Below are 57,671 nucleotides of genomic sequence, written 5' to 3' on the forward strand. Positions count from 1 at the left end.
ACGTCGTTGAGCGCGCGGTCGGTGTTGGTCTCCAGCGCGAATTGGATCGTGGTCACCGACAGGCCGTCGGTGATCGAGGAGGAGATGTGGCGCACGCCCTCGACGCCGGAGACGCCGTCCTCGATGGTCTTGGTGACCTGCGATTCAAGTTCCGACGGCGCTGCGCCGAATTGCGAGACCGCGACCGAGATCACCGGAATGTCGGCGCTCGGCAGCCGCGTCACCGCGAGCTTGGTGAAGGAAACCCAGCCCAGCACGAGCAGGATGATCGAGAAGACGATCGAGGGAAGCGGGTTCCGGATCGACCATGCCGAGATGTTCAAAGCCATTAGCGTGCCCGAATTACCGTGATCGCGTGCGATCGAGTTCGTCGGCGAACATGGTCTTGATCTGGTCGCCGTCATGCAGCGAGGTGCCAGCGTCGGCCACGACGATTTCGCCGACGTCGAGGCCTTCAAGGATTTCGGTCGAGGTGTCGGAGGTCAGCCCGACGCGCACCCTGCGGGTCTCGACGGTGTTGCCCTTCACGACCTGCAGGGTTAGGCGGTCGATCGCGGTACGCGGCACCGCGACGCCGCAGGAGCGCTTGGCGTCGATATTGGCACGCGCGAACATGCCGACCTTCAGCGTCGGATTGTTGTTGATGGTGATGCGGACATGCCCGAGCTGGGTGGTGCGGTCGATCTGCGGCGAGATCTGGCGGACCTTGCCGACCATGTCGGGCGCATCGTCGCGGCTGATCCGCACATTGGCGCCGGGATTGAGCTTCAGGAGCTGGAAGCCCGGCACCTCGGCGTCGAGCTCGATCTCGTTGTTGATCGAGATCTTGAACATCGGAGGCGCCTGCGGCGAGGCCGGCGCGCCGGGCGCGGTGCGCACTTCGGTGATAAGGCCGGCCGCCGGCGCCCGCAGCACAAGCGGCTTGGCATTGGCCTGTGCGGCCTGCTGCGGCGGCGGGGTCAGCCGCGCCAGTTCCTGGTTCTCGGTGACCGTGTCACCCTCGCGGACCAGCACGTCGGTGACCTTGGAGCCGTCCTGGTCGACATTCACCTGCGCCTCGCGGCGCGGCACGATGAAGCCGGTGACGCGGACCATGTCGGAGAAGCAGGCATTGGTCGACTTCGTCACCACGACCAGCGCCTGGCCCGGCGTCTCCTTCTCCTCCGGATGGGAGCGATGCTCGAACGCGTAATAGGCGATCGCGAGGGCGAGGAAGAACACCGTGCCGAGCGCAGGCTTGAGGTATTGGGAAAAATTCATCGCCTGATCAATCCGGAGCTTGGCGCGTCATGGGTGTTGGTCGAAGTCTCATCACGCTCGCTATCGTATTGCCTGGGCATTCGGAAGGCCGGTGCCATTGTTCCGGATCATGCCCTGACGTCATGTGAGGCGGGTCACCTGTTATGCCACATTGGGGCTCGGCCTAAACAGCATTGGCCCTAAAGCAAATGCGCCCCGCCGGGGTGCGGGGCGCATTGTAACCTCAAAAAGGGGCCACGCCACCGCCCATCACTTGGCGGCGGTGGCCTTGTTTTCCACGTTCACGACCTGCACGCGCCGGTTCACCTCCGCCATCGGGTGGCTCGGGTCCTTCAGCTTGCTCTTGCCATAGCCGACGGTGACGAGATCGGTGCCGTTGATGCCATATTTGTCGACGAGATAGCGCTTGATGGCGTCGGCGCGGCGCTCCGAAAGGCCCTGATTGTAGTCCTCGCCACCGGCGGCGTCAGTGTGGCCGGCGACCACGAAGGTCGAGCCCTTCAGGTCCTGATTGGTCAAGGCGCGGCCGAGCGCCTGCACCGACGGCAGCGACTTGGCGCTGATATCGGCGGAGTTGTAGTCGAAGTTGATCTCGAGATCGATCTTTGGCTTGTCCTGGACGATGGTCGCGATTTCCTCGCGCTCGGCCGAGGACAGCGAGCGGGTGGTGCGGCCGCGGACGCTCTGCACGAATTTGGCCTGGTCGGCGTTCAGCCCGGGCGAAGTAGTCTGCGGTCCGGCCGAAAGGCCGCGGGTCAGCGGCTTCTTGTCGGGCGTCAGCGCTCTGATGATCTGGTCCTCGGTGACATCGTCACCGGCGCGGGCGGCCGCCAGGCAAAACGACAGCGCGGCGCCAATGGTGATTGAAACGATCGCGGCCTTTGCCGACGGCTTGAACATTTCGGTCCCTCCTGCGCAAGCTGGCGCGGTTCCAACGACTATCCAGATTGATTGCCGGCATCGCCGCCCGGCTCGCACCCTCTGATTAGTCGCTCAATTCCGTCAGCGGTTCGCGCCGCGGGCAGACCTTCGTCCATTGTCACTGCACGCCGTAGTCGGCGAATTCCTTGACGATGTTCGGGTCCATCGCCTTGGCGTTGGCGATGTCGAGATCGCCCTCCGCGACCGCGCCGTTGCGCTGCTTGGCGAGCCCGCGCCCGTACAGCGACGAGGTCAGCCGCGGATTGATCTTCAGCGCGGCGTCGAAATCGGCGATCGCGTTCTTGTTCTGCCCGCCCTTCAGGTTCATCAGCCCGCGGCTGTCGAGCGCATCGACGAAGTTCGGGCGCAGCCGCAGCGCCTCGTTGCAGTCCTTCAGCGCCGCCTGCAGGTCGCCGATCACGGTGCGGACCCAGCAGCGGTTGTTATAGGCCTCGACATCCTTTGGGTTCAGCCGCAGCGAATTGGTGAAGTCCTTCACCGCGAGGTCGTAGGCCCCCTTGCTGGCATAGACCTGGCCGCGGCGATACAGCGCCGCTGCGTCATCGGGATTCTTGTCCAGCTTTTCGCTCAAGCTCTTGATCGTCGGATCATCGGCGAGCACAGGCGAATTGCTCGGGGCCGGCGTGGGCTGGATCACCACCGGCGGCGGAGCCGCGGGCGGCGGCAGGGCGATCTCGGGCGCCTTGGGCTGGGGTGGCGGTGCAGTCGGCGCTGCCGCAATCGGAGGCGTCGGCGGCGCCGGTGATGGTGTCGGCGCTGTTGCCGCTGGTGGCGTCGGGGTCGCCGCGGGCGGTGTCGGCGTTGCTGCGGGCGGAGCCGGCGGAGGCGCGACTGGCGGTGCCGCTGCCACTTCCGGTGACGGCGACGCGGCGGTTGCCGGCGCGGCGTTCGACGGCCCGGCCGTGCCGGCCGGAATGAACGAGAAATCCTCGGCCAGTGACGACGAGATCCACGGCACCTGTTCCTGCCGCGAGGCGCGGGTGACGCCGACGCGGGTGCGGTTCAGCGTTTCCTCGGCCATCAGGTCGGGGGTGCGGATCTCCTTCAGGAGTTCCCGCACGAACAGGCTGTGGTCGCTGCCATTGTCGGAGACGACAGACGACAGCGCGGCCGAATACATCACCAATGTACCGTTCGGGGCGATCACCGGGGCGAGCCCTGCCGAAAAGCTGCGGAAGCGCCGCTCGAACGGGTTGCGCCGCGAGGCGTCGATCAAGGCGATCTTCACCCCGGCGCCACGGCTGTTGATTTCCCCGAGCACGGTCTCGAGGCTGAAGCCGTCGCGCCGAACGTCGGCCTCGGCCCAGATCTGCGCATCGATCGGGATCATGTAGCTCTGCCGGTTCGACTGGATACCGTAACCGGAGAAGAAGATCAGGGCGACCGAGCCCGGCTTGATCTTGCCGTAGAGCCGGTCGAAGGCGCGACGCATGCCGTCGCCGGTCAGGTTCTCGCCGACCTCGACGGTGAAGCCGTCGCGCTTGAGCTCGTCGGCGACGTCACGGGCGTCGTTGACCGGCTCCTTCAGCGGTGCGTCGGCGTCGGGATATTTGGCGTTGCCGATGACCAGCGCGAAACGGTCGCCGGCAGCGAAGGACAAAGTGGGCGCCGCGATTGAAAAAATCAGCGTGGCGAGCAAGGCAAGGCGGATTTTCATAATCGCAGCAAATCCAGATCGCGGCATTCCAATGAAACGGCGCCGCTTCCAGCCTGCGCCTCGGGAACCTTACTCTAGCGAAAATCCATTATCAAACCACGGCCAAGTCCCCGTCAACGGCTTGCGGCAGCATCGTTTATCGCGGTGATGCCAGCCAGACCGCAGTGCAGCAGCATGCGGTCATGGCGGCCATCGTCATCCGGCACGGTGCTGGTTCCTGCGGGCCGATAACGTGCCTGCACTCACGAAGGCTGTCGCCACCCTGTCATGCGCTCGTCGCACGCCGCGCGGTTTGACCTTTGCGCGAGGCGATGGCTTTGTGTTCGGGACGGCAGGCTATTCAAAGACAAGCCGTTCAAAACAGGCCTTGCAAACAAGAGCGAAACCGATGGGAAACGCCTACGAGATCTACGCCCTGCGCTATGCGACGATGTCGCCGCGCACGCCCCACCTCAACTTCCTGGTGCCTGATCCGCACGATACCACCGCGCAGGACCTGGATTATTTCGTCTGGCTGATCCGTGGCCATGGCCGCGACATCCTGGTCGACACCGGCTTCAACGCCGAGGAGGCCAAGGCGCGCGCCCGCAAGCTGACGCTCAACCCGGTCGACGCGCTGGCCGGCTTCGGCGTCAGTGCCGATAGCATCAAGGATGTCGTCGTCACTCACCTGCATTACGACCACGCCGGCAATCTCGATCGCTTCCCGAACGCCAAATTCCATCTGCAGGAACGCGAGATGAGCTACGCGACCGGCCGCTGCATGTGCAACGGCATGCTGCGCCATCCGTTCTCCATCGAGCACGTCACGCAGATGGTGCGCCACGTCTATGGCGAGCGCGTCACCTTCCACTCCGGCGACGGCGAGATCGCACCCGGCGTCACCGTGCATCGCGTCGGCGGCCATTCCGACGGCCTGCAAGTGGTGCGCATCGAGACCGCGCGCGGCCCGGTCGTACTGGCGTCGGACGCCGCGCATTATTATGCGAACCTGCACAAGCGCAGCCCGTTCCCGATCGTCTACAATGTCGGCGACATGGCGCAGGGCTGGGAGACCGTCGAGCGGCTCGCCGGTCATCCGGACCGCTTCATTCCCGGTCACGATCCGATCGTCAGCGAGATCTATCCGCGCGCCAGCGACAAGGTCGATGCGTTCGCGCTGCATCTCGCGCCATCGCGATCGTTCGCGAAATAGCCTCGCCGATTGGGCGAGGCTCGTCTGCAACACGTCAAGAAACGTCAAAAGAAGCGATATGACTGACACCAAGACGACTGACACCAAGACTCTCGGGTTCATCGGCCTCGGCGTGATGGGTGAGCCGATTTGCCGCAACCTGGTCAAGAAGAGCGGCAAGCGCGTTGTCGTGTTCGACCTCTCGGCCGAACCGCTGCAGCGGTTGCGCGCCGACGGTGCCGAGGTTGCCGCGTCGGTCGCCGACGTCATCAAGCAGAGCGATGTGCTGTTCCTCTGCTTGCCGAGCGCCAGGCACGTGCGCGCGGTGTTCGAAGGCGACGGCATCTTGAAGAACACGAGAAGCGGCCAGATCGTGGTCGATCTCGGCACGTCTTCAGTCAGCCAGACCCGCGATTTCGCCGCGCAGTTGCAGGCCAAGGGCGCGGCGTGGGTCGACGCACCGATCGCGCGCACGCGGCAGGCGGCGCAGGACGGCACGCTCAGCGTGATGGTCGGCGCGGTGCCCGCGCTTTATGCCGCGATCGAGCCCTTGATCCGCTGCTTCGCCACCGATGTCACCAATTGCGGTGACGTCGGCGCCGGGCAGGTGACCAAGATCCTCAACAACATGGTGCTGTTCGAGACCGTGAACGCGCTGGCCGAGGCTGTCGCGGTGGCGAAGCATAACGGCGTCGATCCGAAGCTGCTGCTGGAAACCTTGTCGAAGGGCTCGGCCGACAGCTTTGCGCTGCGCAACCATGGCATGAAGGCGATCGTGCCCGGCGTGTTTCCCGAGCGCGCATTCTCGACCGAGTATGCGCTGAAGGACCTGTCCTACGCGCTGGAGCTCGCCGCCGATGCGGGCATCAAGATCCGCGGCGCGGAGCTGATCGGCACGGTGCTTCAGGAAGCGATCGACAAGGGATCGAAGGACAATTATTTTCCGGTGATCGCGACACATATCGACAGGGCGTAACGGCACCGTCATTGCGAGGAGCGTAGCGACGAAGCAATCCATCGTCCCGCATGCTCGGATGCATGGATTGCTTCGCTTCGCTCGCAATGACGGTGGAAGGAGCCGCACAAGATTCCATCACCGTCACCCCCGCGCAAAGGCTTCGCCTTTGTCGCTGGAGGAGCGCGCTCTTGCGCGCGTCTCGAAGGGTCGACGGCCACCAGCCGGGCCGTGCATCCTTCGAGACGCGCTGCGCGCTCCTCAGGATGACGGGTTGAGTGAGCCTAATACACGTCCTTGGCGTCGGCCTCTTCGCTGGTCTGCACCAGTTCGAGGCTGTTCTCGACCTTGCCGAGCAAGCGGCCGAGGTCGCGGCGTTCCTGTGCGGAGAGGCAGGACAAGATCTCCTGTTCCTTGCGCAGCAGGCGCGGGATCAGTTCCTCGTAGAGCGCCTGGCCCGTTTTGGTCAGTCGCAGGCGGAATTCGCGGCGGTCGTCGGCGTTCTCGACGCGCTCGACGATCTCGCGCTCCATCAGCGCCGACACCGCGCGGCTGATGGTGGATTTATGGGTGCGCGTGCAGTGCGCGATGTACTGCGCGCTGCAGGGATCGCTGCGGAAGCCGAGCGTTGCGAGCACGCGCCACTCCGGAATGTCGAGGCCGTAGCGCGCCTGATATTCGCTCGACAGCGCCGAGGACACCTCGGCCGCCAGCCGGTTCAGGCGGAACGGCATGAAATGGAAGAGATCGAGGCGCTTCTTGGTCGGCGCGATAGTGTCGCGCAGCTCCGCTTCCACGGCACTGCGCGGCCGGGCTGGAGGCTGGCTTGCAGAGGTCCGTGCCAAAAATCCCTCCAATTTGAGTTGACGGCAGCCCCGACTGGGGGTTTAAGATAGTTGCAAGTGAGACTAATTTAGCAAGGTCGCGGCCGGCTCGCAAGGTCCCGGTCGCTCGCCGGTCACACAGAACCGCAGCCAGAGGCCGCGGCGCAAGGGAAACATCCAGGGTCACGCAATGGCACACGCCAACACGGCACAGGCCAAAACCCAGTTCGGCTATCGCCGTCATCCCGACCAGGAGCGCTCGGGCGCCAATGTCGCGGAGCATCCCGTCGTCGTGGTCGGCGCCGGGCCGGTGGGATTGTCGCTCGCGATCGATCTCGCGCAGCGCGGCCAGCGCGTGGTGCTGCTCGACGATGCCGACCGGATCGGCGAAGGCTCGCGCGCGATCTGCTTCTCGAAGCGCTCGCTTGAGTTCTGGGATCGCCTCGGCGTCGGCGACCGCATGGTCGAGAAAGGCGTGGTGTGGAGCGTCGGCAAGATCTTCCACGGCGCCTCGCAGCTCTACCAGTTCAATTTGCTTCCCGAGGAAGGCCACAAGCGGCCCGCCTTCATCAACCTGCAGCAGTTCTACGCCGAGGCCTATCTGGTCGACCGGGTCGGGCAACTGCCTGAAATCGACCTGCGCTGGCGCAACAAGGTGATCGCGCTGGAGAGCCGCAACGATGGCGTTGCGCTGACCATCGCAACCCCTGACGGCTCCTACCAGGTGCACGCGACCTTCGTGGTCGCCTGCGATGGTGCTCGTTCCTCGCTGCGGCAGATGGTCGGCGCGGAGTTCGCGGGCCAGGTGTTCGAGGACCAGTTCCTGATCGCCGACGTCAAGATGACGGCGGCGTTCCCGACCGAGCGCTGGTTCTGGTTCGATCCGCCGTTCCATGCCGGACGCTCGGCGCTGCTGCACAAGCAGCCGGACGACATCTGGCGGATCGATCTGCAGCTCAACCCGGATGCCGATCCGGTGGCCGAGAAGCAGCCCGAGAATGTCCGGCCGCGGATCGAGCGCATGCTCGGCCATGACAAGTTCGAGTTCGAATGGATCTCGCTCTACAAGTTCCAGTGTCGCCGGATGGCCAAGTTCATCCACGGCCGGGTGATCTTTGCCGGTGATTCCGCCCACCAGGTCTCGCCGTTCGGCGCGCGCGGCGCCAATTCCGGGCTCGAGGACGCCGAGAATTTGGCGTGGAAGCTCGACCGCGTGCTGCGCCGGCTGTCGCCGGAGGGCTTGCTGGAGAGCTATCACATCGAGCGCAGCGCGGCGGCGGACGAGAACATCCGCGAGTCGACCCGCTCGACCGACTTTATGGCGCCGGTGACGAAACAGGAAGCGCGGCTGCGCCAGGCGGTGCTGTCGCTCGCCAACGATACCGAGTTCGGCAAGCGCATGGTCAATGGCGGGCGGCTGTCGGTGCCGTCGGTCTACGATACGCCGCTGTCGAGCGGCGATCGCGATGATTGGCGCGGCGGCCCGCGGCCCGGCGCCTCGATGCCGGATGCTCCGGTGACGGAGCAGGGCGGAGGTTCCACCTATCTGACCGATGTTTTCATCAGACAGGGAACGCGCTTCACGCTGCTGGAGTTTGGCAATGGCGCGGCTGCCGATGTGCCCGATGGCGTCGGCAGCATCCGAGTCGGCGGCGAGGATGGGCTGGTCGACGCGCAGGGCCTTGCCGGCAAGCGCTACGATGCCGAGCCCGGCACCGCCTATCTGCTGCGGCCGGACGGCTATGTCGCGGCACGCTTCCGCAACGCGGCGCGGCCGGCACTTGATGCGGCGCTGGCGCGCGCAGCCGGCCTGAACTGAGGAGCAGTCATGGCGCTGTCGACCAGTTCGAATTTCGCAAAGCCCGACGACGCCTTCCGCGCCATCGTCGAGGCCCATCGCGGCCTCACCGAGGCGCAGAGCGCCGATCTCGATGCTGCGCTGGTTCTGGTGCTCGCCAACCATATCGGCGATCTCGACGTGCTGCGCGAGGCGATCGCGCTGGCGAAGCGGCGGATGCTGGACGCCAGCCAGCAGCAACAACAGCAACAGCAATAGCTACGAGCTGAATCAGGATGGATCTTTATCAAGTCGCGCAGCAGCCTCCGCCTCACCTCGCCCCCGCTTGCGGGGAGAGGTCGGAACGCATCGTCAGATGCGTTCCGGGTGAGGGGGATTCCGCAGACACATCTGTCGCCGTGTATGCGGAGACAGCCCCTCACCCCAACCCTCTCCCCGTAAGAACGGGGAGAGGGGGCGAATGCTCTTGAACGGACAGGATTGAACTGATGGCCAAAGGTTTCGCATCGACCACGGATCTTTCGGAGAAGAAGGTCACCTTCTCCGAGATCGGCACCGATCTCTATGCCTTCACTGCCGAGGGCGATCCCAACACCGCCGTGATCGTCGGCGACGACGGCTGCCTGGTGTTCGACGCGCAGGCGACGCCGGCGATGGCCAACAAGGTGATCGAGCGGGTCAAGACCGTCACCGACAAGCCGATCAAATATGTCGTGCTGTCGCACTATCATGCGGTGCGCGTGCTCGGCGCCTCCGCCTATCACGCGCAAGGCATCGTCGCCTCGCAGGAGACCTATCGCCTGATCGAGGAGCGCGGCCAGCAGGATTGGGATTCCGAATATGGCCGCTTCCCGCGCCTGTTCCAGGATGCGGCAAGCATTCCCGGCCTGACCTGGCCGACGCTGACCTTCGAAGGCGAGATGTCGATCTATCTCGGCAAGCGCGAGGTGCGGCTGATGCAGCTCGGCGCCGGCCATACCTCGGGCGACATCGTCGCCTGGGTGCCGGATGCCGAGGTGATGTTCTCCGGCGATCTGATTGAATATCACTCGGCCTGCTATTGCGGCGATGCGCATTTGCGCGAATGGCCGACGACCCTGAACGAGATCCGCGCCTTCAATCCGAAGGCGATCGCGCCGGGCCGCGGCGACGCGCTGAAGGGGCTTGCCACCGGGCGCGATGCGATCGCGATGACCCGCGATTTCGTCACCACGCTCTACGGCGCGGCCGAATCATCCGTCGCCAAGGGCCGCAGCCTGAAGGAATCGATGGCGGCAACGCGCGACGTGATGGATCCGAAGTTCTCGAGCTTTGCGATCTACGAGCACTGCCTGCCGTTCAACGTTTCGCGCGCCTATGACGAGGCGTCGGGGATCGACGATCCCGTGATCTGGACCGACAAGCGCGACCAGGAAATGTGGGCCGCCCTGCAAGGAGGATAGCGATGAACATCATTACCTCGCCTGATCAGATCGTCCGCAGCTCAGGGCAAGTCACCCCGGGCTACATGTCCGGCTTCGGCAACAGCTTTGAGACCGAGGCCTTGCCCGGCGCGCTGCCGATGGGGCGCAATTCGCCGCAGCGCTGCGCCTATGGGCTTTATGCCGAGCAATTGTCCGGCTCGCCGTTCACGGCGCCACGCGGCACCAACGAGCGCTCGTGGCTCTATCGCATCCGCCCGTCGGTGCGGCACTCCGGCCGCTTCGCCAAGGCAGATAGCGGGCAGTGGCGCACCGCGCCGTGCCACGAATACGACATGCCGATCGCACAGTTGCGCTGGGACCCCGCGCCGATCCCGAAGGAGGACATGACCTTCCTGCAGGGCGTGCAGACCATGACCACGGCGGGTGATGCCAACACCCAGGCCGGCATGGCCGCACACATCTATCTCATCACCAAATCGATGGTCGATCAGCATTTCTACAATGCCGATGGCGAGATGATGTTCGTGCTGCAGCAGGGCAATCTGCGTTTCGTCACCGAGTTCGGCCGGATCGACGCCGAGCCGGGCGAGATCGTGGTGATCCCGCGCGGCGTCAAATTCCGCGTCGAAATTCCCGGCGGCCCGGCGCGCGGCTATCTCTGCGAGAATTACGGCGGCGCGTTCACGCTGCCGGAGCGCGGCCCGATCGGCGCCAACTGCCTCGCCAATTCGCGCGACTTCCTGACGCCGGTCGCGAGCTACGAGGACAAGGACACCCCGACCGAGCTCTACGTCAAATGGGGCGGCTCGCTGTTCAAGACCACGCTGCCGCATTCGCCGATCGACGTGGTCGCCTGGCACGGCAATTACGCGCCCTACAAATACGATCTGCGTACTTTCTCGCCGGTCGGCGCGATCGCCTTCGATCATCCCGATCCCTCGATCTTCACGGTGCTGACCTCGCCGTCGGAGACCGCGGGCACCGCGAATATCGACTTCGTGATCTTCCCGGAGCGCTGGATGGTGGCCGACAACACCTTCCGTCCGCCGTGGTACCACATGAACATCATGTCGGAGTTCATGGGGCTGATCTACGGCGTCTACGACGCCAAGCCGCAGGGCTTTGTGCCGGGCGGCATCAGTTTGCACAATTGCATGTTGCCGCACGGTCCCGACCGCGAAGCCTTCGAGCACGCCAGCAACAGCGAGCTGAAGCCGGTCAAGCTGACCGGCACGATGGCCTTCATGTTCGAGACCCGGTTCCCGCAGCGCGTGACCGAACATGCGGCGAAATCGTCGACGCTGCAGGACGATTACTCGGATTGCTGGAAGGGCTTGGAGAAGAAGTTCGACCCGAACAAGCCGTGAGTTTGTGTCCCTCGTCATCGCCGGGCTTGACCCGGCGATCCATCGCGCTTTCCGAAGATGGATGCCCGGGTCAAGCCCGGGCATGACAGCTTCTTGATTGGAGGAATCAGTGACCCACCCCAACGACCCAAAGCTCCGCTCCTTCATCGACGTCGCCCCGACCTCCGACTTCCCGATCCAGAACCTGCCCTATGGTGTGTTCTCGTCGAAGGATGGCCTTGCGCCGCGCGTCGGTGTTGCGATCGGCGATTATGTGCTCGACCTGTGGGAGCTCGAGCAGGACTCGCGGCTCGATGTCGGGCCGCTCGGCGTGTTCTCGCAGCCGTCGCTCAACGCCTTCATGGCGCTCGGGCCGAAAGTGTGGTCGGCGACGCGGGCGCGGATCAGCGAGCTGCTCCGCTCGGATCATCCGGAGCTGCGCGACAACAGGGAACTGCGGGCGCGGGCGCTGGTGCCGATGGCCGACGTCAGGCTGCACATGCCGTTCGCGGTCTCCGGCTACACCGATTTCTACTCGTCGAAGGAGCACGCCACCAATGTCGGCGTCATGTTCCGCGGCAAGGACAATGCGCTGCAGCCGAACTGGCTGCATATGCCGATCGGCTACAACGGCCGCGCCTCGACGGTGGTCGTGTCGGGCAGCAAAGTGCGCCGCCCCCGCGGCCAGCTGAAGCCGCCGACCGCTGAGGTGCCGAGCTTCGGCGCCTGCAAGCGGCTCGACTTCGAGCTCGAGATGGGCGTGGTCGTCGGCCAGGCCTCGCCGATGGGCGAGATGCTGACGGAGAAGCAGGCCGAGGAGATGATCTTCGGCTTCGTCATCCTCAACGACTGGAGCGCGCGCGACATCCAGCAGTGGGAGTATGTGCCGCTCGGCCCGTTCCAGGCCAAGGCGTTCGCGACCTCGATCAGCCCGTGGGTGGTGACGCGCGAGGCGCTCGAGCCGTTCCGCATGCAGGGCCCGGCGCAGCAGCCGGAGCCGCTGGCGTATCTCAAGCAGACCCAGCCGAACAATTACGACATGCAGCTCGACGTCGCGCTGCGCGCCGGTGCAATGAACGAGGCGAAGACAATCTGCAGCACCAACTTCAAATACATGTACTGGTCGTCGGTGCAGCAGCTCGTGCACCATGCCTCGAGCGGCTGCGCGATGAATGTCGGCGATCTCCTCGGCAGCGGCACGATCTCCGGCCCCGAGAAGCACCAGCGCGGCAGTCTCCTGGAAATCAGCTGGAACGGCACCGAGCCGGTCGAACTTGCCAGCGGCGTGACGCGGTCGTTCCTGGAGGACGGCGATTCGCTCGTGATGCGCGGCTGGTGCCAGGGCGACGGCTATCGCGTCGGCTTCGGCGAGGTCGAAGGCACGATCGTCGCGACGGAGTAGGTCGCGCTGTTTCACCTCCCCTTGAAAAGGGGAGGTCGGTTTGCGCAGCAAACCGGGTGGGGATCTGGTCTCTCCGTAGACGCCAGCGCTCGCGGCTGACCCCCATCCCACCTTCCCCCTTTCAGGGGGAAGGTGCCCGACAGCGGGGCCGTCATTGCGAGGAGCTCGCGACAAAATTGCAAAGCAATTTTGCGCTGAAGCGACGAAGCAATCGATCCGGCCCCGGCATGGAGAGAATGGATTGCTTCGCTGCGCTCGCAATGATGAGTGAGTCTCACCGCTCCTCGGGCCTGACATCCCTCAAGCGCGCCGTATTCGCCGCGACGTCCTCGAGGCTGTATTTCAGGTGCACCCGCTTGTCCGACGGCGGCTGATTGACCGTGCAGACACCTGGCCGCCACGGCTTGGCCGGGCGGATCGGCCGCGGCGCAAAGCCGCCGCCGCAGTTCGGGCAGACATTGCCGAGCCTGGTCTCGGCGCAATCCGCACAGAACGTGCATTCATAGGAGCAAATCCGCGCGTCGATGGCGCTGGGTGGCAGGTCCTTGTCGCAATATTCGCAGTTCGGTCGCAGCTGCAGCGCCATGGTTCGTCTCTCTTGCCGTTGTCGGAATGATCGCAAGCCAAGCCGCAAAAGCGAATGGCGGATTTCCCTCGATTCGAGCCATCACGCCTGTAGCGACTTCAGCGGCAGCCTGGTGCTCTCCTTTAGCCGGTCGAGCACGATCGAGGAGCGCACATGGGCCACGCTCTGGTGCGGCATCAGCACGTTGTTGACGATGTCGGACAGGCTCTTGAGGTCGCGCAACATCACCTTGAGCACGTAGTCGGCATCCCCGGTCAGCGCATAGGCCTCCTGGATATCATCGACCCGGTTGACCAGCTCGCGAAACCGCTTGGCGTTGTCGGGCGAGTGGGTCGCCAGCGTGATGTGGATGAAGGCGATCAGGCCGAAGCCGAGCGCCTCGCCGGCGAGGTCGGCGTGGTAGCCGGCGATGACCTTCTCCTCCTCCAGCCGCATCCGCCGCCGCGAACATTGCGATGCCGACAGCCCGACGAGGTCGGCCAGCTGTTGGTTGGTCAGCCGGCCGTCGTCCTGCAGCGCGGCGAGCATTTTCAGGTCGAAGGCGTCGACTTCAGGCATGCGTAGAATGTCCATTTCGTGCACGGATCGTGCGCAAGGCTAGCAAAATGGGACCGATTTTGCACGCACGTTGTGCAGCAAATGACGGAAACTGATCCCCAGACAAGTCAGGGAGTTGCCGCCATGGGTCCGTTTCCGCACGATGCGCCGCCGGCCGAAATCAGCACTGAGAACCCGATGGGCACCGACGGCTTCGAGTTCGTCGAATATGCCCATCCGAATCCGGCGGAGCTGCACGCGCTTTTCAAGCTGATGGGCTTCGTCGCGGTCGCCCGCCACCGGACCAAGCAGATCACGGTCTATCGCCAGGGCGACATCAACTATCTCGTCAATGAGGAGCCGGGCAGCCACGGCTTCAACTTCGTCGCCGCGCACGGTCCCTGCGCCCCGTCGATGGCATTCCGTGTGGTCGACGCGAAGCATGCCTATGAGCGCGCGCTCGCGCTCGGCGCGGAGCCGGCGGATGTCTCGCCCGCAGCGAAGACGCTCGATGTGCCCGCGATCAAGGGCATCGGCGGCAGCCTGCTTTATTTCGTCGACCGCTACGGCGCCAAGGGCTCGGCCTATGATGCCGAGTTCGAATGGCTCGGCGCGGCCAACCCGCGCCCCGCAGGCTCGGGCCTGTATTACGTCGATCACCTCACCCATAACGTCCATCGCGGCCGGATGGATGTCTGGACCAGCTTCTATGCAAAACTGTTCAACTTCCGTCAGATCCGTTTCTTCGACATCGAGGGCCGCGCATCCGGCCTGTTCTCCCGTGCGCTGACCAGTCCGGACGGCAAGATCCGGATTCCGATCAACGAGGACGCCGGCGATTCCGGTCAGATCGAGGAATATCTCAACGTCTACCGCGGCGAGGGCATCCAGCACATCGCCTGCGGCGCGCGCGACATCCACGCGACCGTCGAGAGGTTGCGCGCCGACGGCCTGCCGTTCATGCCGTCGCCGCCCGATACCTATTTCGAGCGGATCGACGCCCGCCTGCCCAAGCATGGCGAGGACGTCGCCCGGCTCAGGACCAACGGCATCCTGATCGACGGCGAAGGCGTGGTCGACGGCGGCCAGACCAAGGTGTTGCTGCAGATCTTCTCGGCCAACGCGATCGGGCCGATCTTCTTCGAGTTCATCCAGCGCAAGGGCGACGATGGCTTCGGCGAAGGCAACTTCAAGGCGCTGTTCGAATCGATCGAGGAAGACCAGATCCGCCGCGGCGTGCTGAAGGTCGATCACGCGGCATGAGCACGCCGTAATGCCACGCTAGCGCTCAGGCGCCGTCCCTGCGAAAGCAGTGACCCATGCCGTGGAATCTATCGCGTGTGCCGGGTAGTAGTCCCGCGGAAAAAGCCGCGCGCCACAACCGCGTGTCGTGGTTACGGGTCCCGGCCTTCGCCGGGACGACGACGGTTAGTCTATTTCCCCGCCTTCCACGCGCTGGTCACGTCGCCAATATTCGCCAGTTCCGGCTCGCGGATCGCCGACGGCGTGCGCGAAAAGCGCGGCGCGGGGGCGGGCTGGGTGACGCCGTGGCGGTCGACGAACACCTGGCGTGCGGCCATGTGCGGATGCTTCGGCGCTTCCTCCATGGTCAGGATCGGCGCGAAGCAGATGTCGGTGCCTTCCATGATCTGACACCAGTCCGCGCGCGATTTGCTTTTGAACACCCGGGTCAGCTTCTCCTTCAGCGCCGGCCAGGCCTTGCGGTCCATCTGCGCGTCGAAGTCGGCGTCGGTCAGGTCGGCATGCTTGCGCAGCAGCGCGTAGAACTGCGGCTCGATCGAGCCGATCGAGATGAAGTTGCCGCAGGAGCATTCATAGACGCCGTAGAAATGCGCGCCGCCATCCAGGAAATTCTGGTCTCGACCGCCGCTCCAGCGGCCCTGCGCGGCCATGTCGTAGAACATCGACATCAGCGAGGCCGCGCCGTCGCACATCGCGGTATCGACCACCTGGCCCTTGCCGGACTTCTGCGCTTCCAGCAGCGCAGCGAGCACGCCGACCACGAGGTAGAGCGCGCCGCCGCCGAAATCGCCGACCAGGTTGAGCGGCGGCACCGGCTTCTCCTTGGTGCCGATCGCGGCCAGCGCGCCCGTGATCGAGATGTAGTTGATGTCATGGCCGGCGGCATTCGCCAGCGGGCCTTCCTGGCCCCAGCCGGTCATGCGGCCATAGACCAGTCTTGGATTGCGCGCGAGCACGACATCGGGGCCGAGGCCGAGGCGCTCCATCACGCCCGGACGAAAGCCCTCGATCAGCGCGTCGGCGTGGCCGAGCAGGTCGAGCACTTCAGCAATCGCCGCCTTGTTCTTGAGGTCGAGCTCGATGACCTTGCGGCCGCGGGTTGCGACCGCCTTCAGATTCTTGCCGGCGCCGACCCGATCGAGCGTGATGACCTCGGCGCCCATGTCGGCGAGCAGCATGCAGGCGAACGGGCCGGGACCGATGCCGGCGAATTCGACGATGCGGAAGCCGGCGAGCGGGCCCGAGGTGCGGGCGGCGGTCTGGGAGGCAGGTTTATCGAGCACGTTGTTCTTCCGTTGGTTGCGGGGCGCTAGGCGGCTGAGATGTCGCGGCTGGCTTGGTGCCGAACTTCATGCGTTCTCCCAGCCGTCCGTGGGACGGTATTTTTAATTAGCTGATTAGCTAAATTGTCTCGCCTAAAGCCGGATGTGGCAAGCACCTTTTGTCCTGTGCCGCCGGTAAAAACGCGAACGGCGCGCATCGCTGCGCGCCGTTCTGGACTTGTGTTTAGGCGCTATCAGCCCGCGGCCGCGACCGCCCGCTGTCCCATCACCTTGATCAAGTTGGCGCGGTAGTCGGCCGAGCCGTGGATGTCGGCGAGCAGGCCGCTCGCCGGGATTTTGACGCTGTCGAGCGCCGAGGCCGCCCAGTTCGCCTTCAGCGCCTGCTCGATCGGCGCGACCCGCATGACGCCGCTCTGCGACGCGCCGGTGGCGGCGGCGCGGACGTCGCCCGACTTGGTCTTGGCGACGAACACGCCGGTCAGTGCGAAGCGCGAGGCCGGGTTCGGAAACTTCGCGTAGCCCGCCTTGGCCGGGATCGGGAACGACACGGCGGTGATGATCTCGCCATCCTCGAGCGCCGTCGTGAACAGGCCCTTGAAGAAATCATCCGCCGCGATCGACCGCTTGTTGGTCTTGACCGTCGCGCCGAGCGCCAGCACCGCCGCCGGATAATCCGCCGCCGGGTCGTTGTTGGCGAGCGAGCCGCCGATCGTGCCGCGATAGCGCACGGCGGGATCGCCGATCAGCGACGCCAGATTGGCGAGCGCCGGGATCGCCTTCTGCACTGCATCACTTTGCGCCACATCGTAATGCGGAGTCGCGGCCTTGATGGTGACCGTGTCGCCCGACACCTCGATGCCGATCATCTCCTGCACCTTGGACAGGTCGATCACGTCGGAAGGCGCGGCAAGACGCTGCTTCATCACCGGAAGCAGGGTCTGTCCGCCGGCGAGGAATTTTGATTCCGCGCCTTTGGCGAAGGTTGCGGCGGCGTCAGCGACCGAGGAAGCGCGGTGATAATTTGTCTCGTACATGGCTCTTCCTCCCTCAACCGTGAATGGCGTGCCAGACGCGATCGGGCGTCGCCGGCATTTCCAGCTTGTTGTTGCCGATCGCGTCCGTGATCGCGTTGATCACGGCAGCCGAGGCGCCGATCGCGCCGGCTTCGCCGCAGCCCTTGACGCCGAGCGGGTTGCCCGGACACAGCGTCGTGGTGTGGGAGAGCTGGAACGAGGGCAGGTCGTCGGCCCGCGGCATGGTGTAGTCCATGAAGGACGCGGTCATGAGCTGACCGGTGCCGTCATAGACCACACCTTCGAGCAGTGCCTGGCCGATGCCCTGCGCAAGGCCGCCATGGACCTGGCCCTCGACGATCATCGGGTTGATCAGCCGGCCGAAATCGTCGGCTGCGACGAAGTTGACGAAGGACGTCTTGCCGGTACCGGGATCGACCTCGAGTTCGCAGATATAGGCACCGGCCGGGAAGGTGAAGTTGGTCGGGTCGTAGAACGCCGTCTCCTTCAGGCCGGGCTCCATGCCATCGGGCAAATTATGCGCGGTGTAGGCGGCGAGCGCGACCATCGGCAGCGCGATCGACTTGTCGGTGCCGGTGACCTTGAACTCGCCGTTCTCGATCACGATGTCGCTCTCGGACGCCTCGAGCGCATGCGCGGCGATCTTCTTGGCCTTGGCCTCGACCTTCTCCATCGCCTTCACGATCGCCGTACCGCCGACCGCGAGCGAGCGCGAGCCGTAGGTGCCCATGCCGAACTGCACCTTGTCGGTGTCGCCATGGACGATCGAGACCTGGCTGATCGGCACGCCGAGCCGCTCCGCGATGATCTGGCAGAACGTCGTTTCGTGGCCCTGGCCGTGGCTGTGCGAACCGGTGAGCACCTCGATGGTGCCGACCGGGTTGACGCGGATCTCCGCCGACTCCCACAGGCCGACGCCGGCGCCGAGACTGCCGACCGCCTTCGACGGCGCGATGCCGCAGGCCTCGATGTAGCAGGAGATGCCGATGCCGCGCAGCTTGCCGTCGGCTTTCGCCTTGGCCTTGCGGGCCGGGAAGCCGGCATAGTCGATCGCCTTCATCGCAGCATCGATCGAGGCGTGGAAGTCGCCGATATCATACGCCATGATTACAGGCGTCTGATACGGGAACTGGGTGATGAAGTTCTTCTTGCGCAGCTCGGTCGGATCGACCTTCAACTGCCGCGCCGCCGTCTCCATCATGCGCTCGATCAGAAAACTGGCCTCGGGGCGGCCGGCGCCGCGGTAGGCGTCGACCGGCGTGGTGTTGGTGTAGACGCCGATCACCTCGGCATAGATCGCCGGAATCACGTACTGGCCCGACAGCAGCGTCGCGTAGAGATAGGTCGGCACCGCCGAGGAGAACAGCGACATATAGGCGCCGAAATTGGCGTGGGTCTTCACCCGCAGGCCAAGGATCTTGTTGTCCTTGTCGAACGCCAACTCCGCCTTCGAGACATGGTCGCGGCCATGCGCGTCGGTGAGGAAGGCTTCCGAACGGTCGCCGGTCCACTTCACCGGGCGGCGAGGCCCACCTTCTTCGAGGCCCACAGAGCCACCATCTCTTCGGGATAGATGTAGATCTTGGAGCCGAAGCCGCCGCCGACGTCGGGCGCGATCACGCGCAGCTTGTGCTCGGGCGCGATGTTGTAGAACGCCGACAGCACGAGGCGGGCGACGTGCGGGTTCTGCGACGTCGTGTAGAGCGTGTAGTGCTCTTCGGCCTGGTCGTAATGCGCGATCGCGGCGCGCGGCTCCATCGCGTTCGGCACCAGGCGGTTATTGGTGAGGTCGAGCGTCACCACATTGGCCGCCTTGCTGAAGGCATCCTTGACCGCGGCTTCGTCGCCGAGATGCCAGTCATATACGATGTTGCCGGGAGCTTCGGGATGAAGCTGCGCGGCGCCCGGCTTGATCGCGGCCTTGATGTCAGGCACCGCGGGAAGTTCTTCGTAATCGACGACGACCGCTTCGGCGGCGTCCCTGGCCTGGTTCTTGGTCTCGGCGATCACGACCGCGACGGCCTGCCCGACAAAGCGCACGGTCTCCGGCGCCATCGCCGGCCACGCGCCCATTTTCATCGGTGAGCCGTCCTTCGAGGTGATGGCCCAGCCGCAGATCAAATTGCCGACCTTGTCGTCGACGATCTGCTGTCCGGTCAGCACCGCGATCACGCCGGGCATCTTCATGGCCTCGGCGGAATCGATGCCCTTGACCTTGGCATGGGCATGCGGGCTGCGGATGAAGTGAGCGTAGCTCATGCCAACCATTTTGACGTCGTCGACGTAACGTCCTTGTCCGGTGATGAACCGGCGATCTTCCTTGCGCACGACACGTGCGCCAATTCCTTCAACACCCATTGTCTAGTCCTCCCGACCGGAGATTCGATTTGCCGCCGTTTCCATCGAGACCGGCGGTGGTGAGCTTGATCGTGTGCGGTGCGTGGCGCGCTACTCGGCGGCCTGCGCAACCTTCATGCGGCCGGCTGCGTCGAGCACCGCCTTGACGATGTTGTGGTAGCCGGTGCAGCGGCAGATGTTGCCTTCGAGCTCGTGGCGAACCGTTTCCTCATCGAGCTTGCCACCATGGCGGTGCACGATGTCGACAGCGGACATGATCATGCCGGGGGTGCAATAGCCGCACTGCAGGCCGTGATTGTCGCGGAACGCCGCCTGCATCGGGTGCAGCTCGTCGCCCTTGGCGAGGCCTTCGATCGTGGTGACGTTGCAGCCCGCGGCCTGGCCGGCCAGCATGGTGCAGGATTTGACCGCCCGTCCATCGACATGGACGACGCAGGCGCCGCATTGGCTGGTATCGCAGCCGACATGGGTGCCGGTGAGGTTCAGGTTTTCGCGCAAGAGGTGCACGAGGAGGGTTCGGTCCTCAACGTCGACCGAGACCGCCTTGCCGTTTACCGTCAGTTTGACTGTAGACACGCGTTTCTCCCAATAGCTTCGTTATGGGCCCAGTAGACCACGCTTCATGTGGGTCGTAACCGCGATCAAAGTCGTAGTCGCGGCCCTGTCATGAAGGCGCCGGGCAGTGCCTGCGATCCTAGCAGGCAGCCGTTCAATGGGCAATTTGCAAGCAGCCGGCGGCGCACTCCGGCGCGACGAAATTGCCCGGCAGCGCAAGCGGTTTTCGGCAAACTGATGGTGCTCGCCGCACGCCAAAATCGTCGCCGCGATCGCTACTACCTTCCGCCTATAACGACGCAAGGGCGTTGCTGTCATTTTCATCGCCGACGCAGTGACGGAAGATCGCTGGTTCACGAAATTGGGTCGAGAGACGCGCGCGCGATGCACCCATCGCGGCAACGAAACCATATTGGAGGAAGCCAATGAAGCTGAGGAGCGGGATTTTCTTTGCCGGCGTGTCGCTGGTCGCCATGGTGCTGGCAGGCATTGGTGCGTCGAAAGCCAATGATTCCGTCGTGAAGGCGGCATCCGATCCCAACGGATGGGCAATTGCCGGCCACGATTACGGCAATACGCGTTTCAGCCCGTTGAAGCAGATCAACTCCGAGAATGCCGGCAAGCTGCAGCTGGTCTACTCGCTGTCGCTGGCTTCGCTCCGCTCCAACGAGTCGTCGCCGGTTGTGATCGGCAAGAACCTGTATGTGTCGACCTCGTGGGGTCCGAAATACGTCTATGCGATCGATGCCGCGACCGGCGCGCGCAAATGGACCTGGCAGCCCGATATTCCGGATGACGTGCTTCAATACGCCTGCTGCGACGTCAACAATCGCGGCGTGTCCTATGCCAACGGCAAGATCTTCGTCGGCCGGCTCGACGGCAAGCTGACCGCGCTCGACGCCGAGACCGGCAAGGAGCTCTGGACCTCGACGGTCGTCGACTACAAGCAGGGCTCGGTCATCACCTCGCCGCCGCTCGTCGTCCGCGACAAGGTCATCACCGGCTTCGGCGGCGGCGAATATGGCGTCCGCGGCGCCTTGCAGGCGTTCTCGCTCAAGGACGGCAAGCTGCTCTGGCAGACCTACACGGTGCCGGCGCCGGGCGAACCCGGCAGCGACACCTGGAAGGGCGACACCGGGCTGCACGGCGGCGGCGCCGCCTGGCTGGTCGGCTCCTACGATGCCAAGTCCGACACGGTCTACTGGGGTACCAGCAATCCGGGGCCGTGGAATACCGCGGTGCGCTCCACCGGCGACGGCAATTTCGGCAAGCTGACCAACCTTTACACGGCCTCGACGCTGGCGATCGATCCCAACACCGGCAAGATCAAGTGGCACATCCAGGGCACGCCGGCTGACGCCTGGGACTATGACGGCGTCAACGAGCTGCTGCTCGCCGACCTCAAGATCAAGGGTACCGAGACGCCCGTGCTGATGAAGGCGGACCGCAACGGCTTCTTCTTCGTGGCCAACCGCGAGACCGGCAAGATGATCTCCGCGGAGAAATACGTCTTCGCCAACTGGGCCAAGAAGTGGGACATCAACACGATGCGGGCGGAAGAGGATCCGGACAAGCGTCCGGGCCCGGGCCATCCCGCCAAGGACATCTGCCCGAACCTGATCGGCGGCAAGAACTGGCAGCCGATGTCGTTCAACCCGCAGACCGGCCTCGTCTACATCCCGAGCAACAATGTGTGCATGGACTGGTCGGTCTCTGACGTGAACTACAAGCGCGGCGTGTTCTATCTTGGCGCCGAATTCCCGACCAAGCCGGGCCCCGGCGGCTTCCTCGGCGAGCTCGTAGCCTGGGATCCGATCGCCAACAAGAAGGTGTGGAGCATCAAGGAAGACCTGCCCTTCAACGGCGGCACGCTGACGACCGGCGGCAATTTGGTGTTCTCCGGCAACCTGCATGGCGACTTCCGCGCCATCGATGCCAAGAACGGCAAGGTGCTGTGGAGCAAGAACCTCGGCAGCGGCATCGGTGCAGGTCCAGTGACCTATTCGGTCGACGGCAAGCAGTATGTCGCGATCGTGGTCGGACGCACCGCGGCGCTGCCGGCCTTCCTCGGTGACATCGGCAAGAAGATGGTCGCCGCGGCGCCCGAAGGCGGCTCGCTGTTCGTGTTCGCCCTGCAGTAAACGATCGTCTAGGAGGCAGCATTGTCCGTGTCCTGCATCGCCCGAAACGAACTGCGCACCCCCTCGCGCAACACGCGGTTGGAACATGCAATCCGGACCGTGCTGCTCTCCGCCCTGCTCATGGTGCCGGCCCTGGCGGCCGGCGCCGACGAGACAAAGCCGCCGCTGCGGCTCTGCGCCGATCCGACCAACCTGCCTTTCTCGAGCGACGACCCGGGCAAGCCCGGCCTCTATCTCGAGATCGGCCAGGCGGTGGCGCAGAAGCTCGGCCGCACGGTGAGCACCAACTGGTACAAGTCCTATTTCGGCAAGCGCACGGTGCGGGAGACGCTGCTCAGCAAGCAGTGCGACGCCATGGTCGGCCTGCCGCTGATCGACGATTTCATGGGCCCGGCGGTGATCTTCTCGAAGCCGATCGCCCATGAAGGCTACGCGCTGGTCGGCAGCAAGGACCGCAAGCTTGCCGGCATCGACGACCTCAGGGGATTGCGGGTTGCGGTGCAGTATCAATCGACGCCACAGAACCTGCTCGCGCTGCGCGACGATATCCGGAAGGTGACCGTGCTCAGCCCGGAGGAGGGCATGGCGGCGCTCGAACAGGGTAAGGTCGACATCGCCTTCATCTGGGCGCCGGTGGCGGGTTGGCTCAACAAGACCAGCTACGGCGACAAATATCAGATCGTGTCGACCGAGGGCGACGGCCTGCTCTGGGCGACCGCGATCGGTTTCGCCAAGGTGTCCGGCGCGCTGCGCGATGAAGTCGACGGCGTGCTGCCGGCGCTGCAGCCGGAGATTGCCGCCCTGTTTGCCAAATATGGCGTGCCGAACGGCGCACCGGTGAAGTTCGGCGAGGCCGACCGCGCGACGACGTCGTCCGTCGGCGCCAGCGAGCCCGTCACGGTCGGGCAGGCCGCGGCCGAGAAACCGGTTCAGACCGCCGCGACCGCCGGCGACGCCAAGGGGGATGCCACCGCCGGGCGAGAGGTCTTTAACGGAACCTGCGCGCATTGCCACGGCCCGGACGCGGTGCAGGCCGAGCGAAAGATCGATCTCAGGCTGCTCAAGAAGCGCTATGCTGACGACATGGAATCGACATTCTGGAAGACGGTCCATGACGGGCGGCCGGCCAAGGGCATGCCGGCCTGGAAGGACGTCTTCAACGACGACGAGCTCAGAAACGTATATGTCTATCTGCAGAGCGTGCAGGATACCGGCGGATCGAACTAGAAGCTGCGGTTCGCAAGAGGAGCGTTTTCGAGCGAAGTGGATACCGGTTCGCGTGAAGAAAACGCGTCAGAACATGAATCGAGAGCTCCGTTCCGATCCAATCGGAACGGAGGCTTGAGCAGTGCGAGGGTCCTCATGATGGGGTTCCTGATCATCGACGATCACCCCCTGTTCGGGGAGGCGCTTGGCAACGCCATTCGCATCTCGCATCCCGATGCCCGGATCTATGAGGCCACCTCGATCAAGGGGGCCCTTGGCATCCTCGCCAGCGAGCCGAATATCGACCTGGCGCTGCTCGATCTGCTGCTGCCCGACGTGGTCGGCTTCTCCGGCTTCCAGAAGATCAGGGATCGCTATCCGCGGCTGCCGATCGCCATCGTCTCGAGCGAGGAGGACAAGCACACCATCCGCGAGGCGCTCGAGATGGGCGCGGTCGGCTATCTGCCGAAGTCGACCTCGCTCGGCGAGCTCTCGCAGGCGATCGCGCGCGTGCTGAGCGGCTCGGTCTCGGCGCCGCGGGATTTCGTCGCGGTCGGTGCGCTGGAACAGTCCGAGACGGCGCGGACGCTGCGCGAACGCATTCAGAAGCTGACGCCGCAGCAGATCCGGGTGCTCCATCTGATCATCCGCGGCCTGCAGAACCGCGAGATCGCCGCCGAGCTCAAGCTCGCGGAATCCACCGTGAAGGCGCATGTCACCGAGATCCTGCGCAAGCTGAAGCTGTTCAGCCGCAACAAGGCGATCATCGAGCTCGGCAAGATTCCGCTTCCGGTCCCGGAGGCCTGTTCGGGCGCAAAGGCGGAGAAGGCGCCCTAGTGTGCTGAATGCGAAGTTCGTGCGATTTCGCGGCAGCCACTTTCACGAACTTCGCATTGATAAAGCACACTAGAATCATAAGTTTGCTAGTGTCCTTATCGAATCCGAAGTTCGCTCCGAAGGTGCGGCAAATGATGCGAACTTCGGATTCGGGACACTAGCCGTGCTGCACTGCGAGGCGGGCGCATTGGATATCCTGCCTATAGGCTGCCATCCGGCTTTGAGATAACGTCGTGCGCACAATGGCTGTTATGAGCATCCGAGGGAGGACGGCGCAGCATTGACCACGACCGCGCCCCTGGCGGACGAGCCGCCGCTCGGCAAGGCGGGTACGCCTCGACTGCTGATCGTCGAGGATCACCCGCTGTTCCGTGCCGCCCTGATCGGCGTGATCGGGGCCGAGTTTCCCGATGCCGAGGTGCTGCAGGCGACGTCGATCGACGGTGCGCTGGATGTGATCGCGGCGCGCGACGGCCTCGATCTGATCCTGCTCGATCTGTCGATGCCCGGGACGACGGGCCTGCTCGGCGCCTACCGGGTGCGTGCCGCCGCGCCGCGCAGCGCGCTCGTGATCGTGTCGGCGCATGACGATCCCCGGATCGTCGGCGGCGCGATCTCGCTCGGGATTTCCGGCTACATCCCGAAGTCGACGCCGAAGCTCGAGCTGGCGCGGCTGTTGCGCGGCATTCTCGAAGGCGCGGTGTGCCTGCCGCCGCGCTTTCGCGATACCGCCGCCGCGCGGAAGGCCCAGGCCGAGGCGCGCGAGCTGGTGCAGCAGCTCGGCCAGTTCACCGCGCAGCAGCTTCGCGTGCTCGACATGATCTGCCGCGGCCTGCAGAACAAGCACATCGCCTATGAGCTCGATATCTCGGTCACCACCGTGAAGGTGCATGTCTCGGAGATCCTGCGCAAGCTCGGCGTGCGCAGCCGCACCGAGGCCATCATCGCGCTGTCGAAGCTGGACTTCGGCAAGCACGACCACGCGCCGGTGACGGCCTCGCCGTCGTCGCATGGCGCCTAGGACCGATCGACATTCATTGCATCCAGATCATTGCGGCAGCGAGATGGATGAAGCCGGTAAAGTAGTCAGATCGCCTGTCATAACGGGTTGCCAAGCGTCGGAAGTGTTTGAGCTGGCAAAAGCAGCGCTCGATGCGGTTGCGCTGTTTGTATGCGTCGGCGTCGTGCGGAATGATGATCCTGCGGGTGCGGTTTGACGGGATCACCGCCGTTGCGCCGATTTCCGCGATGATCGCACGCAGGGCGTTGCTGTCATAGGCCTTGTCGGCGAGCACGGCATCGCCGCTCTGGCCGTGGAGCAGTGCCGGCGCCTGGGTGATGTCATTAACTTGCCCAGCCGTGACGATGAAGCGGAGCGGACGGCCGAGCGCATCAGCCAGCATGTGGATCTTGGTGGTCAGTCCACCTCGGGAACGCCCCAGCGCCTGATCTTTGGCCCCCCTTTTCCGCTCGTCGCCTGCTGGTGGGCGCGAACGATGGTGCTGTCGATCATCAGATACTGGTTGTCGCGATCGGCGGTCAGAGCAGCGAACACGCGCTCCCAGACGCCGGCATGGCACCAGCGGCTGAAGCGCTGATGCACCGTTTTCCACTTGCCGTACCGTTCCGGCAGGTCGCTCCAGTGTGCGCCCGATCGCAAAACCCACAAACATCCGTTGACGAACAGTCGATTGTCCGCAGCCGTACGTCCCGGGTCGCCAGCTTTCCCCGGCAGCAGTGGCGCAATCCTCGCCCATTGCGCCTCCGTCAGCTCATATCGTTTCGCCGCCACCATCTGCTCCGTGTCTCGAATCACGGAACTCTATGAATCAGCGATCAAACCGCTTGGGAATCCTGAATGTCGATCGGTCCTAGAGCCTTTCCCGTTTCGATGGAATCGCAACGGGAAAGGCTCCAGGTTCTTGTCTGACGCGTTTTCTTCACGCGAACCGGTATCCACTTCGCTCGAAAACGCTCTGCTCATAACCGCGCGCCCGACTGCTCCGCCGCCAGCAGGAACGACAGCAGCGAGCGCATCTCGGCGGGCTTGATCGGCTTCTTCAACAGCTCATGGCCGAAGGCCGATACGTCGGAGGCGGCCTTCGCCGAGTAGTCGGCGGTCACGATGATCGCCGGCACCTTGGCGTTGATCGCGCCGCGGATGACATCGACGGCCTGAATGCCGGTCTCGCCATTGTCGAGATGCAGATCGGCGATGATGGCGTCGGGAATGCCGTCGAGCGCGTGGATGCGCTCGAGCGCCTCGGTCTTGGAGATCGTCACCGCGACGTCGCAGCCCCATTTCTCCAGCAAATGGGCGAGCCCCTCGGCGCTCGAGAGGTCGTTCTCGATCAGCAGGATCTTGGCGCCCTCCATGCCGCCATAGCGATAGTCGACGCTGGCCTGTTCGCGCACCGGGATCGCAACCGGATCCAGCGTGCGAGGCACGGTGACCGAGAACACCGAGCCTTTGCCGGCGCGCGAGCTCAGCCTGATGTCATGGCCGAGCAGGTCGGCAAACCGGCGCACGATCGAAAGACCAAGCCCGATGCCGGCCTTGTCGCCGGCGCTGGTCTCGCCGCGCTGAAACTCGACGAAGATGGCTTCGCGCTGCGCTTCCGGAATGCCCGGCCCGGTGTCGTGCACCTCGATGCAGATGTCATCGCCCCTGGCCCGGCATCCCATCAGCACGCTGCCGCGCTGGGTGTAGCGCAGCGCATTGGCGACGAGGTTTTGCAGGATCCGCCGCAGCATCAGCGGATCGGAGCGAACCACCGCGGACGACGGCATGATCCGGAAACCGAGATTGCGCTTGGCGGCGGTCGCGACAAATTCCTGCTCCAGCGGCTCGAACAGCGAGGCGATCGCGACCGGCCCGAATTCGGGCCTGAGCACGCCCGCATCGAGCTTGGAGATGTCGAGCAGCGTCCGCAGCATGTCCTCGAGCGTCGCCAGCGAACGGTCGATCTGATCGGTCAGCGCGACGCTCTTGGATTCGGTTGCCATCTCGGTCAGCGCGGACAGCGTCAGCCGCGCCGCATTCAGCGGTTGCAACAGATCGTGCGTGACCGAGACCAGCACGGATGATTTCAGCGAGCTCGCCGCCTCGGCCTGCTGCTTGGCCTGCAGCAGGCGACCATTGGTTTTTTCCAGCGATTGCAGCGCCTGCTTGAGCTGCTGGGTGCGGTCGCGCACCTGCTGGTCCAGCGCGATCGCGGTCTCGAACAGCGAGAAGGCGTTGAGCTGCTGATCGGTCGAGCGTTCGACGCGCGACATCAGCGCCGCGTTGATCTTGCGCAGCTTCTCGGCCTCGCGTTCGAGCGCCGCAATTCGCGTGGTCTTGGTATCCGTCATTGCGGCGCGAGTGCCCGCTTGCCGATGGCGATGCCGGTCAGCGTCTGGTTGACATGCATGGAGCGATACTGCTCGCCATAGGTCTGAAAGCCAATCACTTTGTTGCGGCGATAGAGCTCCGACATCTCCCGCGACAGCTGGCGCTGCTCGACGTCGAGCCGGCGCAGCACGCATTCGAAGCCGATGAACATCGAGACCTCGCCGAGATCCTCGGTCAGCTCCTTGAGCAGGCGGCTCGTCACGTCGATCGGGTCGCGCTCGCGCGCCACCGTCAGCACCATGCCCTCGTCGATGGCGCAGAAGAATTGCAGCGATCCGTCCGGGTTGGTGCGCTGGATCGACCGCGCGTAATAGGCGCCGCCGACGCGAACCAGCACGGGATGCGCGGCGAACGAGAACAATTCGAGCTTGCTGTCGCTGAGGCCGACGGCGCGGGAATATTCCAGCGCGGCCGGCTCGGCATTCAATTCCTTGACGATGCGGTGCTCGATGTCGGCCTCGGTCACCACCATCTTGGTCGAGGTCGGTTCGAAGTGGTCGCACTTGAACAGGCGGAACGGCAGCCGGGTCCGGATCAGGATCAGGACCGCGGCATCGGTAAAGGCCTCGCCGCCATGGAAGACCCACGATTTCTCGAAGCGCAGGCCGTCGCCGGCGGAGCCGCCGACCACCGGGATGTCGCCGAGCGACGCATAGATCGCCGACATGATGGTCTCCTCACGCTGGCACATGCCGTCGATGAAGAGCAGCCCGAAGGAATCATGGGTGTGATCGCAATGCTCGGTGCGTTGCGCGAATTCGTTCTGCAATTCGGTGCAGATCGAGCGGCCGTGATCAACCCGAAATGTCGAAAGGTCGAACAGCGGCCGGGCCGCGATGACGAAATCGGCCGCGTTGAAGCCCATCGCGACGACGCTGTCCTCGTCCCAACCGCCGGGCGACAATTCACCGGCCGTGGTGCAGCCGAAGATCGGTACGTCGGGCATCCGGCTGGACAGTTCGGCAATGAATGTCTGCGGCTCGTAGACCGGTGACACGAACACCACGAGCATCGCGAGATCAGCCGCCGCCAATTGGCGCGCGATCTCGTCGGCTGCTTCCCGCGGCCCGTCGGTCTTTGCCTGCACCACGACAATACTGTCGGCGGCGCTACCGTTCTGCTTCGCCAAAGGCGTTCTCCCTAACCAGAATTTTTTTGCTTTTCTTGGCGCGGCCGATTGAACCCGCGCGGGTCGTGAGGGCATCCGGACCATGCCGCGATGGCTGGCGTTCCGGCTTGCCCGCGGCTTTCAGGTCGTGAGGGGAAATGCCATTGGCCGGGCTATTGCGCCGGCAGCTACGCTCGCCGCAAGCGCCAATGGCGCCGGTCGACGCGATGACATGGGACACCTCCCGATGTGTGTTCTCCTGGCCCGGGCAGGGACAGGATTTGATCGGTTCTAAACTATCGGGCCGGACCTGCGCGTCAATCACCTTACCCACCCGCCTAGCCCGACCAAGGTAGTATCGCGCCGGGCCCGGCGGCCGCTGCCCATTTACCGGGCCTTATCGATTCTGCCTTAGTTTTGCGCTCCGGGGTCTGGGGCGGGTTGCTGCCGGACCTCGCGTGGTTTTCAGAATGAAGACGGGGGTTGGAATGCCGGGGCTGAAGCGATCGTTGTCGATCAGGATCCCAACCCTCAGATTTCGCGCCAAGATCATGCTCGGCTTTGCCGTCACGCTGGCGCTGTCGGCAGCCACCATGGGCTTTGCCTATATGGGCTTCGAGCGGGTCTCCGCCGGCGTCGGCTCCTATCGCCAGAGCGTCGCGGAAGCCGATCTGGCCCGCAACATCGATCGCGAATTGATCTCCTACCGTTCGCTGGCGCGCTACTTCGTCGCGACCGGCAAGGAGGACGACGCCAAGGCCGCGCTCGCCGCCGAGGGCAGTCTGAAGGACGCCATCATGGCGTCGATGAAGGGCACCACCAATCCGGCCCGGCTCGAGCAGATCACCAAGCTGGAGCGCGAATTCCGCGCCTTCACCAAGATCTTCGCCGAGATCGTCCGCATCAAGGACGACAGCGCACAGACCGCGCAGAACAAGCTGACCCGCAGCGCGACCTCGATGCGCTACAAGCTCGACGATCTTCCGAGCAATGCCGATGATTCCGAGCTGCAGTCGATCCAGTTCGGTGCCAAGAAGGTGGCCGACCAACTCCAGTCGATCACCGGGGCCGTCAATACCTTCGTCGTCAACGGCGACAAGACGGTCGCTTCGAGCGCGCTCGCCCGGCTGAAATTCGCCGACAATCTCGTGAAGGCGATCACCTCGAATAACGAGCGGATCACCCAGAGCGTGAAGGACATCACCGCGCTGCTCGAAGAGTACCGCGAGGCGCTCGCCAAGCTGATCGCGAACGCGAAGTCGATCGACGAACTGACCGTCGAGATGACGGAGTCCGCGGCCGCCATCAGCCAGGGCGCGGCGGCGATGAAGTCCGATTTGCTCGCCGACCAGAAGCGGCTTGAAAACGAATCGCACACCATGATCGGCGAGACCGAGCAGCTGATCCTGATGCTCGCCGCCGGCAGCTTCGTGCTCGGGCTGGTCTGGGCGTTCCTGCTGGGCAAGGGCATTTCGCGACCGATCGCGGCGATGTGTGCGGCGATGCGCGAGCTCGCGGCGGGCAATTTCGACGTTGTGCTGCCGGGCCTCGGCCGCCGCGACGAACTCGGCGAGATGGCCGGCGCCGTAGAGGAGTTCAAGGTCCAGGCGATCGCCAAGGCCGAACGCGATGCCGCGACCCAGGAAGCGCAGAACAAGGCAAGTGCGACCGCGCGACGCAATGAGCTGATTCGTTTTGCCGACGAATTCGAATCCGCGGTCGGCTCGATCGTCTCCAACGTGTCGGCCTCAGCCGTGCAGCTCGAATCCGCGGCCGGTACACTGACCCGGACGGCGGAGACCACGCAGAACCTGTCGAGCCAGGTCGCCGGCGCCTCGGAGGAAGCCTCCAGCAACATGCAATCGGTCGCCTCCGCAACCGAGGAGCTGTCGGCGTCCGTCGACGAGATCGGCCGTCGCGCCAAGGAGTCGAGCCAGATCGCGGATTCCGCCGTGCGTCAGGCCGAGCAGACCGACGCGCGGATCGGCAAGCTCTCGCGCGCTGCGCAGGAGATCGGCGACGTCGTCAAGCTGATCACGGCGATCGCCGAGCAGACCAATCTGCTGGCGCTGAACGCCACCATCGAGGCCGCGCGCGCCGGCGATGCCGGCCGCGGCTTCGCGGTGGTTGCGGCCGAGGTGAAGTCGCTGGCGAGCCAGACCGCCAGGGCCACCGACGAGATCTCCACCCATATCTCGGGCATGCAGGCGGCGACGCAGGAATCGGTCGCCGCTATCAAGGAGATCGGCGGCACTATCGGGCAGATCTCCGGCTCGCGACCAACATCGCAAGCTCGGTCGAGCAGCAGAGCGCGGCAACGCAGGAGATCGCGCGCAGCGTGCAGAACGTCGCGCAGGGCACACAGGAAGCGGCGTCCAGCGTCACCCAGGTGAATCGCGGCGCCACCGAGACCGGAGCTGCTTCCGAAGAGGTGCTGAATTCGGCCCGCTCGCTGTCGGTCGAGAGCTCGCGGCTGCGCGAGGAGCTCGACCGCTTTATGGCCAATATCCGCGCGGCATAAGGCGCGCGCGGATCTATCCATCGTCGTCCTGGCGAAAGCCAGGACCCATAATCACCACTCACTATTGTTTTAAGTGCAACTCGCCGCGTGCCCTTTTGTTGGGCCGCGGCGTATGGGTCCTGGCTTTCGCCGGGACGACGCTGTTTGGTTGGCGAGATGATGCGATTAATCTCGTCCGAACTGGTGCTTCAACTCGACCTTGGCGCGCTCCAGCCGCGACCGCTCGGTCTTCGGCAGCGTCTTGCCGGCGCGGTTGATATAGAAGGTCAGCATCGAGAGCGCGGAACGATAGGCGCCGCTCTTGCGGCGCGCGCTGTGCTCGGCGGACCGCTTCAGCGATGATGCGATCTTCTTCGCGCTGGTCTGCTTGAACACGCCGCGCTCGAGGTCGAGCGCATCGCTCTCCTTGGTCACCCGCTGCGACCAGCGCTTCGCCGTCCTCTTGCTTGCGCCACGCCTGCGACGCGTCGCGCTCGTGGACCGTGCCGGTGATGTCCTTGCCGTCTTGCGCGTTGCTTTCTTGTGTGCGGCCATCGATGCCTCCGTGTCTTTTGAGCCGAGAACAGATCGCCGCGACCGCGGTTCCTATGCCGCATTGCGGGAACCCTTGCCGGCCTGCCGCGTTGACACCGCGTGGCGGGCACTCCGTTTGCCGCAATTCCGGGTGAGTGAACCTTGGAGCAGATCGTTCCGGGGTTTTTCTCATTGGTCGATTCTGATGACAGTGCAGCCGACACAATTGAGTTCCGCGACGACGCAACAGGCCGTGGCTCCGGTCACGCCGGACGATGACCGCATCATCGAGACCTCGATTCCGGTCCGGCTCGACAATCTCAGCTGGAGCCGCTTTCACACCCGCGTCGTGCTCGCGCTCGGCATCACCTGGATCCTCGACGGGCTGGAAGTGACGCTCGCGGGTGCATTGTCGGGCGCGCTGAAGGACAGCCCGACGATGAGCTTCTCCAACGCCGATGTCGGTCTTGCCAGCAGCGCGTATCTCGCCGGCGCCGTGCTCGGTGCGCTGGGCTTCGGCTGGCTCACCGACCGGATCGGGCGCAAGAAGCTGTTCTTCATCACGCTCGCGCTTTATCTGTCGGCGACCGCCGCGACCGCGCTGTCGTGGAATGTCGCGAGCTACGCGCTGTTTCGCTTTCTCACCGGTGCCGGCATCGGCGGCGAATACACCGCGATCAACTCGACCATCCAGGAACTGGTGCCGGCGCGCTATCGCGGCTGGACCGATCTCGTCATCAACGGCAGCTTCTGGATCGGGGCGGCGATCGGTGCGCTGAGCGCCATCATCCTGCTCGATCCCGCGTTCCTTGCGCCGGACCAGGGCTGGCGGATCGCCTATTTCACCGGCGCGGTGCTCGGCCTCGTCGTGCTACTGATGCGGATGTGGATTCCGCGGAGAGCCCGCGCTGGCTGATGATCCACGGCTATCCCGACCGGGCCCACAAGATCGTCGCCGATATCGAGACCTCCGTGCTCGGCCACGAACAATCGAGCGCGGACTTTGAGAAGATCAGGCTGCGGATGCGCGATCACACGCCGCTGCGCGAGGTCGCGGTGACGCTGTTCTCCACCTACCGGCAGCGCTCGCTGGTCGGGCTCACGCTGATGGCCGCGCAGGCGTTCTTCTACAATGCGATCTTCTTCACCTTCGCATTGATCCTGACCGACTTCTTCGGTGTCGCCGCCAGCAATGTCGGCTGGTACATCCTGCCCTTCGCCGCCGGAAACTTCCTCGGGCCGCTGCTGCTCGGCCGCCTGTTCGATACGCTCGGCCGCCGCACCATGATCGCGCTGACCTATGGCATCTCGGGCGTGCTGCTGGCGCTGTCCGGCTATCTGTTCTCGATCGGCGTGCTCACCGCGCAGACCCAGACCATCGCCTGGATGGTGATCTTCTTCTTCGCCTCGCCGGCCGCGAGCGCCGCCTATCTCACCGTCAGCGAGACGTTTCCGCTGGAGGTCCGCGCGCTCGCGATCGCCGCCTTCTATGCGATCGGCACCGGCATTGGCGGCGTAATTGGACCGGCGCTGTTCGGCGTGCTGATCGACACCGGATCGCGCAACAGTGTCTTCGCCGGCTACCTGCTGGGGTCGGCGCTCATGATGGTCGCCGCAGCGGTCGCATGGCGCTATGCCGTCGCGGCCGAGCGGAAATCGCTCGAATCTGTCGCGCGACCACTGGCATGTGTGGAGTAGACTATGACGAAGCATGACGTGGCCGAAATGCCCATGGATGATGACATCGCCCCTGACGCCAAGACGGACAGCGTGCCGACGCCGGCGTCGCTGATCCCGCCGCTCCGCCAGGCCGCGGTGCTGCTTGACATCGACGGCACCCTGCTCGATTTCGCGCCGACGCCGCGCGAGGTCTGGGTGCCGCCGGAACTGTCGACCACGCTGAAGCAGCTGCATGAGCGCACCCACGGCGCGCTGGCGCTGGTCAGCGGCCGCTCCCTCAACGACATCGACCTGATCTTCGCGCCGGAAGTGTTTCCCGCGATCGGCGGCCACGGCGCCGAGATGCGGCTGCAGCCGGACAGCGAGGCGGTCGCCGCACACGCGCCGCCGCTCGACAAGGAGTTGAAGCGCCGTCTTGCCGCGATCGCAAAGCTCAGCCCCGGCATTCTGCTCGAGGACAAGGGCTATTCGCTGGCGCTGCACTACCGGCTGGCGCCGCAGGCGGAGAAGGCGATCTATGAAGCGGTGTCGCTGATCCGCGCCGAGTTGCCGAATGCGCCGATCGAGGTGCTGCCGGGCAAGAGCGTCTGCGAGATCAAGCATTCCGGCTTCACCAAGGCGACCGGCGTGCTCGAGCTGATGACGCATGAGCCGTTCAAGGGACGGCGCCCGTTCTTCATCGGTGACGACGTCACCGACGAGACCGTGTTCGCGATCATGCCCGATTTCGACGGTCTAGCGTTCTCCGTCGGCCGTCGCGCAACCGGCGTCGCCGGACATTTCGACGGACCGAGCGATGTGCGCGAATTCCTCGCGCATCTGCTCGACGTTGATAGGGACGTCAGCCTGTCCTAACCGAAACGCATTCATCGCAGGCGAATCGAATACGGTGCTTTTGCGTCGTGGCGTCAACCTCGCGCGTAATTTTCTTTTCGCGAGTTCCCGCGAGTTCCGTGCGTGTTCGCCAGAATTTGGTTTCAATTGGGAGATTCCTTGGTCAGGAACCATCTTGATGAATGGTTGTTAATACGCGAGTTGACCAACAGGAGGGGACCTGGTGAACCTCGTCGTCGTATCGAACCGCGTCTCGCGCGGAAAACCCAATGAACCCATGACGGGGGGGCTGGCTGCGGCATTGTTGCCGGTGGTGGAAAAGACAGGGGCAATATGGGTGGGTTCCAGCGGACGCGTCCGCGACGGGAACCTGAAGGAACCTTTTCGCAGAGGTCGAAGCGCTCGGGGCGGGCGCGCTGGCGATGCTCGATCTGCCGGCCGCGCACTATGGCGGCTATTACGAAGGCTTTGCCAATTCGGCGCTGTGGCCCGCGATGCATTCGCGCGCCGATCTGATTCGTGCGTCTCGCGAGGACTACGCGAGCTATCGCGAAGTGAACGCGTTCATGGCGCGCGCGTTGCTGCGCTTCCGCAAGCCGGATTCCGTGTTCTGGGTCCAGGACTATCATTTCCTCGCGCTCGGCGCCGAGCTGCGCGATCTCGGCGTCACGCAGCCGATCGGCTTCTTCCTGCACACGCCATGGCCGGCGCGCGCGGTAATCGCGGGCGTGCCCAATCATCGCGAGCTGATCGAGGCGATGCTGTCCTATGACCTGATCGGCTTCCAGACCGATGAGGACTGCGAGAACTTCCTGAGCTATGTGCAGCACGATCTCGACTTCGAGGTGCGCGACGGCGTGATCAATTCGTCGTTCGGCCGCACCCGCGCCGCGGTGTTTCCGATCGGCATCGATCCGGGCAAGTTCGCGCAGCAGGCGACCAAGGCGATGACGCATCCCGACGTGACGCGGCTGCGGCGCAGCCTCAATGGCGAGAAGCTCGCGATCGGCGTCGACCGGCTCGACTACTCCAAGGGCCTCGTCAACCGCATCAAGGCGTTCGACAAGATGTGGACGCTGCATCCGAACCTGAAACGCTCGGTGTCGCTGCTGCAGATCGCAACGCCCTCGCGAGGCGCGATCGAAGCCTACGGCAATCTGCAGAGCGAGGTGGCGAAGCTCGTTACCGACGTCAACGGCGTGCATGGCGAGGTCGACTGGACGCCGATCCGCTACCTCAACAAGGGCTTTGGCCAGGGCGTGCTCGCAGGCCTTTACCGCACCGCGCAGGTCGGCGTCGTGACGCCGCTGCAGGACGGCATGAACCTGGTCGCCAAGGAATATGTCGCCGCGCAAAACCCGGCGGACCCCGGCGTGCTGGTGTTGTCGAAATTCGCCGGTGCGGCGAACGAGCTCGACGCCGCGCTGCTGGTCAATCCGCACGATATCGACGGCATGGCGCGCACCTTGGCGACGGCCCTCGCGATGCCGCTGACCGAGCGGCGGATGCGCTGGGAAGCCATGATGGAGAAGCTCAACAGCGGCACCATCCAGCAATGGTTCGCCGACTTCATCGAGGCGCTGCAGGATACGCACAATGCGGGAAACGCGGCGCTGCCAGAGCCACCAACCCTGTGGCCGCGCCGCACGGCGGATTTTGCCGCGCGCTATCACTGAGCGAGCATGACGATGCAGGGTGGGTGCGTTAGTTCGCCCATCCGCGGTTCTGTCGTCCCTGCTAATGCGTAATTGCGCACTAGGCAGGGAACGACACTGAATGTGTTGCGCGGCCAGTGGTCATAACTTCGCGTTCTCGCGACGGGGCTCGCGAAAGCGGGAATCCGGCATCCGTTCTTCCAGGAGCGATGCGGTCCAATAGATTCCGGGCTCGCGCCTGCGGCGAGCCTCCGGACGAAGAGGCGGGTTGATCGCATGCACTCATTGATTTGCGCCGGTCCCTGACCGACCGCCGGCCAAAATCGCGCGCGGCCGCGCGCAAGGCCGCGGCGCGCGACCGCCATCGTTATCAATTTACCCAATGTTTTCAATCTGTTGTGGAAATTTCGCGCTCCCGGCCTGCGCTCCCTTGCAAAATCCGCCTCAGCCCTTCAAGAGAGGGCCTCCCGGAGAGATGGCCGAGTGGCTTAAGGCGCACGCTTGGAAAGCGTGTGTGCGGGAAACCGTACCGTGGGTTCGAATCCCACTCTCTCCGCCATTGGCCTCGCTAAGCGCCTGAAACTCCGCATTTACCTACAAAATAAGGCTTTCCGTAAAGTCCCGGTGGTACACAGGAGTGGACACCGTGAGCTTTCGCATGATCCAGCCGTGGGTGAATCCGCGCTCCGAATTTTACTGGTTCAGACGCCGCGTTCCGAAGGCGTACCGCACGTTCGGGATGCCGTCCGAGATCAAGTTCAGCCTGGGCACCAAGGACTGGGACGAAGCCGTTCTACGTTGCCAGGAAGAGAACCTGAAGCTCGAGCGGCAGTGGCGCGGCAACATCGTCGGCACGCCTCCGACTGAGCTCTCACACCTTCAGATCACCGCCCTCGCCGGCGAGTTCTACGCCGAGACCGTGGCGGCCCATCTGGACGACCCAGGCAGGGCAGTCGCGTGGGAGCAGTCGTTGAGGAAACTCGACGAACGCAGACGCGCCCCGATCGGCCCGCTCGGACCGCACTTGCACATGATGTTCGGCTCCGAAGCGCGCGCGTTCCTGCAGCGGAAGAGCGTCCTTCTTGTCGGCGAGAGGCTCGAATCCTTTCTGCGCGCGTATGTCGAAGCGAAGGAGCATGCATCGAAAACGCTGCTGAGTGCTGCGAAATTCGATTACAAGCCGGCCGCAAACCCTCCATACTACCCGAAATTCGAGCCACCGAATCCGGCGATGAGGTTCGAAGCGCTGTGGGAGGAATTCGTCAAGGCGCGCATGATCGCCGCGTCGACCAAGAAGAAGTGGAAACCGTATTTCGCCCAGTTGATCAAGCGGGTCGGCGGCGACGACATGAGCCGCGTCACCGAACAGCATCTGCTGGACTGGCGCGACGCGCTGCTGGCGACGAAGCTCTCACCAGTCACCGTCCGCTACGGCTACATCGCGTCCGCGCAAGCGTTCTTCGGATGGGCGAAGAGGGCGAAGAAGCTTCCGTACAATCCTGCGGCCGAGGTCGTCGTCGAGGTCACCGAGAAGCACGAGATGGACATGCGCGGTTTCGACGACGCGGAAGCGGCGACAATCCTCGCGGCGGCGCTGGCGCCGATGAACGAGACGATGACCGAGGAGAACGCGGCCGCCCGAAAGTGGGTGCCGTGGCTCTGTGCATACACGGGCGCCCGCGTCAACGAAATCACGCAGTTGAGGGCGTGCGATATCGTCGAAGCGCAGGGTATCCCGTGCATCCGGATCACGCCCGAGGCCGGCACCGTGAAAACGTCCAGAAAGCGGACCGTGCCGCTGCACCCGCATCTGCTCGACATGAAATTTGTCGAGTGGGCGCAGGAGAAGTCCGGGTCGTCGCCGCTGTTCTATTCGGAGGCTCGCCAGCGCAAGCCCGATCGCTTGAATCCTGCGTACACGTCGGTCGGCAACAAACTGGCCGACTGGGTACGCAAGCTCGGCATCAAGGATCCGACGGTCGCCCCGAATCACGGTTGGAGGCACCGGTTCAAAACCGTCGCGCGGAGGGCCAAGATGGATGCGGAAGTGCGGGATGCGATCCAGGGGCATGCACCGCGTACCGAAGGTGAGGACTACGGCGAAGTCCCAGCCGATGTGATGCTGCCGGAGATACTGAAGCATCCCTGGTACACGGTCGAGGTGCCTACCGAGCGTCGCGATCGCCGCCGCCGCGGCCGGCGGCGGATCGATCAAGCCGCCTCAGTATAGGGTTCGACAGGCGCCGCCTTGCAGACGATGTTCGTATCCCCGGAGACGGGGCGGTTACGACACTGGGCTTGCAGAGGTCGAGCGGCGCATCCAAAAGCTCCAATGTGCCGCCCACCGAGATGAAAACCGTAGAGCGGTCGATATCCGACCTGCCGTGCCGTTTCCGGACTATCCTGCTTTCGGGACGGATGGACCTTGCACGAATCCGTTCAACTCTCGCAAAACGTGGTTAGTCCGAGGTGGCAGAGAACGTTTGCCAACGGACCCGCGACGGCTGAGGTTGAAGATGTTGAGAAAACACTCTAGGATTGTCAGAATTAAAATGGGGTTTGCGCCATGGACGATCAGGACGGAGTCAATCGGCGTGATTTCATCGTCGCTATCGCAGGCGCAGCGGGCGCTTCGACCGTGCTGGCGGGTGCGACGCTCGGGCCGGCCTTTGCGCAATCGGCGCCGAAGGATGAGCCGCCGCCCGGATACAACGAGCAGGATCCGCTCAACAAATACTGGACCAAGCCGCTGAAGGAGATCGTGAAGGTTGATCCCAAATCGGCCGCGCCCGAACTTGCCGATGACGGGATGAAAGAGCGGCACCTGATCTTCTGCTATCTCCTGATGAAATTGATCCATCGCTTCTGGAACGGCAACAAGCACGGCCCGCTCGGGTCCTATCCGCTGCGCACCAAGCAGATGGAGCCGCCTTCGCCGACGGCATCCACCCAGCGCTACCGCGGCGACATGATCGACGATCCCGACAGGTTCCGCATCAACTGGGATCGCTATGTCGGCCACAACATCGCCTGCGTCGCGGTCGACGGCAACGGCGAGATCATCGATTTCGATTTCAATCACAACGAGTTCTTTCACAGCACCGCGGAACACGCGGAATCGCGCATGGTGCGCCGTCTGTTCAGCCTGACCGACGTGTTCGACAGCTGGCGCACGGGACAGCGCGGCACCGGCCCGGGCAAGCCGCATCTGGCCTCGCTCAATGAGGTGACGCTCTACACCTCGCTGGAATCCTGCGCACAATGTTCCGGCGTGATGTCGCTCGCCGGCGTGAAGCAGATCATCTACTTGCAGAACGATTTCACTGCCTACAAGATTGGCAACATCATGTTCAATCTCGCCAACCCCGTCGGCACCGTGCCCGGCGCGCCGATTCCGATTTCGGGCGACGATGTCGGGCTCAAATATTTCAAGCAGTTGAACGACGCCAATCTCGAGTTCGGCCACAACATGGTCGAGGCAAAAGCCAAGAACGACACCAACCGCGCGTTCTTTGTCTCGCCGGACAAGACGTTTGTCGATTTCGACAAGGGCGTCACGTCCTTCCTGTGCACCGACGCCGCGCATGATCTGTTCGAGGACGGCGCTAAGCAGCTCGACGGCATGCAGCTCAAATTCCCCAACTATCGCTTTCCCGACGCGCCGGGATCGGGGCAGGGCAAGGTGCTGACCAATTCCGAGTGCCTTGCCCAGGCGCGGGGCTTCTTCCAGTATGCCGACAGCGAGGGCTATCGCGGCTCGCCGCACAAGCTGTGACGCAGTGCGCTCGGCGGCGCGCGGTCAGGGAATGAAATAGAAGGGATTGGGCACCTTGAAGGCTCGCTCGGCGTGGCCGCCGGCGAGGTCGCTATATTGGTCGCCCACATTGGCGATGATCTTCTTGCCGCTGGCCTCGATCTTCTCGCGCGCAGCGCTCTTGAATTTTGACACGTCCTTCGGATCGGCAGGCTGCTTGAGGATGAGGTCGTTCCAGTCCTTGTAGCCGTTGGCGGTCAGGTGGCGGACCGTGGCGTCGCGCTGGTCCTCGCGTCGTGCGCTGATGAAATACATCTTGACGCCCTTGGATTTCGCCAGATTGAAGAGATCGAGCGTCGGCTTGATCGGATCGGGGGTCTGATTGGTGATCCAGTTGTCGAAGCCGCAGGGCTCCTGCGGCTGCAAGGTACATTCGCCCTTGGCAAAGAAGCCGAAATCGTCGGCGGCGAGATTGGCCCAGTTCGAGACCGAGGTCTCGTCGATGTCGAGCACGATGGCGAGCGTCTCGCCGGGCGCCACAGCCGCGCTCCGTTGCGTGACATAGACCTGAGCCTCGCTGAGCACAGCTGCGACGTCGCGGTCATAGGCGCCGAAGCATTTGTAGTCGAGCAACTGAAGCTTGAGGATGCCGATATTTTGCGGCAGCGAGCCGTCGGAGGAGGGCAAGCTTGGCGCGCTCGGACAGCTGGTTGCAGATATGGCGCGTGGCGACAGAGCGAACGCCAGGCACATCGCAGCCAAGGAGAGAAGAACGCCCTGCAGTTTCATGACCTGTCTCCGAGGGAGCCGAAGCCGGCGCGGCCGGTCACAGCACCCGCTTGATGAGGTGATCGGCCGTACGCAGGCTGAGTGCCGCGATCGTCAAGGTCGGATTGCTGGTCGCTCCAGTCGGGAACGTGCCGCTTCCGACCAGGAAGAGATTCGCATGGTCCCATGACTGCTGCATATCGTTCACGACCGAATTGCCGCGCGCGGTGCCCATCCTGAAGGTGCCCATGATGTGCCCAGCGCCGGTATAGTTGAGCGGGACGTCATCGCCGTTGATCTTCTCTGTGAACCGGGTGGGGTCATTGGACGCAATCTTGGTGAGGTCATTCGTTCCGGTGATCCGCATCTTGCTGAAGAGCAGGTTCTTCATCTGGTGGGCGGCAGCAATCCCCTTTCTTGTGTAGTCGGAGAGTGAATAGGAAATCTCCGGCCGGGGCAGACGCAACCCGTCCACATGCGTCTTGGACAGGGTGACCCTGTTGCAGGGATCGGGCGACTGCTCGACCAGGAAGCCGCAGCGGAACTGCCGGGTGAAGCTCTCGTTCAGCTTGGCGGAGAGGTCCTTGCCAAACAGGGTCTGGCCACCTGTGTTCACGCCGCTGTTGTTCAACCCGTTAACGAAATCGACGGTGGTGATGTTGGGGTCGCCGCCGATCACGAAATTGAAGCCCTCATTGCCGATGTCGACGCGAAACGCGCCGCGCTCGCGCCGGAACGGTCCGTCGCAGAGATCGCCGATCCCCGAGGTGATCAGCGGGCCGCGATAGGGAAAGATCTGCTTGGGCACCATGCCCCAGGCGACATAGTAGGGATGGTCCATCAGGTGCTGGCCGACCATGCCGCTGCTGTTCGCGATGCCCTTCCTTTCGCGAGACATCAGCAGAAGTCGCGCGGTTTCGATCGCGTTGCCTGCGATCACGAAGGCCTTCGCCTTCACCGATCCCATCTTCGCTTCGCTGAATGGTCCCTGATCGCGCTGATACTGGATATAGTTGATCTGGCTGATGCGTCCGTTCTCGCCGACGACGATGTCGCTGGCGACCGTGCGGTCCATCATCTTCACAGAGCCGGTGCTCATTGCGTCGTTCAGCGATACCGTCGGATCGTATTTGGCCTGGATCGGGCAAATCGGGATGCAATTGGTGTTGCCGGCGCAGGCGCGCCGGCTTCGATAGGGCTCGGAATTGCGTGCGGCCGGCAGGCTACGCACGGGGATTTGGGTGACGGGCTTGCCCATGCCGAGGAAAGACGTCTCGGCATCCGTCAAGGGCGCGCCGTTCAGCGATTGGTCGACATACTGGTCGACCATCGACGGCGGAATCCGCTGCATCGGATAGCTCTTGGCAATCTTGATGCCGAGATATTCCTGGTCGGCGACGTCGCCGGAGACGCCGATCTCCGCCTCCGCGGCGTCGTACCAGCAGGACAGATCCTGATAGCTGATCGGCCAATCGACAAACTTGTCGTAGGCCGACTTCATCTTGAAGTCGTTGGGCACGAACCTGAGGCTGGTACCGAGCCAGTGTCCGGTGCCGCCGGCGACGCGATCATAAGTTGAGGCAAACGGGCTCTCACCGATCTGGATCAGGTAGCTTTGCTTCGGGTCGGTCCAGTCGCCGAATTTTTTCTTGGGACCCAGGCTCAGCACGTTCGGTCGGCCGGCATTGACGGTCGAGGGATCGATCAACCCATTTTTGTCGAAGATGTCAGGCGTGTAGGGGCTTTCAGGCACCTTCGCGCCGGCCATGTAGAAGCGTTCCATGTAGGTGTTGATATTTGTCGGAATGCCGGCGCCGGCTTCCAAGATCAGAACCTGCTTCCTGGCCTTGCCGAGCTCGTTGGCGATCAATGCGCCGGCAAAGCCGGAGCCGACGATGACGACATCCCAGACCTTGCCCCCGTCCTTGCGAATTGCGTCGACCATGCGCACGTCTCCCAGAAATTCCAGCCGTTATCCGATGAAATCCTTGATCTCCCGCGGCGGGTGCGACCAGTAGCCGAACTGGAAGCGGCTGAAGCCCATCGGATGCGCCTGGGCGACCGACAGAGCCCAGCTCTGCGTATATGCGTCTGGCGAGATGACGGCGAAGTCGGGTCGGGTGCCTGGATTGTCGGCGGCCTTCTTGAGATCGGCCGGTGCATACCAGGCGCCGAGGTACCATATCAGCACGATGCTGCGCCCGAGATACTTGGTGTCCTCGCCGGCGACAACCTGCTGGATGATGGCCGCGTCGCGGTCCGCAGCGCCCACCTTGTCCTTTGCGATCTTGAGCAGCGCCGGGAAGGTCTTGGGCGCGTTCTTGGTGAGCCAGTCGAAATAAGCGTGCTTGATGTCGACGGGATCTGAGCCCTGATTGACTTTCATCGGATCGGTCGGTGGCGGCACGCCGAAGCCGGGCGCAAGCTTGCCCGGAGCAATTCCTGTCAGCGCCGACGACAGGTAGATGAAGGCGCGCATATCGTCCGGTTGGGCCTCCGTTGGCGGCTGCACCTTCGCCTGGGCGTGGATCTCCACGCCCACGACACCGGTGGTAACGGTGGTCGCCGCCACGCCGGCCAGGATCGTACGCCGTGTCAGCTCGTGTCCTTGCTCGCCCTGACTTCTATCTCGCGACAGATGTGGATCACTCATCACGATTGTTCCTATTGTTCGAGGCAGGCTGGATGATCGCGCGGCATTGTCGCCATACACATCACTGCGCCTTTTCCAAGGTGAAGGTGAAGTCCGATTGGTTGAAGCCCTTGATCGTGCCGGGAGCGACCTCGCGGCTCAATTGGAAATCGACCGCATTGCCGTGACAAGCCATGCAGCTCGACGAGGCCAGCGGCACCTTGCCTTGGCTGAAGGTCTCCAGCGTCGAATTGGCAAGATAGGTCGGCGCCGGCGCGCCGAGCGGATCGGTCGGGTTGTCGAACTCGCTTGGCCATTGCGTGGCGAGCAGCATGTAGTGCTCCCAGACCGTGCCCTTGAGAAGGGCCTGGAACTGCTTGTTGAGATCGGTAATCTCTTTAAGAACAAGTGGCGGCAGCATGGTCTTTCGGACCACTTGGCTCCTGAACGTGGTCGGAAATTGCAGGGACAGCGGCGGGGCCCACGGCTTGAGCGGCGTCTCGTTGGGGGCGCAGCCGTCGCATTTGGCTTTGTAGAAATTGTAGCGCTTCAGAAGGTTTCCGCTGCCGATGTCGTTCTCATCCGGCGCGTTGCTGACATGTTCGAACGAGGTCCAGACCCATTGCGGCGCGAAATTCGTCTTGTGTCCAACATGGAAGCCGACCAGGCCGAGCTTCTTTTCGACACAGGCCGGCCCTTCCTTGGTTATGGGCGGACCGGGGAAATAGATCAGGGCATCGCGGGTGTGAAACTCGCTGATGATGTCCTTGTTCTTGACGGGATCGAGGATGCGGTAGGAGACCTTGAGCATGATCGCGCCCATCCGGCCGGGAGTGTCCTTGCCGTCCTTGTCCTTGCTGGGATTGACGCCGATCGGGAAATCCACCGCCTCCTTGAACGCCTGCTGGCCCTTCTTGCTGTAGAGGCCCCTGTCGTGGATGTAAGAGAACATCGGCTTGTTCAAAAGGATGTCGAACAGCGCGTAATTGCCGTCCTGATCGATCAGGGGACCGGTCTTGAAAGGCTGGTTGAACGCGTCCTCGGCGAGCTGGACGATGATCTTCTCGCCCTTGGGCGTATCCAGCGGCGCACACTTGTGGGGCACGATGCGTGTGCCCCATTCCGGTTCGGCGCCGTCCTTGAGCATGATGTCGGCAAGCGGGCGAAAGTTCTCCAAATTCTCCCACTTGGTCTTGTCATCACCGCCGGGCCTGCTGCCCTTGCCGATCTGGCCTCCGCCGGAGGGGGAGTTCATGGCGATGAAGGTGAGCCACGAGTAGAAATCGAAGCCGCGCTGGCGATTGGCAAGTGAGTCGTCGCCGAATGGACCGGTGATATTGACCAACTGTTGGCAGGGCTGGCCCAAGGTTAGGAGGTCCGGCGTGACCGGGGTTCGCGTCGCCGAACCGCGCGGCGTGGTATCAGGCGTCGGATTGCAATTGGCGACCGGCGGATTGATGTCGGGCGCGGCGTCGGCGGCGTTTTGCGCGAAGGCCGGCCGCGAGAGCGCTGCGATAAGCACCAAGGCGCCTGCGAGTCCGAGAGATAGGGCAGAGCTCTTTCGCATGGCTCGCTTCCTCCAGCAATGGCTCTAGCGCGTTTTGGTGACGGGTAGGATTAGGCTATTTCAAGATCCGCCTAGCGACGCGCAACGAAAAAGAACGATGCTCAATCGACAACAATGAAGGCTTACAACTATTAATTGTCAAGAAGAAAAATTCAGCCAAGCGGCGACCTTAGTCCGCCTCGTCGCAGGGGCCGATGCGTTAGGAGCCCACCGCTAAATCCGATTGGCTGTTCAGCCGCGAAGTATCGAATTCAGCTTGCCTGGCCTCACGACGCGGCTTCCCTCGCACGGGAGTTTGCCGCATCGCCATCCGAAATACAGTCGTGCAACTTGAGGTGGTATGCACGGTGATGCCATGTTTAAAACCGCCATCAGCCACGTGCCACGAAAGCTCTGCGTCGTCGCGAAGTAGGCCAAGTCGTTTCATCTCTCGGCCAGAGGCGCGGGCCTTTCTCCAATGGAAGGGAATCCACCTCGTCGGCGCAAAGTTCGAATCCTTCCTTCAGGCCTACGTGGAGGCTAAAGAACTCGCGGCGAAAACCCTCTTGAAGACGCGAGGCGGGACTACACGCCCAACCTGCAGGTCGCCGACCTTTCCAAAATTCGAACTACCGAATCCCGCGAAGATGTTCGCCGCGCTTTGGGCCGAGTTCGACGCCGCCAAGGCGCTCTCGGCGTCGACCAAGAAGAAGTGGGAGCCGTACTTCGCCCAACTGATCAAGAGGGTCGGCACCGACGACAGGAGCCGCGTCACCGAGCAGCATCTGCTCGATTGGCGCGACGCGCTGCTGGCGACGAAGCTATCGCCGATCACGGTGCGCGACGGCTACATCGCCTCCGCAGGGACTTTCGTCGGGTGGACGAAGAAGATGAAGAAGCTGCCGTACGGTCCTTCGGCCGAGGTCTTCGTCGAGATCTCCGAAAAGCACGAGACCGAGATGCGCGGTTTCGATCACCAGGAAGCCGCGACGATCCTCGCAGCCGCGCTTGCGCCTCCGAACGGGTTCATGACGGAAGAGAACGCGGGGGCGCGCCGCTGGGTACCGTGGCCCTGTGTATGCACCGGAGCACGCGTGAACGAGATCACGCAGCTACGGGCCTGCGACGTGGTGACCTTCGAGAGCATCGAGCGCATCCGGATCACGCCCCGAGGCGGGGACCGTGAAGACCAGCCGGAAGCGCACCGTCCCGCTGCATCCACACCTGAAGGAATGGGCTTCGTCGAGCGGGCGCGATGGAAGAAAGGGGGGCCGCGCCGTTGTTCTACTCGGTAGCGCGGCAGCGGAAGAAGGACCGCAAGAACCGGACGTGCACGTCCGTCGGCAACAAGCTCGCCGATTGGGTGCGCAACACCCTGGAGATCAAGGATCCGACTGTTGCCCCGAACCACGGTTGGCGGCATCGATTCAAGACTGAGGGGCCCCGCGCGAAGATGATCTGGTTGATCCTCGACGCAATCCAGGGCCACGTCCCGCGGACGGAGGGCCAGGACTACGGCGAGGTGCCGCCCGACGTGATGCGGTCGGAGATACTGAAGTATCCGAGGTACGAGGTCGCCGCGCCGGTCGAACCTCGGGACCGGCGGCGTCGCGGTCAGCGCAGGGCGGGAGCGACCGTAGCGGCGTGAGGGCGAACTTGAGCCGACCCGGTGCGAGACCCTACTCCGGCACCCGACTTCGGAAACGGCGCCTTCCGTCACGATCGGGAGTCCGAGGTGATGGAGGTGCTGAAGTCCTGAAGGACGGTCGCGGCTGTCTGCGAAACCGGCGGCAGCGTGGAGTGGCAAAGTCAAGTTTTGCAACTTGACAGACGCGCAGAAAACTGTCGTTGCTTCCAAGAAGATTTCATTCGCCGTCGATTTCCTGCAGACGGTCAAGAGGCCTCGAAATGGTCGGTCCCGCCCCGGAAGGGAAGGACGGGAAGCTCCCCGATCCGAGTCTCGTTCCTTTTCGAGCAGAAGAAACATCAGGATGAGCTCGAAGCGGAGGCACGGAAGATCGATCTGCAGGAGCGGGAGCTTTCACAGAAGCGCAGCGATCCGCTCATGGTGGCCGTCGTGGGCGGTCTCATCGCTGCGTTCGCCAGCATCGGAGTTTCCTACTACACCGGACGCAAGCAGATAGTGACGGAGAAGACGCGGCACGACACCGAGATGGAGGCGGAGAAATACAAAGCCGAATCGTCGTTGATCTCGGAGGCCGTGAAGTCGACCGATCAGGTGCAGAACACGTGTCGTCTCTACTTCCTGCTGAGCTTCAACCTCGTAACCAACGACGCCTTGAGGGCGCGGGTGAACGACTTCCTTCGCGAAAAGAAGGGAGCCGAAATTCCCGGCACGGAAGCCGTCGGCGGGACCAACGCGTCGAGATCCGAATACACGTCCGTCTGCACCATAACGACCAATCCGCTCGCCCCGACGCAAGCGCGGGCTCAAAACGGGCAGGCGCCTCCGTCGAGCGGGGGACAGAACACGACGACAGGAGCGCCGCCTTCGAAGGGCAGACTCATCCAGTCGCTCAGCTACTCGACGGGCTGGATCGGCGGCGGCCACAGCCAGGGCGAAGCCTGCGCGCAGGCGGTCGCCACCTACGGCCCGCAATTTCCCGGCAAGATTCTCGAGAGTTCAAGCGCCAGCGAGGACGTGAGGAAGGACCTCGTCGGTCGCGTCACCTACAACTACCACTGCGTCGTGAACGTGTTCGATACTGCATCGGCGGGGCAATCGCCGAACTAAGCCGCGATCGTGCGGAAACGCGCGAATTGCGGTCGGCTTGCCTCGCCAGCATTCGAAATCCGATTCCGGACCGGCGCGTCGGAGGCGCCGTGCCGGCCGGCCGGAATCTTCGGTCCGGCCCCGGCGCGAAGCCATCCTCGGAACCCGCATTCCAAGGATTGGGAATCGGAGCGGATCCGGAACCGGACCGCGGGTTCCCCCGTCGCATCGGCATCGGTTCGCCTGTTGCGCGAAAACCCAGTTCGTTCAGTTGGTTGCTCGCGGTCGCGCCTTTCGCTTCGTCGGGACCGCTTCCGACCGCTGAGACCCCGCAGGCGGCGCGGTTTTCGATCACGCGTTGGTCACGCAGTTGTGATGCCAGCCGACGTGCCGGCGCTCCTTCGAGCGTTCCGGCGGCTCCGCAGCCCGGTGCCGGACCGCGCGACCATCCGCCGGGCCGGAGCGCCGCCGGCCCGGTCTCGGCGTCCGCGGCGACTATCGCCGACCGCGCCGGTCCGCCGATCCTCGTCGTTGCGGCGACGGCGCGGCGATGAGTAGGGATGGATCCGCCACATCCGGGACCCCCGAAGCGCCCCCAATCCGCCCCGGACGTTCCGAAAAGCCTCGGCATTTCAATGCGCGCGGGTACCGGCCCTACATGGTTCGAAAGGCCGGTACCCTCCTCAATCCCCGGGGATTTCCGTCCTTTCGGGAGAACGGAAGAAGACCGCGGCGACGGCGCGGCGACGGGCGCGGGCGCATCGCGCCCCCCGAAACGCCCTGAGGCGACCTCCGGTCGCGATCGTCGCCCAGGTCGCCGTCTGCGGCCGGCCGCCGCGGCGGCGGGTGAAACGGGGACGAAGAAAGGCCCGCCACGCGGGGGGCGTGGCGGGCCTTGGCAGTCGTCGGGGCGGATGGAAGCGGGCCCGCCTAGCCCTCGGCCGGGCGCCGTCTGCGGCCGGCCGTCGGCGCCGCCGCGCGCCGGTCGGCCGCCTCGCCGAACAGCCGGGCCACATTGGCCTTGCGCTCGCCGCGCTCGCGCCACGGACCCTGCGTCATCTGCCTGGCCGCCGTTTCGATGAGGGCTTTCCGCCGCGGATCGCCGTACTTCTTGCCGAGCGTGCGCGCGGTGGTGTCGGCATGCGCCGCCAGGGTGTCGCGGTCCATCTCGCTTTCGTCGCTCCAGTCGACGGCGAGATCCTTCAGGTGATGCGGCACGCGGTCCGGATCGATGCCGGCGTCCTTGACGATGCCGTCGAAGGTCTTGCGGCACAGCTTGCTGCCGGCGTAGGGCGAGCCGTCGCGCTTGTGGAAGACCCACTCGATGCCCTCCGCGAGATCCGCTTCGTACCAGGCGCGCACCTCCGCCTCGAACTCGGCGGGGACCTTGTTCCCGCCGCGGCGCTTGCCGCCGTCGTGGTGGACCTCGCCGTCTCGGTGGTAGTAGATGCCGTGGTCGGTCGCTTCGATCCAGGGGCGGTCGTGTTTCCGCAGCTTCCGGCCCTTGGGCTCCACCTCGGGTGGGACCCAGCGGGTGATCGGCAGGCGGCCGTGGCGGCTCACGGTGTAGGCGAGGAAGGGAATCGCGCGGCGCCAGGCCTTCCGCCCCTCCCAGCTCCAGGCATCGAAGCGGCGCAGCTGCACCAGACCCTCGGGACCCGGGATCATGACCGGCGTGCCGTCGGTGTTGAAGACCCAGCCGTCGGCGGCCGCGCGCAGCCGATCGAATTCGGGCGGCGTCCAGGCGGTCTTCGGCAGCATGCCCGGGTCGGGAATTTGGAAATGGCTGTTGTAGGTCGGCGGCACTCCCAGCAGCCCCAGCCCGATCTTCAGCGAGCGCCTGACGGTGTAGAGGTCGGTGAGCCTGGAGCGCCTGCTGCGGTCGCCGGGGCACGCCAGATAGCGGGCGACGACGGCGTCGGTGACGTCGGCGACCTCGAGCTCGGGCAGCGCCTTGCAGAAGGCGTCGATCGAGTAGATGTAGGTCTGGCGGGTGCTCGTCTCCTCCTCTCCGCCGCCCGGCGGCAGAGCGAGGCAGTCGGCCTTGTACCTGCCGAGCACGTCGGCGACGCGCAGCGCCAGGATGGGCCCGATCGGCCAGTCGGTCGCGCGGCGGGTGCGCCCCTGCTTGCGGGCGAGGAACACCAGCGCCTCGAGTCTCGCCGCATTCGGCTCCTTGGCCTTCAGTCGGATGATCCTCGGAGCGACGGCGATGCCGCCGCCCGCCTCGGGCAGCGCGCGCCGCGGGCTCTTCACGACCAGGTCGAACGCCGGCTCTTTGCGGACCCGCGGTCCGGGGTTCTTCGGCGGGGCGCAGTGCCGGACGTACCACTCGCAGCCCTTCGGCGCGCGATCGAGGAAGATGCCGGGCCGGACCAATGGCACGTCGTCGAGGCCCGTGAGACCGAGCCCGAAGGTGCGCTCGAACTCTCGGGGCACCAGGGCGAGCGCCTGCTCGACCGTCATGTCGTAGCCGTCGATGTTCGTCGACGGCGCGGTCCGCAGATGAAAGTCGTCTTCGGTAGGCATGGGTGGTTCTCCTTCTCGTTGCGGGACATGCCCCCCGCCCTGGGCGACGGACACCGGCGCATTCGCGCGCCGCCAGTTTCGGCTCGTTGCAGCTTTTCCCGGTCGCCTATCCGCCGCGGCGGTGCTTCTTCAGCAGCGTCGCGAGATGGGCGTTCCAGGCCTCTTCCGACATCCGGCCGGCGGAAAACCGTCGGCACTCCGTCATCGCCGCGATCGCGGCGAGCGTCGTGTAGATCCGACCGGCGATCCGCACGTAGGCGAGCTCGCCGTGCGCGGTCGCCGTCCGCAGCGAAGAGAGCGTCACCGGGCCTCGCGGCCATAGCAGCGCACACGCTTCGTGCAGTCCGAGAAGCTCGTGCTCGGACCACAGGCGCGGATCGGGTCGCAGCGTCACACGTTTCGGCGTTCCGCGACGACGTTTCCCTCCAACACGATGCCGCCGCTTCCGTAAAGCGCGCGAAGAATCCGCCGCGCCCGATCCGTTACCGGACGCCGGCACGCGCATCGCGGAGGCGCCGCGCACTGTCATGGCCGCTGCCGCGCCGGCCGCCGCGCGGCTTCCGTCATCTCGTTCACGGCGCGTTTGGTCGTCATCAACTTCCGCGCGAGTAACACGGTCGACAGCAGGCCGGCGCGGTAGGCGGTGCGCAACGTACTCGCGGTGATCGGGCCGTCCGGCCACATCAACGCGGCCGCTTCCGTGAGGCTGAGCAGTTCGTCCTCGCCCCAATCCTCGGGACGAGGACGTGCGGCGATGCGGCGAGGCTTCGGTGCCATGAAGGATTCCTCCATTTGCGTTCTCAAGGATCCGATTTCGGAGCGGCCGTCGGGCCTGCGCCACGCGGGCCGGCCGCGGCGGCAAATCGATCTTTCAAGGTTTCGATTCCAAGGATTCCTCCGTCAGTCTGCTCCGTCTTCGCGGGTCCCTCGCAGGTCCGCATCGCCGACCGCGCGCCAGTGCCGTCGCGAGCCCGCCGGCGCGACCAGGCGCTCGCGCACGATCTCCTCGATCGCCCGGCCGTCGAGATGCCGCTTCTCCGCGAGTTTCGTCGCCACGGCGAACACGGCGAACACGGCGTCGCGGTTCGCCTGCATGAGCGTCGCCGCGCGTTTCTCCAGCCGACGCAGATCGCGGGAGACGCGCCCTCGCAGATCGGGGCTGAGCGCGAGTTCGCCCAGCAGGCTGGTGCCGGCGCCGAGGTGGAGGGGATCGCCGCCGAGGCCGAACGTCGCGTAAAGTTCGGCGATCTGTCGCGTGGCGACATCGAGATCGCCGGGGCCGCCGCTCGACATCTCGCCGGTGAAGATGCGCTCGGTGGCGCGCGTGACCACGACGCGGTCCTCGATCGTGCGCCGCGTCTGGAGATCGTCGTCCGCGTGATCGATGACGGTCCGGCCGCCCGAACGGCCTTCGGTCCGCCGCGACACGTATCCCACCGTGCCGCGCGAGGGATGGTCGCGGCGACCGCGTGCGCCGCTTCGTGGATCGCGAAGCGGAAGAGCCCCTTGTGGTACGCGCGCCTCAGTGAGGCCCTGCGCGGGGGCCCGCGCGGCCAGAACAATGCCGCGGCCTCGTCCTGCGTCATTAACTCGTCGGCCTTCCAGTCCTGCGGGTCGGGACGTTCCTCCACCCCGGGGAGGCCTGGGACGCGATGAGGTAGCCATGCCGGGTGCGGAGCCTCCGTCGGTTCACAAGCGGGAAAGGGCCCGACCGCGGAGCGCAATCGGGTCGACGACAGCGACCCAACCCGGATCAACAACGATCGGAGTGCCGGTCGAACGCATCGAGGCGCCGCGCATCGATCTCGAAGTCGTCCCGTCGGGAGATATCCTGGAGAAGGAACTGGCGTTCCGCATCGTGAGCGCCGCCACTGACGTCGATGAACCAAGCTCGCGTCCCGCCATTCTCGCCGGGGTGCCAGCGGTAGCCGCGCCGCTTGAGGATGTCGCGAAGTTCGAACGGGGCGCCGCCCGCGCGGATTCGAGCAGCAGGTCGAGACCGCGGCGACCGCTTCGCGGCAAGACTCGAGACAGGACCTCAAGCCCGGCGCGGCAGTCGTCGATGGCGCGATGACCGTCGTGGAAGAAGCCGCTGGCCGACGCGAGGTTGCCGAGCTTCGCGCCGTCGACGAAACCCTCCTCCGCCCATGGAATCTCCGACCAGGAGCACGCCCGTGCCAGGCGCGCGAAGGTGCCACACAACCGCTCGGCGAAGCGTCTGTCGAAGGCGGCGTTGTGCGCGGTCACGACGACGGCCTCGCCCAAAAAAGGCTCGAGTTCGGCGGGATCGGTCGAATTGCCCGTGACCATGTCGTCGGTGATGCCCGTGATGGCGGAGACCTCGGCGGGTATGGGGCGTCCAGGATCGCGGAAGCGGCTGAGGGTTTCGTGGACGGAGAAAATGCGGCCGTCGGGTGCGAAGTCGAACGGCACCATGCCGATCTCGATGGTCTCGTCGCACGCGGAATCCAGGCCCGTGGTCTCAAGTTCGAGAAATATGCCGCGGTGTGGCCGCATCGTCCAGTCAGGCAAATGATAGACGGAGCGCGGCTCCAGACGCCGGAAGATCCGGTATTGCCCACTCGATTCCAGGATCGCCGCCATGCGCTCCAGTTCCCCCGCTTCCATGGATGCCATTTTTCTGATCACTTTCGTCTCCACCCCTGCCGAAGAGTGCCGCGGCGACGTGCACGCCATCCTCGCCGCCGCAGCAGCACTTCTACGCCAGCAACACCGCCAGCGAGGGATCGCGGGGCACCCATTTGCCCGCGCTGTGCGCGCCGGCGAGGACCTTCGCGGCAATCGAGGTGCTCGGAAACGAGATCGCGACGGTGAGCCTGCGCCGGTCGCCGACGCCCGCAATCGGCGCCAGCACGCCAGCCGCAAACAGTTCGGCGCGGCGGGAGCGCGTGAGGGGCGGGGCGCTGTCGTTAATCGCCTGCCTGACCTCGGATCCGGCGCTGACGACGAACCGCCCGCCCGCCCAATAGCCGCGGGCCCACAGCCCTCCGTAGCGTAGCTCGAACTCCTGACTGCCGAGCGGGACCGTGGAAACGCCAATCGACATCGGTTCGGAATCGGCGGGGTCCACCGGGTCATCCGGTGGTGCCTCTTCGAGCTGCGCCGATATGCCGGGGCCGACGAGGGGATGAAAGATCCGGCAGCCGGCATCGTGCAGCAGGCGCAGTGCGTCGGCGGCGATGCGGTCGTGCGTGGCGCGCTCGGCATCGGTGAGATCAGGCTCCTGCGCATTCGTGCCCTTCCAGACCGCAACTACTCCCGCTTCGACGGCGCGACGCGTCAATCTGAATTGGAGGTCCACGGCAAGCAATTTGTCGAACGCTGCGCCCTGGCAGCCGCCGACGACGAAGACCTCGCGCGCGAACTCCTTGGCGGAGTCGGCCGCGTGCTCCGAAAGGCGACGGCTCGGCCTCCTGCTCTCGCCGATGTACGCCACTTTGCCGTCCGTCATCGCGTAGGTGCCGGGCGTGCTCAGCAAACCGGCCGCGGCGACCCGCGGAAGGTCGGACATGGGAAACGCATGCACCACGGCGCGGGAGGCGCGGTCGCTGATGCGGCGATAGCCGTGGACGCCGCCGAACGGACGGTGGATGACGGCGGAGGAGGGGCAGTCGCTCGAAGGATTCAAGTCGCTCGTCGGCATGTGCGCTCCATCGTCGGGTGAAGTAGAAGGTCGTTCGCGGATGTTTCCGTTGCGCGGCGCCGCCGCCCCTTTCGGCGACCGGGCCGCCGCAGATCGGTCGGGAGCGGGCGAGAGGCGTGCTCCGAGGCGCCGGCAGCCTCGAAGATCAAGCGGACCCGGTCGCCGCGCGCTCGACGCCAGATCTTCGGCAAGCGATTGCCAACGCGATCAGCGCTTCGCGCCAGCCGAGTGTCGAAACTATCTCGTCGCCAAAGGGGGCGCCCAACGTGAGCGGAAGACCCTCTCGGAAGAACGCGCGACGCTTCAAGGACCCGTCCTTTCGTTGTTTCGGACCGTCATGAACGCTCCGCTCTGCTCGCCAGATCGCAGACGGTCGTCGGCACCGTCGTCGTCAAAGCCTCGGCAAGAGTACCTTCGCCTCCGAAGCACCGCCCGGACGGTTCCGCTCCGCACACACTGTGCCACCCAGCTCACTCCGACCTTTGACCGACCTCCGCGCGCTTCAGTGCGGCGAGAGCAGCCGCAATCAAAGACCAGGCACTCTGTTTCCGATCATGATTACGCACGTAAACCGTGGAGGCTCGCGCCTTCGTTCCGGCGAACGGATTGTCTCCTTCCATGAAGTCGACCCTGTAGTCACTCCGCGGCGCAAGGTTGGAGATGTTGGCGATGTGCATCAGGCCGATGGTATGTCGGCCTTCTGCGTAGCCGCCAGGAAGGATTTCGACCGTCACTTTGATCATTCGATCGCTCCACAGTTTCTGCTGGCAGGTTCGGCGCTTCGCACAGGATACGCCTTCAACAATTGGGCGATGGCCACTCGATCCAAGTAGCCGGTCTGTTCCAGCCGCTTGGCCACGGCTTCGACCGCATGTCGGTTGGTCGCAATTAGTTCGCGCGCACGCGTCAAGCAGCGATCCAGGCGCTTCGTGATCAACGCCACGATCGATGGATCCTGGAGAAGCATGTCGGTGGCCCGATCGGAGAAGTGTGCGACGCCGATCACTCCGAAGCCGAATCTCAATTCCAGATCGGTCGCCGCCTGGGTCGCGCGCGCGAAATCACTGTCGTCCCCTATTCCGGCTCCGGCTGTCGCGTGCGAGCCACCCAGCAGCAGTTCTTCGGCGGCGCGCCCACTCAGCAGCGTCGCAACGTAGTTTTCGATGCCGCTTTGGGTCTGTGAATTGGCCCGCGAAAGCTCGACACACGTCGCACCGCCATGGTCCAGGATCGTGAGAGCCCGCGGTTCGAAGACGGCGAGAGCGACGCCGACGACCAAGTGCCCGGCTTCGTGTACGGCACAGGACCGCCTCAGGTTTTGCGGCATCCCTTCACGGCCCGAGCGGATTTCGAGAAGGAGATCATCGAGCGCAAGTTCACGCTTGGCGCGCCGAGCGCGTGACTTTGCGCGCCGGACCCAGGCCTCGACATCTGCGCCGGTACGGCCGGCGGCCGCGAGAGCGGCAGGCATCAAGTTGGCGGCGGGCAGGGCGTCCTGCAGGTGAAAGCGGAAGATCGCGGCCAGGCTCTCGGCGTCAGGCAGCTCGATTTCGATCGTGCGATCGAGACGTCCCGCCCTTTTGACCGCGGCATCGATGTGATCGGGATGATTGGTCGCGCCGATCACGACGACGCCGGGCCGCTCCTCGATACCCGCCAACAGTTCCAATAGGAGGTTTACAATCTGTGTCCAGTATTCTCTAAATTCACTCGTTAAGGTAGCGCGATCCGAAATTCCGTCTAACTCGTCGATGAACAGGATACAGGGCGCAAGCTGACGCGCTTGCGAGAAAGATGCTTTGATCGCAGCCAATGTGCCCGAAAGGTAAGTTGCCGCGTTCCAATCCGCGACCGAGGTGGCCACGAGGGGCACGTTGGCGCTCTTCGCGAGCGCGCGAGCGAACTGGGTTTTGCCGACACCGGGCGGCCCCGACAGAAGCAGGCCCTTTTCGATGCATTCCCAATCCAGCCGCCCCGCACGGTATTCGTACAAGTCCACGGCCAGATTGAGCCCCCACTCGCGGGCTGCGCCGTAGCCCGCGAGTTCCTCGAGACCCGGACCACGATGGTCAAAAAAACTCTTCGTGGAAACGATCTTTTCCAGACGTTTAACGCAATCGTCCGCTGTACGACCGGAACGAACCGACAGCGCAAGATCCGAGATGTCAACCGCCCGTACGAGCTGCTCGTCCAGGGCAATCGCTGGAGATCTTCCGGTAACCGCTTCGATCACAAGTGCGATTGCGGAGGCGTCAAGGTGACCGAGTGAAAGGTGATGTTCGGCTGCACGCAGGAGATCGCGCGGCAGGTGGCGCCGTGGATCCGGCGCAACGCCAAAAACGGGAGCACGGGCGTGCAGAGCCTTCGCGATCATGTCGTTTCCGCGTTCAGCCTTGTGTTCGTTCGATGCCCCGTCTCTGGCCACCAGCAGCACGGCGCGCGTATACTGTCGGTCGAACGTTCGCTCCTCGAGCACCTTCGAGTCTGGGCCGAAAGCACACGTCGTCAGGACCTGCCTAACGAGAGAAATGACCTCGGCGGCGTGCGCGGCGAGCGACACAACGGGGCAGCCGCGACGCAGTTCGCGAGTGAGCCCGCTCACTGATTCGATTGCACGCGCGACGAGCACGGCCGCGGCGGCGAGGTCTGCCCGGATCGATGTCCGCCCGACCGACTCGGGGGCCGTCGACAGATCTTCGATAAGTCGCTCGATCGGATCGTCAGGGTTGCCGCTGCGCAGAAGCGGCCCGCTGTTCGTCCCCGCCTCGGCCGCCAACATGTCGAGGTAGGCTCGTGCGAGGAGGTCGCGCGGAGCCGCCGCTTGCAGGTCCATTCGTCACTCCATCGAGAGCAGCCTTTCAAGGCCGAATTGGGAGCGGGCAGCATCGTGCTACGTGCCATGTTCACAGCACGCCCCAGCGCGACGGTCGCATTCCTTCCGTTCGGGTCGTGGCGTTAAGCGTTGGCTATCGCGCTGAGACGACAGTGGCCCGCCCCAGCGCAAGGTGATGGATATTGAGGCTGACCAGATCTGCACATGCCAGAGCACAGACGGAGGCGACAATGTCGCGGGAAGGACGAGCCCGCTCTTCCAACTCCGCGAGCGACTGCGGGCCGCCTTCTTCGAGGGCGAGACCGATTCTCTGCCGGTCCAAAAGCGACACCTGGTGCCGGGCATACGACCACACGGCGCGCGAATTCGTAAAGAGCGGCTCGCGCCTGATGTCTGATGCATCGCGCTCGAGCAAACGCAGGCCGTAGCGCTCGAGCGCGTAGATGGTGTGCGCCATCTGGTCCTCGCTACGCTCAGGTCGGGTTTCATATACCCTGAGCAGGAAGCGCCCATCGACGCGATCAAGAACGACCCCGTGCAGCGAAAGCGGTGGACACTCTATGACGGGACCTGTCCGATAGCGGATTGCACGGACTGAAGGATCGAGGGCCGCTTGCTCGAGCGCGTGGCGCAGAAGCGGCTGGCGGACGGGAACCTCGATTTCGCATTTGCAACTAACGAAAAACGCTGGAACGGCAGCCCTGGGGCGAAGCTGGGTGGGACGCATGATTCTCTCCTGAACAGTTGCCTATGACGGAGGGAATTGCCGATCTGAAAGTAGCGGATCGAGATTGCGGCCGCGCATGCTCGGCGACGGCGCCGTGCGCGATCAATCTGTCGGCGAGGACGATTGATGTGTTTGCCTGCCTGGTTTGTTGCTATTGCCGAGACCTTTCCGGATTTCGATCGGAAAGGAGATCTAAG

The 57,671-nt window shown here is 64.3% G+C and carries 46 protein-coding genes, 1 tRNA gene and 4 pseudogenes (1 of these 51 only partly in view); 22 read left to right on the forward strand and 29 right to left on the reverse strand.

Features of this window, described 5'->3' with window-relative positions; translation table 11 throughout:
- From ACVWZM_RS19815 to ACVWZM_RS19830, 4 genes are all read right to left on the reverse strand, one after another.
- Window positions 1–329, reverse strand: the beginning of a protein-coding gene (locus tag ACVWZM_RS19815) for an efflux RND transporter permease subunit (RefSeq protein WP_057021104.1). The gene continues 2,824 nt to the left of window position 1, outside the view; 329 of the gene's 3,153 nt are visible here — the first part of the coding sequence; its start codon is at window positions 327–329; its stop codon lies beyond the left edge, outside the window.
- A gap of 13 nt (window positions 330–342) precedes the next feature.
- Window positions 343–1,260: an efflux RND transporter periplasmic adaptor subunit gene (locus tag ACVWZM_RS19820; protein ID WP_057021105.1), complete on the reverse strand. Its 918-nt coding sequence runs from the start codon at window positions 1,258–1,260 to the stop codon at window positions 343–345.
- A gap of 249 nt (window positions 1,261–1,509) precedes the next feature.
- Window positions 1,510–2,160, reverse strand: coding sequence for an OmpA family protein (locus ACVWZM_RS19825; protein WP_057021106.1), 651 nt, complete (start codon window positions 2,158–2,160; stop codon window positions 1,510–1,512).
- Window positions 2,161–2,299: 139 nt separating this feature from the next.
- Window positions 2,300–3,859 (reverse strand): caspase family protein, encoded by a 1,560-nt coding sequence (locus ACVWZM_RS19830; protein WP_076834766.1) that lies wholly within the window; start codon window positions 3,857–3,859, stop codon window positions 2,300–2,302.
- A gap of 388 nt (window positions 3,860–4,247) precedes the next feature.
- On the opposite strand from ACVWZM_RS19830, the gene ACVWZM_RS19835 reads away from it, so the two are divergent.
- Together ACVWZM_RS19835 and ACVWZM_RS19840 are read left to right on the forward strand one after the other, a co-directional pair.
- The gene (locus ACVWZM_RS19835) at window positions 4,248–5,054 is read left to right on the forward strand and encodes an N-acyl homoserine lactonase family protein (RefSeq protein ID WP_016843242.1); all 807 of its coding nucleotides are present in this window, start codon (window positions 4,248–4,250) and stop codon (window positions 5,052–5,054) included.
- On the forward strand, window positions 5,008–6,009 hold the full coding sequence (locus ACVWZM_RS19840; RefSeq protein ID WP_456854335.1) for an NAD(P)-dependent oxidoreductase: 1,002 nt from the start codon (window positions 5,008–5,010) through the stop codon (window positions 6,007–6,009). Before ACVWZM_RS19835 ends, ACVWZM_RS19840 begins: the two co-directional genes overlap by 47 nt.
- Window positions 6,010–6,272: 263 nt before the next feature.
- On the opposite strand, the gene ACVWZM_RS19845 is transcribed toward ACVWZM_RS19840, so the two are convergent.
- Window positions 6,273–6,833 carry a MarR family winged helix-turn-helix transcriptional regulator gene (locus tag ACVWZM_RS19845; protein ID WP_375167041.1) on the reverse strand — a complete coding sequence of 187 codons (561 nt, stop codon included), beginning with the start codon at window positions 6,831–6,833 and terminating at the stop codon, window positions 6,273–6,275.
- A 169-nt stretch (window positions 6,834–7,002) separates the two neighbouring features.
- Here ACVWZM_RS19845 and ACVWZM_RS19850 point away from each other — a divergent pair, with 169 nt between their 5' ends.
- The 5 genes from ACVWZM_RS19850 to fahA all read left to right on the forward strand — a co-directional run bounded on the left by ACVWZM_RS19850 (window position 7,003) and on the right by fahA (window position 12,782).
- The gene (locus tag ACVWZM_RS19850) at window positions 7,003–8,631 is read left to right on the forward strand and encodes an FAD-dependent oxidoreductase (RefSeq protein ID WP_141342735.1); all 1,629 of its coding nucleotides are present in this window, start codon (window positions 7,003–7,005) and stop codon (window positions 8,629–8,631) included.
- Between the two features lie 9 nt (window positions 8,632–8,640).
- Window positions 8,641–8,868 (forward strand): DUF2783 domain-containing protein, encoded by a 228-nt coding sequence (locus tag ACVWZM_RS19855; protein WP_050401747.1) that lies wholly within the window; start codon window positions 8,641–8,643, stop codon window positions 8,866–8,868.
- A 230-nt stretch (window positions 8,869–9,098) separates the two neighbouring features.
- Entirely contained in the window at window positions 9,099–10,052 is a 954-nt protein-coding gene (locus tag ACVWZM_RS19860; protein WP_456854337.1) for an MBL fold metallo-hydrolase, read from the forward strand.
- A 2-nt stretch (window positions 10,053–10,054) separates the two neighbouring features.
- A complete protein-coding gene (hmgA, locus tag ACVWZM_RS19865) occupies window positions 10,055–11,401 on the forward strand; it encodes a homogentisate 1,2-dioxygenase (protein ID WP_456854339.1) in 1,347 nt (448 codons plus the stop codon).
- Between the two features lie 109 nt (window positions 11,402–11,510).
- On the forward strand, window positions 11,511–12,782 hold the full coding sequence (fahA, locus tag ACVWZM_RS19870; RefSeq protein ID WP_076834776.1) for a fumarylacetoacetase: 1,272 nt from the start codon (window positions 11,511–11,513) through the stop codon (window positions 12,780–12,782).
- Between the two features lie 274 nt (window positions 12,783–13,056).
- On the opposite strand, the gene ACVWZM_RS19875 is transcribed toward fahA, so the two are convergent.
- The gene (locus tag ACVWZM_RS19875) at window positions 13,057–13,368 is read right to left on the reverse strand and encodes a DUF1272 domain-containing protein (RefSeq protein ID WP_253605318.1); all 312 of its coding nucleotides are present in this window, start codon (window positions 13,366–13,368) and stop codon (window positions 13,057–13,059) included.
- Between the two features lie 81 nt (window positions 13,369–13,449).
- Window positions 13,450–13,926 carry an Lrp/AsnC family transcriptional regulator gene (locus ACVWZM_RS19880; protein WP_050384067.1) on the reverse strand — a complete coding sequence of 159 codons (477 nt, stop codon included), beginning with the start codon at window positions 13,924–13,926 and terminating at the stop codon, window positions 13,450–13,452.
- 123 nt (window positions 13,927–14,049) lie between these two features.
- Between ACVWZM_RS19880 and hppD the strand changes: the two genes are divergently transcribed.
- Window positions 14,050–15,168 carry a 4-hydroxyphenylpyruvate dioxygenase gene (hppD, locus tag ACVWZM_RS19885; RefSeq protein ID WP_253588565.1) on the forward strand — a complete coding sequence of 373 codons (1,119 nt, stop codon included), beginning with the start codon at window positions 14,050–14,052 and terminating at the stop codon, window positions 15,166–15,168.
- A 170-nt stretch (window positions 15,169–15,338) separates the two neighbouring features.
- Here the strand turns inward: hppD and ACVWZM_RS19890 are convergent, their stop codons facing one another.
- The 4 genes and pseudogenes from ACVWZM_RS19890 to ACVWZM_RS19905 form a co-directional block, all read right to left on the reverse strand.
- Window positions 15,339–16,451 (reverse strand): CaiB/BaiF CoA transferase family protein, encoded by a 1,113-nt coding sequence (locus ACVWZM_RS19890; protein ID WP_456854341.1) that lies wholly within the window; start codon window positions 16,449–16,451, stop codon window positions 15,339–15,341.
- A gap of 233 nt (window positions 16,452–16,684) precedes the next feature.
- Window positions 16,685–17,485: an FAD binding domain-containing protein gene (locus tag ACVWZM_RS19895; protein WP_456854343.1), complete on the reverse strand. Its 801-nt coding sequence runs from the start codon at window positions 17,483–17,485 to the stop codon at window positions 16,685–16,687.
- Window positions 17,486–17,498: 13 nt separating this feature from the next.
- Window positions 17,499–19,843: pseudogene (locus ACVWZM_RS19900) on the reverse strand (xanthine dehydrogenase family protein molybdopterin-binding subunit).
- A gap of 90 nt (window positions 19,844–19,933) precedes the next feature.
- On the reverse strand, window positions 19,934–20,419 hold the full coding sequence (locus ACVWZM_RS19905) for a (2Fe-2S)-binding protein (RefSeq protein WP_028335209.1): 486 nt from the start codon (window positions 20,417–20,419) through the stop codon (window positions 19,934–19,936).
- A 404-nt stretch (window positions 20,420–20,823) separates the two neighbouring features.
- Here ACVWZM_RS19905 and ACVWZM_RS19910 point away from each other — a divergent pair, with 404 nt between their 5' ends.
- The 4 genes from ACVWZM_RS19910 to ACVWZM_RS19925 all read left to right on the forward strand — a co-directional run bounded on the left by ACVWZM_RS19910 (window position 20,824) and on the right by ACVWZM_RS19925 (window position 25,603).
- Entirely contained in the window at window positions 20,824–22,539 is a 1,716-nt protein-coding gene (locus tag ACVWZM_RS19910) for a PQQ-dependent dehydrogenase, methanol/ethanol family (RefSeq protein WP_456854345.1), read from the forward strand.
- A gap of 27 nt (window positions 22,540–22,566) precedes the next feature.
- The gene (locus ACVWZM_RS19915; protein ID WP_456856718.1) at window positions 22,567–23,766 is read left to right on the forward strand and encodes a c-type cytochrome; all 1,200 of its coding nucleotides are present in this window, start codon (window positions 22,567–22,569) and stop codon (window positions 23,764–23,766) included.
- A 135-nt stretch (window positions 23,767–23,901) separates the two neighbouring features.
- Complete coding sequence (locus tag ACVWZM_RS19920; RefSeq protein WP_016843264.1) at window positions 23,902–24,582, forward strand: response regulator; 681 nt, start codon at window positions 23,902–23,904, stop codon at window positions 24,580–24,582.
- Window positions 24,583–24,862: 280 nt separating this feature from the next.
- Complete coding sequence (locus ACVWZM_RS19925; RefSeq protein WP_057021123.1) at window positions 24,863–25,603, forward strand: LuxR C-terminal-related transcriptional regulator; 741 nt, start codon at window positions 24,863–24,865, stop codon at window positions 25,601–25,603.
- A 13-nt stretch (window positions 25,604–25,616) separates the two neighbouring features.
- Here ACVWZM_RS19925 and ACVWZM_RS19930 read toward each other — a convergent pair.
- From ACVWZM_RS19930 to ACVWZM_RS19945, 4 genes are all read right to left on the reverse strand, one after another.
- Window positions 25,617–26,377 (reverse strand): IS5 family transposase gene (locus ACVWZM_RS19930; protein ID WP_310885574.1). Its coding sequence is split into 2 segments (ribosomal slippage): window positions 25,617–26,032 and window positions 26,032–26,377, totalling 762 coding nucleotides; the frame shifts between segments, so codons are not numbered across the junction.
- Between the two features lie 185 nt (window positions 26,378–26,562).
- Complete coding sequence (locus ACVWZM_RS19935; protein ID WP_229192426.1) at window positions 26,563–27,936, reverse strand: ATP-binding response regulator; 1,374 nt, start codon at window positions 27,934–27,936, stop codon at window positions 26,563–26,565.
- Window positions 27,933–29,105, reverse strand: coding sequence for an FIST N-terminal domain-containing protein (locus ACVWZM_RS19940; RefSeq protein ID WP_092079249.1), 1,173 nt, complete (start codon window positions 29,103–29,105; stop codon window positions 27,933–27,935). The genes ACVWZM_RS19935 and ACVWZM_RS19940 overlap by 4 nt, the downstream gene beginning before the upstream one ends.
- Window positions 29,086–29,418: a hypothetical protein gene (locus ACVWZM_RS19945; RefSeq protein WP_456854348.1), complete on the reverse strand. Its 333-nt coding sequence runs from the start codon at window positions 29,416–29,418 to the stop codon at window positions 29,086–29,088. Before ACVWZM_RS19945 ends, ACVWZM_RS19940 begins: the two co-directional genes overlap by 20 nt.
- A gap of 154 nt (window positions 29,419–29,572) precedes the next feature.
- On the opposite strand from ACVWZM_RS19945, the pseudogene ACVWZM_RS19950 reads away from it, so the two are divergent.
- Window positions 29,573–31,605, forward strand: a pseudogene (locus ACVWZM_RS19950) (methyl-accepting chemotaxis protein).
- Window positions 31,606–31,770: 165 nt separating this feature from the next.
- Here ACVWZM_RS19950 and ACVWZM_RS19955 read toward each other — a convergent pair.
- Window positions 31,771–32,139, reverse strand: a complete 369-nt coding sequence (locus tag ACVWZM_RS19955; RefSeq protein ID WP_168859275.1) for a DUF3175 domain-containing protein — start codon at window positions 32,137–32,139, stop codon at window positions 31,771–31,773.
- 184 nt (window positions 32,140–32,323) lie between these two features.
- Between ACVWZM_RS19955 and ACVWZM_RS19960 the strand changes: the two are divergent.
- The 6 genes and pseudogenes from ACVWZM_RS19960 (at window position 32,324) to ACVWZM_RS19985 (ending at window position 40,062) form a co-directional block, all read left to right on the forward strand.
- A pseudogene (locus ACVWZM_RS19960) lies at window positions 32,324–33,816 on the forward strand (MFS transporter).
- A 3-nt stretch (window positions 33,817–33,819) separates the two neighbouring features.
- On the forward strand, window positions 33,820–34,653 hold the full coding sequence (otsB, locus tag ACVWZM_RS19965; RefSeq protein ID WP_410469707.1) for a trehalose-phosphatase: 834 nt from the start codon (window positions 33,820–33,822) through the stop codon (window positions 34,651–34,653).
- Between the two features lie 202 nt (window positions 34,654–34,855).
- Window positions 34,856–36,308: pseudogene (locus ACVWZM_RS19970) on the forward strand (trehalose-6-phosphate synthase).
- A 448-nt stretch (window positions 36,309–36,756) separates the two neighbouring features.
- A tRNA-Ser gene (locus ACVWZM_RS19975) sits at window positions 36,757–36,846 on the forward strand.
- Between the two features lie 87 nt (window positions 36,847–36,933).
- The gene (locus tag ACVWZM_RS19980) at window positions 36,934–38,517 is read left to right on the forward strand and encodes a DUF6538 domain-containing protein (protein WP_456854351.1); all 1,584 of its coding nucleotides are present in this window, start codon (window positions 36,934–36,936) and stop codon (window positions 38,515–38,517) included.
- Between the two features lie 336 nt (window positions 38,518–38,853).
- The gene (locus ACVWZM_RS19985) at window positions 38,854–40,062 is read left to right on the forward strand and encodes a hypothetical protein (protein ID WP_456854353.1); all 1,209 of its coding nucleotides are present in this window, start codon (window positions 38,854–38,856) and stop codon (window positions 40,060–40,062) included.
- A 24-nt stretch (window positions 40,063–40,086) separates the two neighbouring features.
- Here the strand turns inward: ACVWZM_RS19985 and ACVWZM_RS19990 are convergent, their stop codons facing one another.
- The 4 genes from ACVWZM_RS19990 to ACVWZM_RS20005 form a co-directional block, all read right to left on the reverse strand.
- Entirely contained in the window at window positions 40,087–40,830 is a 744-nt protein-coding gene (locus ACVWZM_RS19990) for an HAD family acid phosphatase (RefSeq protein WP_456854355.1), read from the reverse strand.
- 37 nt (window positions 40,831–40,867) lie between these two features.
- A complete protein-coding gene (locus tag ACVWZM_RS19995) occupies window positions 40,868–42,754 on the reverse strand; it encodes a GMC oxidoreductase (protein WP_456854357.1) in 1,887 nt (628 codons plus the stop codon).
- Window positions 42,755–42,781: 27 nt separating this feature from the next.
- Window positions 42,782–43,462, reverse strand: a complete 681-nt coding sequence (locus ACVWZM_RS20000) for a hypothetical protein (RefSeq protein WP_456854359.1) — start codon at window positions 43,460–43,462, stop codon at window positions 42,782–42,784.
- A gap of 61 nt (window positions 43,463–43,523) precedes the next feature.
- Window positions 43,524–45,008 carry a hypothetical protein gene (locus ACVWZM_RS20005; RefSeq protein WP_456854361.1) on the reverse strand — a complete coding sequence of 495 codons (1,485 nt, stop codon included), beginning with the start codon at window positions 45,006–45,008 and terminating at the stop codon, window positions 43,524–43,526.
- Between the two features lie 626 nt (window positions 45,009–45,634).
- Here ACVWZM_RS20005 and ACVWZM_RS20010 point away from each other — a divergent pair.
- The 3 genes from ACVWZM_RS20010 to ACVWZM_RS20020 all read left to right on the forward strand — a co-directional run bounded on the left by ACVWZM_RS20010 (window position 45,635) and on the right by ACVWZM_RS20020 (window position 47,742).
- A complete protein-coding gene (locus ACVWZM_RS20010; RefSeq protein ID WP_456854363.1) occupies window positions 45,635–46,282 on the forward strand; it encodes a hypothetical protein in 648 nt (215 codons plus the stop codon).
- Window positions 46,267–46,635, forward strand: a complete 369-nt coding sequence (locus ACVWZM_RS20015) for a hypothetical protein (RefSeq protein ID WP_456854365.1) — start codon at window positions 46,267–46,269, stop codon at window positions 46,633–46,635. Before ACVWZM_RS20010 ends, ACVWZM_RS20015 begins: the two co-directional genes overlap by 16 nt.
- 147 nt (window positions 46,636–46,782) lie before the next feature.
- Entirely contained in the window at window positions 46,783–47,742 is a 960-nt protein-coding gene (locus ACVWZM_RS20020) for a hypothetical protein (protein ID WP_456854367.1), read from the forward strand.
- Window positions 47,743–48,651: 909 nt separating this feature from the next.
- Here the strand turns inward: ACVWZM_RS20020 and ACVWZM_RS20025 are convergent.
- From ACVWZM_RS20025 to ACVWZM_RS20065, 9 genes are all read right to left on the reverse strand, one after another.
- Window positions 48,652–50,250: a hypothetical protein gene (locus ACVWZM_RS20025; protein ID WP_456854369.1), complete on the reverse strand. Its 1,599-nt coding sequence runs from the start codon at window positions 50,248–50,250 to the stop codon at window positions 48,652–48,654.
- 106 nt (window positions 50,251–50,356) lie between these two features.
- Window positions 50,357–50,554, reverse strand: coding sequence for a hypothetical protein (locus ACVWZM_RS20030; RefSeq protein WP_456854371.1), 198 nt, complete (start codon window positions 50,552–50,554; stop codon window positions 50,357–50,359).
- Between the two features lie 221 nt (window positions 50,555–50,775).
- Window positions 50,776–51,027, reverse strand: a complete 252-nt coding sequence (locus ACVWZM_RS20035) for a hypothetical protein (protein ID WP_456854373.1) — start codon at window positions 51,025–51,027, stop codon at window positions 50,776–50,778.
- A gap of 123 nt (window positions 51,028–51,150) precedes the next feature.
- Entirely contained in the window at window positions 51,151–51,678 is a 528-nt protein-coding gene (locus ACVWZM_RS20040) for a hypothetical protein (RefSeq protein ID WP_456854375.1), read from the reverse strand.
- Window positions 51,679–51,939: 261 nt separating this feature from the next.
- The gene (locus ACVWZM_RS20045) at window positions 51,940–52,899 is read right to left on the reverse strand and encodes a 3'-5' exonuclease (RefSeq protein ID WP_456854377.1); all 960 of its coding nucleotides are present in this window, start codon (window positions 52,897–52,899) and stop codon (window positions 51,940–51,942) included.
- A gap of 70 nt (window positions 52,900–52,969) precedes the next feature.
- Window positions 52,970–53,914: a hypothetical protein gene (locus tag ACVWZM_RS20050; protein WP_456854379.1), complete on the reverse strand. Its 945-nt coding sequence runs from the start codon at window positions 53,912–53,914 to the stop codon at window positions 52,970–52,972.
- Between the two features lie 470 nt (window positions 53,915–54,384).
- The gene (locus ACVWZM_RS20055; RefSeq protein ID WP_456854381.1) at window positions 54,385–54,657 is read right to left on the reverse strand and encodes a hypothetical protein; all 273 of its coding nucleotides are present in this window, start codon (window positions 54,655–54,657) and stop codon (window positions 54,385–54,387) included.
- Complete coding sequence (locus tag ACVWZM_RS20060) at window positions 54,654–56,747, reverse strand: AAA family ATPase (RefSeq protein WP_456854383.1); 2,094 nt, start codon at window positions 56,745–56,747, stop codon at window positions 54,654–54,656. The genes ACVWZM_RS20055 and ACVWZM_RS20060 overlap by 4 nt, the downstream gene beginning before the upstream one ends.
- Window positions 56,748–56,880: 133 nt before the next feature.
- Complete coding sequence (locus ACVWZM_RS20065; RefSeq protein ID WP_456854385.1) at window positions 56,881–57,204, reverse strand: hypothetical protein; 324 nt, start codon at window positions 57,202–57,204, stop codon at window positions 56,881–56,883.
- Between the last annotated feature and the right edge of the window lie 467 nt (window positions 57,205–57,671).

Source organism: Bradyrhizobium sp. USDA 4501, from assembly GCF_054062115.1.

Excerpts from the sequence above, each read along its gene's own strand:
- ACVWZM_RS19820 (WP_057021105.1), bottom strand. The coding sequence starts at position 1,260 with ATGAATTTTTCCCAATACCTCAAGCCTGCGCTCGGCACGGTGTTCTTC.
- ACVWZM_RS19825 (WP_057021106.1), bottom strand. The coding sequence starts at position 2,160 with ATGTTCAAGCCGTCGGCAAAGGCCGCGATCGTTTCAATCACCATTGGC.
- ACVWZM_RS19830 (WP_076834766.1), bottom strand. The coding sequence starts at position 3,859 with ATGAAAATCCGCCTTGCCTTGCTCGCCACGCTGATTTTTTCAATCGCG.
- ACVWZM_RS19835 (WP_016843242.1), top strand. The coding sequence starts at position 4,248 with ATGGGAAACGCCTACGAGATCTACGCCCTGCGCTATGCGACGATGTCG.
- ACVWZM_RS19840 (WP_456854335.1), top strand. The coding sequence starts at position 5,008 with ATGCGTTCGCGCTGCATCTCGCGCCATCGCGATCGTTCGCGAAATAGC.
- ACVWZM_RS19850 (WP_141342735.1), top strand. The coding sequence starts at position 7,003 with ATGGCACACGCCAACACGGCACAGGCCAAAACCCAGTTCGGCTATCGC.
- ACVWZM_RS19855 (WP_050401747.1), top strand. The coding sequence starts at position 8,641 with ATGGCGCTGTCGACCAGTTCGAATTTCGCAAAGCCCGACGACGCCTTC.
- ACVWZM_RS19860 (WP_456854337.1), top strand. The coding sequence starts at position 9,099 with ATGGCCAAAGGTTTCGCATCGACCACGGATCTTTCGGAGAAGAAGGTC.
- hmgA (WP_456854339.1), top strand. The coding sequence starts at position 10,055 with ATGAACATCATTACCTCGCCTGATCAGATCGTCCGCAGCTCAGGGCAA.
- ACVWZM_RS19875 (WP_253605318.1), bottom strand. The coding sequence starts at position 13,368 with ATGGCGCTGCAGCTGCGACCGAACTGCGAATATTGCGACAAGGACCTG.
- ACVWZM_RS19880 (WP_050384067.1), bottom strand. The coding sequence starts at position 13,926 with ATGCCTGAAGTCGACGCCTTCGACCTGAAAATGCTCGCCGCGCTGCAG.
- hppD (WP_253588565.1), top strand. The coding sequence starts at position 14,050 with ATGGGTCCGTTTCCGCACGATGCGCCGCCGGCCGAAATCAGCACTGAG.
- ACVWZM_RS19895 (WP_456854343.1), bottom strand. The coding sequence starts at position 17,485 with ATGTACGAGACAAATTATCACCGCGCTTCCTCGGTCGCTGACGCCGCC.
- ACVWZM_RS19910 (WP_456854345.1), top strand. The coding sequence starts at position 20,824 with ATGAAGCTGAGGAGCGGGATTTTCTTTGCCGGCGTGTCGCTGGTCGCC.
- ACVWZM_RS19920 (WP_016843264.1), top strand. The coding sequence starts at position 23,902 with ATGATGGGGTTCCTGATCATCGACGATCACCCCCTGTTCGGGGAGGCG.
- ACVWZM_RS19935 (WP_229192426.1), bottom strand. The coding sequence starts at position 27,936 with ATGACGGATACCAAGACCACGCGAATTGCGGCGCTCGAACGCGAGGCC.
- ACVWZM_RS19955 (WP_168859275.1), bottom strand. The coding sequence starts at position 32,139 with ATGGCCGCACACAAGAAAGCAACGCGCAAGACGGCAAGGACATCACCG.
- otsB (WP_410469707.1), top strand. The coding sequence starts at position 33,820 with ATGACGAAGCATGACGTGGCCGAAATGCCCATGGATGATGACATCGCC.
- ACVWZM_RS19985 (WP_456854353.1), top strand. The coding sequence starts at position 38,854 with ATGGACGATCAGGACGGAGTCAATCGGCGTGATTTCATCGTCGCTATC.
- ACVWZM_RS19990 (WP_456854355.1), bottom strand. The coding sequence starts at position 40,830 with ATGAAACTGCAGGGCGTTCTTCTCTCCTTGGCTGCGATGTGCCTGGCG.
- ACVWZM_RS19995 (WP_456854357.1), bottom strand. The coding sequence starts at position 42,754 with ATGGTCGACGCAATTCGCAAGGACGGGGGCAAGGTCTGGGATGTCGTC.
- ACVWZM_RS20000 (WP_456854359.1), bottom strand. The coding sequence starts at position 43,462 with ATGAGTGATCCACATCTGTCGCGAGATAGAAGTCAGGGCGAGCAAGGA.
- ACVWZM_RS20005 (WP_456854361.1), bottom strand. The coding sequence starts at position 45,008 with ATGCGAAAGAGCTCTGCCCTATCTCTCGGACTCGCAGGCGCCTTGGTG.
- ACVWZM_RS20010 (WP_456854363.1), top strand. The coding sequence starts at position 45,635 with ATGTTCGCCGCGCTTTGGGCCGAGTTCGACGCCGCCAAGGCGCTCTCG.
- ACVWZM_RS20025 (WP_456854369.1), bottom strand. The coding sequence starts at position 50,250 with ATGCCTACCGAAGACGACTTTCATCTGCGGACCGCGCCGTCGACGAAC.
- ACVWZM_RS20035 (WP_456854373.1), bottom strand. The coding sequence starts at position 51,027 with ATGGCACCGAAGCCTCGCCGCATCGCCGCACGTCCTCGTCCCGAGGAT.
- ACVWZM_RS20050 (WP_456854379.1), bottom strand. The coding sequence starts at position 53,914 with ATGCCGACGAGCGACTTGAATCCTTCGAGCGACTGCCCCTCCTCCGCC.
- ACVWZM_RS20055 (WP_456854381.1), bottom strand. The coding sequence starts at position 54,657 with ATGATCAAAGTGACGGTCGAAATCCTTCCTGGCGGCTACGCAGAAGGC.
- ACVWZM_RS20060 (WP_456854383.1), bottom strand. The coding sequence starts at position 56,747 with ATGGACCTGCAAGCGGCGGCTCCGCGCGACCTCCTCGCACGAGCCTAC.
- ACVWZM_RS20065 (WP_456854385.1), bottom strand. The coding sequence starts at position 57,204 with ATGGCGCACACCATCTACGCGCTCGAGCGCTACGGCCTGCGTTTGCTC.